Source organism: Streptomyces sp. NPDC002044, assembly GCF_040296725.1.
Lineage (GTDB): Bacteria > Actinomycetota > Actinomycetes > Streptomycetales > Streptomycetaceae > Streptomyces > Streptomyces antarcticus.
In genome coordinates, this window is the sequence record NZ_JBEOXU010000025.1 from 1 (window position 1) to 57,346 (window position 57,346).

General features: G+C 72.9%; 47 protein-coding genes and 1 riboswitch. Of the genes, 28 read left to right on the forward strand and 19 right to left on the reverse strand.

Annotation, left to right across the window (positions count from 1 at the left end; all coding sequences use genetic code 11):
- The first annotated feature begins 329 nt into the window (after positions 1-329).
- The 3 genes from ABT106_RS09425 to ABT106_RS09435 all read left to right on the forward strand — a co-directional run bounded on the left by ABT106_RS09425 (position 330) and on the right by ABT106_RS09435 (position 4,459).
- Entirely contained in the window at positions 330-1,793 is a 1,464-nt protein-coding gene (locus ABT106_RS09425; protein ID WP_351274697.1) for an NCS2 family permease, read from the forward strand.
- A gap of 71 nt (positions 1,794-1,864) precedes the next feature.
- Entirely contained in the window at positions 1,865-3,016 is a 1,152-nt protein-coding gene (locus ABT106_RS09430) for an XdhC family protein (protein ID WP_351274699.1), read from the forward strand.
- Positions 3,017-3,223: 207 nt separating this feature from the next.
- Entirely contained in the window at positions 3,224-4,459 is a 1,236-nt protein-coding gene (locus ABT106_RS09435; protein WP_351274702.1) for a GNAT family N-acetyltransferase, read from the forward strand.
- Positions 4,460-4,579: 120 nt separating this feature from the next.
- Here ABT106_RS09435 and ABT106_RS09440 read toward each other — a convergent pair whose 3' ends face one another.
- Together ABT106_RS09440 and cobN are read right to left on the reverse strand one after the other, a co-directional pair.
- Positions 4,580-6,796, reverse strand: coding sequence for a terpene synthase family protein (locus ABT106_RS09440; RefSeq protein ID WP_351274704.1), 2,217 nt, complete (start codon positions 6,794-6,796; stop codon positions 4,580-4,582).
- Between the two features lie 354 nt (positions 6,797-7,150).
- Positions 7,151-10,768, reverse strand: coding sequence for a cobaltochelatase subunit CobN (gene cobN / locus ABT106_RS09445; protein ID WP_351274707.1), 3,618 nt, complete (start codon positions 10,766-10,768; stop codon positions 7,151-7,153).
- A 53-nt stretch (positions 10,769-10,821) separates the two neighbouring features.
- Positions 10,822-10,922, reverse strand: a riboswitch (cobalamin riboswitch).
- Between the two features lie 418 nt (positions 10,923-11,340).
- Between cobN and cobG the strand changes: the two genes are divergently transcribed.
- Genes cobG through ABT106_RS09460 form a run of 3 tightly spaced genes read left to right on the forward strand, consistent with a single transcriptional unit; the run spans position 11,341 to position 14,821 of the window.
- On the forward strand, positions 11,341-12,648 hold the full coding sequence (gene cobG, locus ABT106_RS09450; protein ID WP_351274710.1) for a precorrin-3B synthase: 1,308 nt from the start codon (positions 11,341-11,343) through the stop codon (positions 12,646-12,648).
- The gene (locus ABT106_RS09455) at positions 12,645-13,292 is read left to right on the forward strand and encodes a precorrin-8X methylmutase (protein WP_351274713.1); all 648 of its coding nucleotides are present in this window, start codon (positions 12,645-12,647) and stop codon (positions 13,290-13,292) included. The genes cobG and ABT106_RS09455 overlap by 4 nt, the downstream gene beginning before the upstream one ends.
- Positions 13,289-14,821, forward strand: coding sequence for a precorrin-2 C(20)-methyltransferase (locus ABT106_RS09460; protein ID WP_351274716.1), 1,533 nt, complete (start codon positions 13,289-13,291; stop codon positions 14,819-14,821). Before ABT106_RS09455 ends, ABT106_RS09460 begins: the two co-directional genes overlap by 4 nt.
- 39 nt (positions 14,822-14,860) lie before the next feature.
- Here the strand turns inward: ABT106_RS09460 and ABT106_RS09465 are convergent, their stop codons facing one another.
- Genes ABT106_RS09465 through coaA form a run of 3 tightly spaced genes read right to left on the reverse strand, consistent with a single transcriptional unit; the run spans position 14,861 to position 17,640 of the window.
- The gene (locus ABT106_RS09465; RefSeq protein WP_351274787.1) at positions 14,861-15,640 is read right to left on the reverse strand and encodes a cobalt-precorrin-6A reductase; all 780 of its coding nucleotides are present in this window, start codon (positions 15,638-15,640) and stop codon (positions 14,861-14,863) included.
- Positions 15,627-16,577 (reverse strand): DUF389 domain-containing protein, encoded by a 951-nt coding sequence (locus ABT106_RS09470; RefSeq protein WP_351274719.1) that lies wholly within the window; start codon positions 16,575-16,577, stop codon positions 15,627-15,629. The genes ABT106_RS09465 and ABT106_RS09470 overlap by 14 nt, the downstream gene beginning before the upstream one ends.
- 28 nt (positions 16,578-16,605) lie before the next feature.
- On the reverse strand, positions 16,606-17,640 hold the full coding sequence (gene coaA, locus ABT106_RS09475) for a type I pantothenate kinase (RefSeq protein ID WP_351274722.1): 1,035 nt from the start codon (positions 17,638-17,640) through the stop codon (positions 16,606-16,608).
- 182 nt (positions 17,641-17,822) lie between these two features.
- Here coaA and glmS point away from each other — a divergent pair, with 182 nt between their 5' ends.
- The 7 genes from glmS to ABT106_RS09510 all read left to right on the forward strand — a co-directional run bounded on the left by glmS (position 17,823) and on the right by ABT106_RS09510 (position 25,118).
- Positions 17,823-19,670 (forward strand): glutamine--fructose-6-phosphate transaminase (isomerizing), encoded by a 1,848-nt coding sequence (gene glmS, locus ABT106_RS09480; RefSeq protein WP_351274725.1) that lies wholly within the window; start codon positions 17,823-17,825, stop codon positions 19,668-19,670.
- Positions 19,671-19,691: 21 nt separating this feature from the next.
- The gene (locus ABT106_RS09485) at positions 19,692-20,060 is read left to right on the forward strand and encodes a holo-ACP synthase (RefSeq protein WP_351274727.1); all 369 of its coding nucleotides are present in this window, start codon (positions 19,692-19,694) and stop codon (positions 20,058-20,060) included.
- A 71-nt stretch (positions 20,061-20,131) separates the two neighbouring features.
- Positions 20,132-21,580 carry an NAD(P)H-hydrate epimerase gene (locus ABT106_RS09490; RefSeq protein WP_351274729.1) on the forward strand — a complete coding sequence of 483 codons (1,449 nt, stop codon included), beginning with the start codon at positions 20,132-20,134 and terminating at the stop codon, positions 21,578-21,580.
- Between the two features lie 341 nt (positions 21,581-21,921).
- Complete coding sequence (gene alr / locus ABT106_RS09495; protein ID WP_351274731.1) at positions 21,922-23,058, forward strand: alanine racemase; 1,137 nt, start codon at positions 21,922-21,924, stop codon at positions 23,056-23,058.
- Positions 23,059-23,129: 71 nt separating this feature from the next.
- Positions 23,130-24,275 carry an alpha/beta fold hydrolase gene (locus ABT106_RS09500; RefSeq protein WP_351274789.1) on the forward strand — a complete coding sequence of 382 codons (1,146 nt, stop codon included), beginning with the start codon at positions 23,130-23,132 and terminating at the stop codon, positions 24,273-24,275.
- Positions 24,226-24,792, forward strand: coding sequence for a tRNA (adenosine(37)-N6)-threonylcarbamoyltransferase complex ATPase subunit type 1 TsaE (gene tsaE / locus ABT106_RS09505; protein ID WP_502979279.1), 567 nt, complete (start codon positions 24,226-24,228; stop codon positions 24,790-24,792). The genes ABT106_RS09500 and tsaE overlap by 50 nt, the downstream gene beginning before the upstream one ends.
- Before the next feature lie 140 nt (positions 24,793-24,932).
- On the forward strand, positions 24,933-25,118 hold the full coding sequence (locus ABT106_RS09510) for a hypothetical protein (RefSeq protein ID WP_351274733.1): 186 nt from the start codon (positions 24,933-24,935) through the stop codon (positions 25,116-25,118).
- 108 nt (positions 25,119-25,226) lie between these two features.
- On the opposite strand, the gene ABT106_RS09515 is transcribed toward ABT106_RS09510, so the two are convergent.
- The gene (locus ABT106_RS09515) at positions 25,227-25,781 is read right to left on the reverse strand and encodes a hypothetical protein (protein WP_351274735.1); all 555 of its coding nucleotides are present in this window, start codon (positions 25,779-25,781) and stop codon (positions 25,227-25,229) included.
- A 114-nt stretch (positions 25,782-25,895) separates the two neighbouring features.
- Here ABT106_RS09515 and tsaB point away from each other — a divergent pair, with 114 nt between their 5' ends.
- Genes tsaB through ABT106_RS09535 form a run of 4 tightly spaced genes read left to right on the forward strand, consistent with a single transcriptional unit; the run spans position 25,896 to position 28,495 of the window.
- On the forward strand, positions 25,896-26,558 hold the full coding sequence (gene tsaB, locus ABT106_RS09520; RefSeq protein WP_351274737.1) for a tRNA (adenosine(37)-N6)-threonylcarbamoyltransferase complex dimerization subunit type 1 TsaB: 663 nt from the start codon (positions 25,896-25,898) through the stop codon (positions 26,556-26,558).
- Positions 26,559-26,596: 38 nt separating this feature from the next.
- On the forward strand, positions 26,597-27,076 hold the full coding sequence (gene rimI / locus ABT106_RS09525; protein WP_351274793.1) for a ribosomal protein S18-alanine N-acetyltransferase: 480 nt from the start codon (positions 26,597-26,599) through the stop codon (positions 27,074-27,076).
- Positions 27,069-28,226 carry a tRNA (adenosine(37)-N6)-threonylcarbamoyltransferase complex transferase subunit TsaD gene (tsaD, locus tag ABT106_RS09530; RefSeq protein ID WP_351274739.1) on the forward strand — a complete coding sequence of 386 codons (1,158 nt, stop codon included), beginning with the start codon at positions 27,069-27,071 and terminating at the stop codon, positions 28,224-28,226. The genes rimI and tsaD overlap by 8 nt, the downstream gene beginning before the upstream one ends.
- The gene (locus tag ABT106_RS09535; protein ID WP_351274741.1) at positions 28,223-28,495 is read left to right on the forward strand and encodes a hypothetical protein; all 273 of its coding nucleotides are present in this window, start codon (positions 28,223-28,225) and stop codon (positions 28,493-28,495) included. Before tsaD ends, ABT106_RS09535 begins: the two co-directional genes overlap by 4 nt.
- Before the next feature lie 39 nt (positions 28,496-28,534).
- Here ABT106_RS09535 and ABT106_RS09540 read toward each other — a convergent pair whose 3' ends face one another.
- The 3 genes from ABT106_RS09540 to ABT106_RS09550 all read right to left on the reverse strand — a co-directional run bounded on the left by ABT106_RS09540 (position 28,535) and on the right by ABT106_RS09550 (position 32,798).
- Positions 28,535-29,731, reverse strand: coding sequence for a class I SAM-dependent methyltransferase (locus ABT106_RS09540; RefSeq protein ID WP_351274743.1), 1,197 nt, complete (start codon positions 29,729-29,731; stop codon positions 28,535-28,537).
- Between the two features lie 120 nt (positions 29,732-29,851).
- Complete coding sequence (locus ABT106_RS09545) at positions 29,852-32,269, reverse strand: ATP-binding cassette domain-containing protein (protein ID WP_351274745.1); 2,418 nt, start codon at positions 32,267-32,269, stop codon at positions 29,852-29,854.
- A 112-nt stretch (positions 32,270-32,381) separates the two neighbouring features.
- Positions 32,382-32,798, reverse strand: coding sequence for a VOC family protein (locus ABT106_RS09550; protein WP_351274747.1), 417 nt, complete (start codon positions 32,796-32,798; stop codon positions 32,382-32,384).
- Positions 32,799-33,151: 353 nt separating this feature from the next.
- On the opposite strand from ABT106_RS09550, the gene ABT106_RS09555 reads away from it, so the two are divergent.
- Together ABT106_RS09555 and ABT106_RS09560 are read left to right on the forward strand one after the other, a co-directional pair.
- Positions 33,152-34,012: a polysaccharide deacetylase family protein gene (locus ABT106_RS09555; protein ID WP_351274749.1), complete on the forward strand. Its 861-nt coding sequence runs from the start codon at positions 33,152-33,154 to the stop codon at positions 34,010-34,012.
- Positions 34,009-34,899, forward strand: a complete 891-nt coding sequence (locus tag ABT106_RS09560; RefSeq protein ID WP_351274751.1) for a polysaccharide deacetylase family protein — start codon at positions 34,009-34,011, stop codon at positions 34,897-34,899. The genes ABT106_RS09555 and ABT106_RS09560 overlap by 4 nt, the downstream gene beginning before the upstream one ends.
- Before the next feature lie 21 nt (positions 34,900-34,920).
- Here ABT106_RS09560 and ABT106_RS09565 read toward each other — a convergent pair whose 3' ends face one another.
- From ABT106_RS09565 to ABT106_RS09580, 4 genes are read right to left on the reverse strand one after another with little or no spacing between them, the layout of a single operon-like run.
- Positions 34,921-36,360, reverse strand: a complete 1,440-nt coding sequence (locus ABT106_RS09565; protein ID WP_351274753.1) for an FtsW/RodA/SpoVE family cell cycle protein — start codon at positions 36,358-36,360, stop codon at positions 34,921-34,923.
- Positions 36,348-37,604: an LCP family protein gene (locus tag ABT106_RS09570; RefSeq protein ID WP_351274755.1), complete on the reverse strand. Its 1,257-nt coding sequence runs from the start codon at positions 37,602-37,604 to the stop codon at positions 36,348-36,350. Before ABT106_RS09570 ends, ABT106_RS09565 begins: the two co-directional genes overlap by 13 nt.
- Before the next feature lie 57 nt (positions 37,605-37,661).
- On the reverse strand, positions 37,662-39,179 hold the full coding sequence (locus ABT106_RS09575) for a sensor histidine kinase (RefSeq protein WP_351274757.1): 1,518 nt from the start codon (positions 39,177-39,179) through the stop codon (positions 37,662-37,664).
- Positions 39,172-39,852, reverse strand: coding sequence for a response regulator transcription factor (locus ABT106_RS09580; RefSeq protein WP_351274759.1), 681 nt, complete (start codon positions 39,850-39,852; stop codon positions 39,172-39,174). The genes ABT106_RS09575 and ABT106_RS09580 overlap by 8 nt, the downstream gene beginning before the upstream one ends.
- 345 nt (positions 39,853-40,197) lie before the next feature.
- On the opposite strand from ABT106_RS09580, the gene groES reads away from it, so the two are divergent.
- Both groES and groL read left to right on the forward strand, forming a co-directional pair.
- A complete protein-coding gene (gene groES / locus ABT106_RS09585) occupies positions 40,198-40,506 on the forward strand; it encodes a co-chaperone GroES (protein WP_267723146.1) in 309 nt (102 codons plus the stop codon).
- Positions 40,507-40,642: 136 nt separating this feature from the next.
- Positions 40,643-42,265 (forward strand): chaperonin GroEL, encoded by a 1,623-nt coding sequence (gene groL / locus ABT106_RS09590; protein ID WP_351274762.1) that lies wholly within the window; start codon positions 40,643-40,645, stop codon positions 42,263-42,265.
- Positions 42,266-42,382: 117 nt separating this feature from the next.
- Here the strand turns inward: groL and ABT106_RS09595 are convergent, their stop codons facing one another.
- From ABT106_RS09595 to ABT106_RS09605, 3 genes are all read right to left on the reverse strand, one after another.
- Complete coding sequence (locus tag ABT106_RS09595; RefSeq protein WP_351274764.1) at positions 42,383-43,081, reverse strand: ester cyclase; 699 nt, start codon at positions 43,079-43,081, stop codon at positions 42,383-42,385.
- Between the two features lie 115 nt (positions 43,082-43,196).
- Complete coding sequence (locus tag ABT106_RS09600; protein WP_351274766.1) at positions 43,197-43,970, reverse strand: SDR family NAD(P)-dependent oxidoreductase; 774 nt, start codon at positions 43,968-43,970, stop codon at positions 43,197-43,199.
- Between the two features lie 30 nt (positions 43,971-44,000).
- Positions 44,001-44,669, reverse strand: a complete 669-nt coding sequence (locus tag ABT106_RS09605) for an MOSC domain-containing protein (protein ID WP_351274795.1) — start codon at positions 44,667-44,669, stop codon at positions 44,001-44,003.
- An 88-nt stretch (positions 44,670-44,757) separates the two neighbouring features.
- Here ABT106_RS09605 and ABT106_RS09610 point away from each other — a divergent pair, with 88 nt between their 5' ends.
- Positions 44,758-45,657 (forward strand): LysR family transcriptional regulator, encoded by a 900-nt coding sequence (locus ABT106_RS09610; protein WP_351274768.1) that lies wholly within the window; start codon positions 44,758-44,760, stop codon positions 45,655-45,657.
- Between the two features lie 102 nt (positions 45,658-45,759).
- Here the strand turns inward: ABT106_RS09610 and ABT106_RS09615 are convergent, their stop codons facing one another.
- On the reverse strand, positions 45,760-46,089 hold the full coding sequence (locus tag ABT106_RS09615; RefSeq protein ID WP_351274770.1) for a WhiB family transcriptional regulator: 330 nt from the start codon (positions 46,087-46,089) through the stop codon (positions 45,760-45,762).
- Between the two features lie 380 nt (positions 46,090-46,469).
- Between ABT106_RS09615 and ABT106_RS09620 the strand changes: the two genes are divergently transcribed.
- From ABT106_RS09620 to ABT106_RS09635, 4 genes are all read left to right on the forward strand, one after another.
- On the forward strand, positions 46,470-47,081 hold the full coding sequence (locus tag ABT106_RS09620) for a response regulator transcription factor (RefSeq protein WP_003948568.1): 612 nt from the start codon (positions 46,470-46,472) through the stop codon (positions 47,079-47,081).
- A 311-nt stretch (positions 47,082-47,392) separates the two neighbouring features.
- Complete coding sequence (locus ABT106_RS09625; protein WP_267723152.1) at positions 47,393-48,022, forward strand: sigma-70 family RNA polymerase sigma factor; 630 nt, start codon at positions 47,393-47,395, stop codon at positions 48,020-48,022.
- A gap of 117 nt (positions 48,023-48,139) precedes the next feature.
- Complete coding sequence (gene guaB, locus ABT106_RS09630) at positions 48,140-49,645, forward strand: IMP dehydrogenase (RefSeq protein ID WP_351274773.1); 1,506 nt, start codon at positions 48,140-48,142, stop codon at positions 49,643-49,645.
- A gap of 164 nt (positions 49,646-49,809) precedes the next feature.
- Positions 49,810-50,934, forward strand: a complete 1,125-nt coding sequence (locus ABT106_RS09635) for a GuaB3 family IMP dehydrogenase-related protein (RefSeq protein WP_351274775.1) — start codon at positions 49,810-49,812, stop codon at positions 50,932-50,934.
- Between the two features lie 76 nt (positions 50,935-51,010).
- Here the strand turns inward: ABT106_RS09635 and ABT106_RS09640 are convergent, their stop codons facing one another.
- Entirely contained in the window at positions 51,011-51,484 is a 474-nt protein-coding gene (locus ABT106_RS09640) for a hypothetical protein (RefSeq protein ID WP_351274777.1), read from the reverse strand.
- A 200-nt stretch (positions 51,485-51,684) separates the two neighbouring features.
- Here ABT106_RS09640 and ABT106_RS09645 point away from each other — a divergent pair, with 200 nt between their 5' ends.
- Complete coding sequence (locus tag ABT106_RS09645) at positions 51,685-53,694, forward strand: zinc ribbon domain-containing protein (RefSeq protein WP_351274779.1); 2,010 nt, start codon at positions 51,685-51,687, stop codon at positions 53,692-53,694.
- A gap of 51 nt (positions 53,695-53,745) precedes the next feature.
- Here ABT106_RS09645 and ABT106_RS09650 read toward each other — a convergent pair whose 3' ends face one another.
- Positions 53,746-54,975: a nucleotide sugar dehydrogenase gene (locus ABT106_RS09650; RefSeq protein WP_267723156.1), complete on the reverse strand. Its 1,230-nt coding sequence runs from the start codon at positions 54,973-54,975 to the stop codon at positions 53,746-53,748.
- Between the two features lie 257 nt (positions 54,976-55,232).
- Here ABT106_RS09650 and ABT106_RS09655 point away from each other — a divergent pair, with 257 nt between their 5' ends.
- Positions 55,233-56,939 (forward strand): glycerol-3-phosphate dehydrogenase/oxidase, encoded by a 1,707-nt coding sequence (locus tag ABT106_RS09655; protein WP_351274782.1) that lies wholly within the window; start codon positions 55,233-55,235, stop codon positions 56,937-56,939.
- Positions 56,940-57,346 lie beyond the last annotated feature (407 nt).

Consider the following 57,346-nt stretch of genomic DNA (forward strand, 5'->3'; position numbering starts at 1 on the left):
TCGGGACGACCGGCGCCGGGAAGTCCCGGCTCGTCCAGGCAGCCCCCCAGACTCTCCGGGCGGTGTGACCCGGGAACGTCACACTTCCACCCACACCGCCCGGAGTACACGAAGTACCGCACCGCTCGCGGTCCCTTCACCCGGCAGTACCCCTGCGAACCCCCCCCCCGTAGTACCAGCGGTAACCCCCGCACTACCCGCAGTACACGCAGTGAACATTCGCGTCGCCTCGGGCCGTCACCCCGGGTCGTGCAGCCAACGGAGTTTCCCAAATCCCGCGTCTCCAGTCTTTATGCGGGTGCCCCTTTGAACCTTGGGAGTTAGGCACCATGACCCAATCGTCTGTGGAGCCCAAGACCAGTGCGGAAGAGGCCGGCGACGGCTCTCTGAACCCCGCCGGCCGGTCTTGGCTCGATCGGTACTTCCACATAACGCTCAGAGGATCCAACGTCGGCAACGAGGTTCGTGGCGGTATCACGACCTTCATGGCCATGGCGTACATCCTGCTCCTCAACCCCCTGCTCCTCTCGGGCAAGGACGTCGAGGGCACCACGATGGCCGCCTCGGCGATCATCACCGCCACGGCGTTCGCCGCGGCCGTCACCACCCTGCTGATGGGCTTCGTCGGAAAGGTGCCGCTGGCCCTCGCCGCCGGCCTCTCCGTGTCCGGCGTACTGGCCTCGCAGGTGGCCCCGCAGATGACCTGGCCGCAGGCCATGGGCATGTGCGTGGTCTACGGCGTCGTGATCTGTCTCCTGGTCGTCACCGGCCTCCGAGAGCTGATCATGAACGCGATCCCGCTCGCGCTCAAGCACGGGATCACCATGGGCATCGGCCTCTTCGTCGCCCTGATCGGCTTCGTGAAGGCGGGCTTCGTCGGCAACGGCGGGGAGTTGATGCCCCCCGTGCAGCTCGGCGCCACCGGTGAGCTCTCCGGCTGGCCGGTCCTGCTCTTCGCGATCACCCTGATCGCCATCTTCATGCTCCAGGCCCGCAAGGTGCCCGGCGCGATCCTGATCGGCATCGTCGGCGGCACCATCGTGGCCGCGATCCTCAACGCCGTCGTGGACATCGACCCGAAGGCGTGGAAGAACGGCCCGCCGGTGCTCGACGGCTCCGTGGTCTCCACGCCCGACTTCTCGCTCTTCGGCGACGTCAGCTTCGGCGGCTGGGGCGACGTCGGCTACATGACCGTCGGCATGATCGTCTTCACCCTGGTGCTCGCCGGCTTCTTCGACGCGATGGCCACCATCATCGGCGTCGGCACCGAGGCCAAGCTCGCCGACGACAAGGGCCGCATGCCGGGCCTGTCCAAGGCCCTGTTCATCGACGGCGCCGGCGGCGCCATCGGCGGCGTCGCGGGCGGCTCCGGCCAGACCGTGTTCGTCGAGTCGGCCACCGGAGTCGGTGAGGGCGCCCGTACGGGTCTGGCCTCCGTGGTCACCGGCCTGTTCTTCGCCGCCTGCCTCTTCTTCACCCCGATCACCCAGATCGTCCCGGGCGAGGTCGCCTCCGCCGCCCTGGTCGTCATCGGCGCGATGATGATGCAGAACGCCCGCCACGTGGACTGGGCCGACAGCGCGACCGCGATCCCGGTCTTCCTGACCGTCGTGGTCATGCCCTTCACGTACTCGATCACGGCCGGCGTCGCCGCCGGTGTCATCTCCTACGTCGCCATCAAGGTGGCGCAGGGCAAGGCGCGCGAGATCGGCGCCTTCATGTGGGCGCTGACCGGCATCTTCCTGGTGTTCTTCGCCCTCCACCCCATCGAGGGATGGCTCGGCGTCGGCTAGGCCGGGCGATGATCCGTACCTGACCCCCCACGCATCCGATACTGGAACCGAACCCCTCCGAGGAGGCCCCCATGCTGGACATCGCCGAAGAACTGAACCGGTGGGTCGAGCAGGGACGTGACTTCGCCGTCGCCACGGTCGTGGCGGTCGGCGGGAGCGCGCCCCGGCAGCCCGGGGCCGCCCTCGCCGTCGACGGCGAGGGCACGGCGATCGGTTCGGTTTCCGGCGGATGCGTGGAGGGCGCGGTGTACGAGCTGTGCCGGCAGGCGCTCGAAGACGGCGAAACCGTCCGGGAGCGCTTCGGGTACAGCGACGACGATGCCTTCGCCGTGGGCCTGACCTGCGGCGGAATCATCGACATCCTCGTCACCCCGGTGCCCGTGGGCTCCGCCGCCCGGGAGGTGTTCGCGGCCGCGCTGGCCGCCGCCGCCCGCGGTGAGGCCGCCGCGGTCGCCCGGATAGCCGAGGGTCCGGCCGAGCTGATGGGCCGCGCCGTACTCGTCCGTACCGAGGGCGCCCACGAGGGCGGCTTCGGCGGACACCCCGAGCTGGACCGCACGATCGCCGAAGAGGCCCGCGCCATGCTCGACACCGGGCGGACCGGAGTGCTGGAGATCGGCGCCGACGGCAGGCTCTGCGGAGAGCCGCTCAAGGTGCTGGTCGAGTCCAGCGTCCCGCCCCCGCGCATGATCGTCTTCGGCGCCATCGACTTCGCCTCCGCCCTCGTGCGGATCGGCACGTTCCTCGGCTACCGGGTCACGGTGTGCGACGCGCGGCCCGTCTTCGCGACGAAGGCCCGCTTCCCCGAGGCCGCCGAGATCGTCGTCGACTGGCCCCACCGCTACCTGGAGAGCACCGAGGTCGACGGCCGGACCGTCCTGTGCGTGCTCACCCACGACGCCAAGTTCGACGTCCCGCTCCTCGAACTGGCCCTGCGGCTCCCCGTCGCCTACGTCGGCGCCATGGGCTCCCGCCGCACCCACGAGGACCGCAACAAGCGGCTCCGCGAGGTCGGCGTGACCGAGCTCGAACTGGCCCGTCTGCGCTCGCCGATCGGCCTGGACCTCGGCGCCCGCTCGCCGGAGGAGACCGCGCTGTCCATCGCCGCCGAGATCGTCGCCAACCGCCGCGGCGGCACCGGCGTCGCGCTCACCGGGGCGCACATCCCGATCCACCCCGACGCCTCCAGCACGCTGATCGGCCGCATAGGCTCCGTCGCCTGAAGGGCCGGCCCCGCGACGTGAGCGCACGGGCGCGTCCCCCGGGGGCGCGCCTTTCGGCCGTCCACCGCGTGCCGTCCACCGCGTCGGCGCGCCGGCCTCCCCGCGCGCCGTCCCGTCCGCCGCCGGCTCGTCCCGTCCGCGGCCCGGGGCGGGAGAACCGGCCATTTTGGGGTGACCGGTCCCCGATGACCGATTAGTCTCGCGATCATGGTGGACATCCGCGAGGTACCCGAGGCCGACATCGACCGCGCTCTGGAGCTCGCGTACCTGGTCTTCCACGACCGGCCCGAGAAGGAGCGCCGCGCCACGCACCGCGCGCTCCTGACCCGGTGCGAACGCATCGGCGCCTACGACGGCGGCTCCCTCGTCGGCTTCATGGCCGCCCACGACTTCCGGCTCTCCGTACCCGGCGCCGACCTGCCCTGCCCCGGACTCACCTTCGTGTCCGTCGCGCCCACCCACCGCCGGCGCGGCGTACTCACCGCCCTCATGGCGGGGCAGCTGCGCCGCGCCGCGGCCGCCGGCCGGCCGATCGCCGCCCTGTGGGCCTCCGAGGCCGCCATCTACGGCCGCTTCGGCTTCGGCGCCGCCACCACCGGCGCCACCATCGAGATCGACTCGACCCGGCCGCTCGCCCTGCGGATCGCCCCCGACCGGCGCCCGCTGCGACTCCTCGGCGCGGACGAGGTGCTCGCCGCCGTCGGCCCCCTCCACGAGCGCGCCCGCGCCCGGCGGGCCGGCCGCCCGGCCCGCGGCCCCGAGCGCTGGGCCGAGGAATGGCTGTCCGAACAGGACGAGGAGGACGAGGAGTTGGGTCCGCCCCGGGTCATCGTCCTGGGAGAGCCGGGCGAGCCCGTCGCCGGGTACGTGCTCTACCGCACCAAGCCGGAGGACGGCGGCGGCAGCGCCGGGCGCCCGCTCGGACTGGTCCGCGTCGACGAACTGGAGGCCGACACCCCGGCGGTGGCCGCGGCCCTGTGGGAATGCGTCGCCGCCCTCGACCTCACCGGCCGGGTCCGCGCCTGGGGACGCCCGGTGGACGACCCGCTGCTCCACTTCGCGGCCGACCGGGACCAGGTACGGGTCACCGCCCAGTTCCCGGCGCTCTGGCTGCGGCTCGTCGACGTACCGGCGGCCCTGACGGCGCGCACCTGGGCCGCGCCGGTGGAACTGGTGCTGGAGCTGACCGACGCCCGGCTCCCCGCCAACGCCGGGCGGTTCCGGCTCAAGGCCGGGCCCGACGGCGCCGCGTACGAGCCGGCCCGCGCGGCCCCCGACCTGGCCCTGGACGTACGGGAACTGGCCGCCTGCTACCTCGGCGGCACCCGGGCCGCCGAGCTGGTCGCCGCCGGACTGGTCGCGGAACACACGCCGGGCGCGGCGGCGGCGCTGGACGCGGCCCTGCGGGGGGAACTGCTGCCGCACACCGCCGACGAGTTCTGAGGCGTACGGCGCCGGGGCGGGCGGCGGAGGCGGCGCAGGCGCGGGACGGGGCTGCCGCGCCGCGGGCTGCGGGGGCGGGCGGTGGCGGGGGCGGGCGAGCGGACCGCCCCCGCCACCGGGTCAGACGGGCAGTGAGATGCGGGCCGCGGCCATGCCGAAGTCCGCGCCCCAGACGCCGGTCGACAGTCCGTCGGGCAGGGCGTGCAGATCCTGCGGGCGGTAACGGGCGATCTTCTCGTGCCAGTTCAGGATGCCCGCGTGCCAGTCCTCCAGCTCGCCGACGTACGCGTCGAGTGCGGCGCGGGCCTCCGCGCTCAGCTTCCAGTCGTCGTAGAGCAGCGGCAGCTGGTTCGCCACGATGTGCTCGAACTCCTCGGTGCGCTGGGTCATCAGCGCGTGGCAGATGTGCAGGGCCTCCGGGTAGCCGATGTCGAAGAAGTTCCGGGTGACGAGCACGTAGTTGTGCACCTCGCCCTCGACCTCCACCTCCTTCTGGTACGAGAAGATGTCGTTGATCAGGCAGGCGGCGTCCGAGACGGCGTTCTCCAGCGACCGGATGGTGCCGGAGGCGTAGATCTCCTCCGGGATGCCACGGCCCTGGTGGCCGAGCCGGCACAGGTACATCGTCAGGTGGCTGCCGAAGGTGCTGCGCCGCATCTCGGCGTAGTCCACCGGGTCGGGGATGCGGTTCTGGATCTGGTTGTCCACCTCCCAGAGCCACGCCTCCAGCATGTCCACCAGGGTGGCCCGGAACTCGGTCCGCTGCTCGGTGGACATGCCGGCGCTCGTACGCACCCACAGGTCGCCGAGCCCCCGCTCCATGGCCGTGACCGGGACGGCCTGTTCGGCGTGGTCGACGGGGATCATGGCGATCAGGCGCGTGGTGGCGGCCTTCGCGGCGGGCAGGTTCTTCGCCTGGGCGAAGACCACCGGGTAGTAGTCGTCCCCGTACGTGCCCCAGCTCAGCCAGCACGCGTTCAGGACGAGCGCCTCCGGGGTGGCGTCGGGGTCGATCCCCGCCGAGCAGACCGCGAAGTCGTAGCCGCGCAGCTTCTGTTCGTTCCAGATCGCCGAGCCGGGGTCGCCGGGCTGGGGATCCAGCATGCCCATCCGGCCGCACCACGCCACCGACTCCTCGCGCGCGTGCGCCAGGTGGGGGCTGAGGGTCAGCGCGTGGGGCATGTAGATGTCGGGGATGACGGACGGGCCGGTCTTCTCGAACGGGACGTGCGTGAAGGAGCGTTGGCGCAGCTCCATGGAACGCCGCGTGAACACCGACCGGAGGTCGAGCGCGGTGGTGCCCAGCCCGGCCGGCAGGAAGGGCAGGGTGAGCGGGGCGGTGGCCTTGGCCTCCTTGTTCATGTAGCGGCTGGAGACCATGTGCCACTCGTGGCCGCCGGACTGCCAGTCCTGGAGGCCCTTGGCGTAGGCCAGCACGGCGGCGATCTCGGCCGGGTCCATCGCGTGGTCGGCGAACAGCTGGGGCAGCTCGGCGAGGGCGGTCTGCTCGAACTGCTGGAGGCGCGAGGTGAGCAGGTCGTTGGAGGCATCGGCGGCCTCCTGGGTGGAGCAGCCGAGGAAGGTCTCCAGCACGAGGATGGCGTTGGAGAGCTCGCCCTCGTCGGCGACCTCGCGCTCGTAGGAGAAGATGTCGTTCCTGATGTGGACGGCGTCGGAGAAGGCGTCGCGCAGCACCCCGAGCGGACGCGAGTGCGCCACGCGCGCGGGGACCTCCGCGGAGACGTACTCGATCAGGCCGGCCGACCAGGGGGCGCCGCCCACCTTGCGGCGCATCTCGATGTACTCCAGGGGGTTCGCCACCCGCCCGATGTTGATGTTGGCGAGTTCCCACATCGACTCGTTGAGGAGGTTCTTCGTCGATTCGGAGAACCGTTCCCGCCAGTGCGCCGACATCGCCGGGACGGTCCGCGCCCACAGGTCGGCGAGTCCGGCCTCGACCGGGTTGGTCGGCTCGGGGAACCCGTCGGACAGGTCCATGGGCATGAAGGCCGCGAGCTTGTCGAGGTACGCCTTGGCGCCGTCACGGTCCTGGGAGCGCTTGTACATCTCCAGGAAGTGGTCGTCGAAGAAGAACACCCACACGTACCAGTCGGTGACCAGCGACAGCGCGTCGCTGTCGCAGTCGGGGTGGGTGTAGGAACAGAGCAGCGCGTAGTCGTGGGAGTCGAGGTCCTTCTCCTCCCACACGCCGGAGCCCTCCAGCATTCCGAGGTCGCGCGCCCATGTCTTGGTGTGTACCCGCGCGTCCTCCAGATGGGCGTTCAGTCGCGCCGGATAAGGCACATAGAAATCCGGCAGTTGAAACGGCTGCGTCACGGCAGGGTCGGCCCTTCGTCCATGGGTGCGGGAGCCGGTTGCGCCCGGCCCCCGCACGAGATCAGCAGTGCCCTACCCCTGATGCGGTCGGCCTAAGGGGGAGTTCACCGCTTCAGGTGACGGACCGGCCGTTCCGCGCCGGGACGGGCCCCCGCCCGATATGGAGCGCGGGGAAGGGGTGCTGGCAGGGGCCGCCGCCGCGGGAGCCGTGGCCGCGGGGCGCGCGGGGCACCCGGACGTGAAGAGGCCGTCCCGGCCGGCCCGGGACGGGCGGCGGGACGGCCTTCACCGTGGAGACCGGGGCGCGGCCCCGCAGGGGGGCACCCCGGGGACGGGCACCCCTGGGGGGACGGGCTACTCCGCCTCGCCCTCCAGGTTGCCCTCCGTGTCCAGGTACACCTGGCGCAGGGCTTCGAGGACCTGCGGGTCCGGCTTCTCCCACATGCCGCGCGACTCGGCCTCCAGCAGCCGTTCCGCGATGCCGTGCAGGGCCCAGGGGTTGGCCTCCTCCAGGAAGGCGCGGTTCTCCGGGTCCAGGACGTACGTCTCCGTCAGCTTGTCGTACATCCAGTCCGCCACCACGCCCGTCGTGGCGTCGTAGCCGAAGAGGTAGTCGACCGTCGCCGCCAGCTCGAAGGCCCCCTTGTAGCCGTGGCGGCGCATCGCCTCGATCCACTTCGGGTTCACGACGCGGGCGCGGAAGACGCGGGAGGTCTCCTCCACCAGGGTGCGGGTCTTGACCGTCTCCGGGCGGGTCGAGTCGCCGATGTACGCCTCGGGGGCCGTGCCGCGCAGCGCGCGCACCGTGGCCACCATGCCGCCGTGGTACTGGAAGTAGTCGTCCGAGTCCGCGATGTCGTGCTCGCGGGTGTCCGTGTTCTTCGCGGCCACCGTGATCCGCTTGTACGCCGTCTCCATTTCGGCGCGCGCCGGACGGCCCTCCAGGCCGCGGCCGTACGCGTACCCGCCCCACACCGTGTAGACCTCCGCGAGGTCGGCGTCCGTGCGCCAGTCGCGGGAGTCGATCAGCTGGAGGATGCCCGCCCCGTACGTCCCCGGGCGCGAGCCGAAGATCCGGGTCGTCGCGCGCCGCTCGTCGCCGTGCTCGGCCAGGTCCGCCTGCGCGTGGGCCCGGACATAGTTGTCCGAGGCCGGCTCGTCGAGGGACGCCGCGAGCCGTACCGCGTCGTCCAACAGGCCGATGACGTGCGGGAACGCGTCCCGGAAGAAGCCCGAGATGCGCAGGGTCACGTCGATGCGGGGACGGCCCAGTTCCGCGAGCGGGATCGGCTCGATGCCCGTGACGCGGCGCGAGGCCTCGTCCCAGACGGGGCGGACGCCCAGCAGGGACAGGGCCTCCGCGATGTCGTCGCCGGAGGTGCGCATCGCGCTGGTGCCCCACAGGGACAGGCCGACGGACGCGGGCCACTCGCCGTTGTCCGTGCGGTAGCGGGTCAGCAGCGACTCCGCCAGGGCCTGGCCGGTCTCCCAGGCGAGCCGGGACGGGACGGCCTTGGGGTCGACCGAGTAGAAGTTGCGGCCGGTCGGCAGGACGTTCACCAGGCCGCGCAGCGGCGAGCCCGACGGGCCGGCCGGGACGAAGGAGCCGTCCAGGGCGCTGACCACGTGCGCGATCTCGTCCACCGTGCCCGCGAGGCGGGGAACCACCTCGTGCGCGGCGAAGGCGAGGACCGCGGCGACATCGGCCGAATGCCCCTCGGCGACCGCCGCGACGGCCTCCGGGGACCAGTCCGCGTCCTCCATCGCCTGCACCAGCGCGCGGGCCGTCTCCTCGACGGCGTCCGCCGAGGTGCGGGTGGCGGCGGACTCGTCCAGGCCCAGCGCCTCGCGCAGGCCCGGCAGGGCCGTGGTACCGCCCCAGATCTGGCGGGCGCGCAGGATCGCCAGGACGAGGTTGACCCGGGCCGCCCCCGTCGGGGCGCCGCCCAGGACGTGCAGCCCGTCGCGGATCTGGGCGTCCTTGATCTCGCACAGCCAGCCGTCGACGTGCAGCAGGAAGTCGTCGAAGCCCTCGTCGTCGGGGCGCTCCTGAAGACCGAGGTCGTGGTCCAGCTTCGCGGCCTGGATCAGGGTCCAGATCTGGGCGCGGATCGCCGGCAGCTTGGCCGGGTCCATCGCCGAGATCTGCGCGTACTCGTCGAGGTGCTGTTCCAGGCGCGCGATGTCCCCGTACGACTCCGCGCGCGCCATAGGCGGCACCAGGTGGTCGATCAGGGTGGCGTGCACGCGGCGCTTGGCCTGCGTGCCCTCGCCCGGGTCGTTGACCAGGAAGGGGTAGATCAGGGGCAGGTCGCCGAGGGCGGCGTCGGGCGCGCAGGCCGCGGACAGGCCCGCGTTCTTGCCCGGCAGCCACTCCAGGTTGCCGTGCTTGCCCAGGTGGATCATCGCGTCGGCGCCGAAGCCGCCGTCCTCCGTCCGCGCCTGGATCCAGCGGTACGCGGCCAGGTAGTGGTGCGACGGCGGCAGGTCCGGGTCGTGGTAGATCGCGATCGGGTTCTCGCCGAAGCCGCGCGGCGGCTGGATCAGGATGAGCAGGTTCCCCCGGCGCAGGGCCGCCAGGACGATGTCGCCCTCCGGGTTCGAGGACCGGTCGACGAACATCTCGCCCGGCGCCTCGCCCCAGTGCCGCTCGACGCTCTCACGGAGCCCGGCGGGCAGCTGCGCGAACCAGCGCCGGTAGTCGGCGGCCGGGATGCGGACCGGGTTGCGGGCCAGCTGCTCCTCGGTCAGCCAGTCCTGGTCGTGGCCGCCGGCCTCGATCAGGGCCCGGATCAGCTCGTCGCCGTCGCCCGACACCAGACCGGGGATCCCCTCGACGGGACCGAAGTCGTACCCGCCGGCGATCAGCGTGCGCAGCAGCTCGACGGCGCTGGCCGGGGTGTCCAGACCCACCGCGTTGCCGATGCGGGAGTGCTTGGTCGGGTACGCGGAGAGGACCAGCGCGACCTTCTTGTCACGGCGGGCGATGTGCCGCAGCCGCGCGTGCCGCACCGCGATCCCCGCGACGCGGGCGGCCCGCTCGGGGTCGGCCACGTACGCGGGCAGGCCGTCCGCGTCGAACTCCTTGAAGGAGAACGGGACGGTGATCAGGCGGCCGTCGAACTCGGGCACGGCGACCTGGGTGGCGGAGTCCAGGGGGGAGAGGCCCTCGTCGTTCTCCTCCCAGTTGCTGCGCGAGCCGGTCAGGCACAGGGCCTGCAGGATCGGTACGCCGAGGGAGGCGAGGGCGCCCGCGTCCCAGGACTCGTCGTCCCCGCCCGCCGAGGCGGTCGCGGGCTTGGTGCCGCCGGCCGCGAGGACGGTGGTGACCACCGCGTCGACCCCCTGGAGCGCGGCCAGCAGCTCCGGCTCGGGGGTGCGCAGGGAGGACACGTACAGCGGCACGGGCTGCGCGTCGTGGGCCTCGACGGCCTCGCACAGGGCGTGCACGAAGGCCGTGTTGCCGCTCATCTCGTGGGCGCGGTAGTACAGCACGGCGACCCGGGGGCCGTCGGTCCGCCCGGCGGTGCGCTCCAGCGGGCCCCAGGTGGGGGAGGCCGCGGGCGGCTCGAAGCCGTGGCCGGTGAGCAGGACCGTGTCGGAGAGGAAGCGGGCCAGCTGGCCGAGGTTGGCGGGGCCGCCGTGCGCGAGGTAGCCGTGGGCCTCGGCCGCGATGCCGATCGGGACCGTGGACGCCTCCATCAGCTGCGCGTCCGGGGCCTGCTCGCCGGTCAGGACCACGACCGGACGGTGCTGGTCGGCGGCCAGCAGTACGTCGAGGCCCTCCTGCCAGGCGCGGAGGCCGCCGAGGAGGCGTACGACGACCAGGCCGACGCCGTCGAGGAGGCCGGGGAGGTCGTCGAGGGGAAGGCGGGAGGGGTTCGCGAACCGGTACGGCACGGGGCCGTCCGCCGTGTTCGCGGCGCGGGCGCTGAGCAGATCGGTGTCGGACGTCGACAGCAGCAGGATCATGCGGCGGCAGGCCTTCCTCGGGGTTTCCGCGCCCCGGGCAGTGAGGACGGCGGGAGTTCCTGGCTCACCCCGCCGATCGCTCCGCGGGGGTTCACAGTGGCGGGACCGCGCCGGAATCACACCGGGCTTCCTCCCATGTCGCCGTCCTCGGCGATGGCGGGCCGTGTGGCCCGCCGGTGGTCATCCTAGGCGGCGTCTTCCCTGGCCGGGAGTGGGGGGCGGGGCGCTGCGCCGGGTTGGGCGGGTACGGGCGGGTGCGGCGGCCGTTACGGGGCTCCGCCCCGTGCCCCGCGCCTCAAACGCCGGCGGGGCTGGATGTGGTTCGGCTCGGACCGTGCGTGCGGCGCCGTTACGGGGCTCCGCCCCGTGCCCCGCGCCTCAAACGCCGGCGGGGCTGGAAGTGGCCGGGGCTTGGGTGGCGGCGGGGCTGGTGTGGTTCGGGCTTGGACTGTGGGTGCGGGTGTCGCCGGGGGAGGGGATTTGGGTTCGGGGCGGGGGGAGTGCTGGTCACGGGGGGTGGGGTGGTGACGGACACAGGTCCGGGGGCGGGAATCGTGGGTATGCTCGCCGCCATGCCCCCGCCCCCGCCCGCCTCCGCCGCGCCGCGCGACGAATCCGTCGTACGGGACCGCGGTGACGCCTGCCCCGGCGCGCTGCGGCTGCACGCGGCCGACGACGGGTTCCTGGCACGGGTGCGGATCCCGGGCGGGCTGCTCGACGGCCGGGCCGCCCTGACGCTGGCGCAGGCCGCGCACCGGCTCGGCGACGGCCGCCTCGACCTCACCTCGCGCGGCAACGTTCAGCTGCGCGGCCTCGGCGCGAGCTGCGGCGGCGAGCTGGCCGAGCTGCTGGCGGCGGCCGGGCTGCTGCCCGCCCCCGCCCACGAGCGGGTCCGCAACGTCGTCGCCTCGCCGCTGACCGGCCTCGACCGACGCGGCCTGCCCGACGTGGCCCCCTGGGTTCCGGAGCTGGACGGGCTGCTGTGCGCCGACCCGGCCGCGGCCGCCCTGTCCGGTCGGTTCCTCTTCGCCCTCGACGACGGCCGCGGCGACGTGGCCTCCCTCGGCGCGGACGTGAACCTCACCGCGCGGGGCGACGGCCGGGCCCTGGTGTGGACGGCCGGTGCCCGCGACGGCGCCCTCGTCGCCGCGCCGGACGCCCCCCGGGCCGCTCTGGTGGCCGCCGCCTCCTTCCTCGACGCGGCCCGCGAAGCCGGCACCCACGCCTGGCGGGTGAGTGAGCTGCCGCCCGAACACGCCCTGTCCGGGGCCCGGTTGACCGTACGGATCGAGGCCGCGGGAATCGCCGCGCAGTCCGCGCCCGTACCCGACCGGCCCCCCGGCCCCCCGGCCGCGCCCGAGCCGGGGATCGTGGACGGCCCCGGCGCCACCGTCGCGCTGTCCGTCCTCGCGCCCCTCGGGCGGCTCACCGCGGACCAGTGGTCCCACCTGGCCGGCCTGACCGGCCGGCTCCGCCTCACGCCGTGGCGCGGGATCGTCGTTCCGGGCCTGCCCGCGGACCGGGCCGGCCGGGTCCTCGCCGGGCTCGCCGACGCGGGCCTGATCACCGCCGCCGACGACCCCTGGCGGTCCGTCACCGCCTGTACGGGGCGGCCCGGTTGCGCCAAGTCCCTCGCGGACGTACGCGCCGACGCGGCCGCCGTCGTCCACGCATCCCGGGGGCGGCTGCCCGTGCACTGGTCCGGCTGCGAGCGCCGGTGCGGCCATCCGCGGGGGACCGCCTGGGTGGACGCCCTGGCCGCGGCCGACGGCGACGGCTACCTGCTCTCCGTGCACGGCCGGCCCCTGCCGTACCGTCCCGACCTGGCCGCCGCCCTCACGGCGGCCCGCGACACCTCCGAAGACGCAGTGACGAAATGAGCGAGTACACAGTGTTCGAGTACGAGAAGGACGGCGCCGCGATCTACCGCCAGTCCTTTGCCACGATCCGTGCCGAGGCCGACCTCTCCGGGCTGCCCGCCTCGGTCGCCCAGGTCGCGGTGCGCATGATTCACGCCTGCGGGATGACCGACCTTCCCCAGGACCTCGGGTACACGCCCGAGGTGGTGCTGAGGGCCCGCGCCGCCCTGGAGGCGGGCGCGCCGGTGCTGTGCGACGTACAGATGGTCGCCAGCGGGGTCACCCGCAAGCGGCTGCCCGCCGGCAACGACGTGATCTGCACGCTCTCCGACCCCTCGGTCGCGGACCTCGCGGCGAGGATGGGCACCACGCGCAGCGCCGCCGCGCTCGAAGTGTGGCGCGACCGGGGCCTGTTGGAGGGTTCGGTGATCGCCGTCGGCAACGCGCCGACCGCGCTGTTCCGGCTGCTGGAGATGATCGAGGAGGGCGCCCCGCGCCCCGCCGCCGTCATCGGCGTGCCCGTCGGCTTCATCGGCGCCGCGGAGTCCAAGGACGCCCTCGCCGCGCACCCCTCCGGACTCGACCACCTGATCGTGCGGGGCCGCCGCGGCGGCAGCGCCATCGCGGCCGCGGCCGTCAACGCCATCGCGAGCGTGGCCGAATGAGCGCCGCAGCCGAGCAGGCCGTAGCCGAGCAGGCCGTAGACCGGGCCGCAGGACGTCTCTACGGCGTCGGGCTCGGGCCCGGCGACCCCTCCCTGATGACCCTGCGCGCGGTCGAAGTGATCGCCGCGGCCGACGTCGTGGCCTACCACAGCGCCCGCCACGGCCGCTCCATCGCCCGCTCCATCGCCGCGAAGTACCTGCGCGAGGACCACGTCGAGGAGCCGCTGGTCTACCCGGTCACCACCGAGACCACCGACCACCCCGGTGGCTACCAGGGCGCGATGGACGAGTTCTACGAGTCCGCCGCCGCCCGTCTGGCCGCCCACCTGGACGCCGGCCGGACCGTCGCCGTGCTGGCGGAGGGCGACCCGCTCTTCTACAGCTCGTACATGCACATGCACAAGCGGCTCGCGCACCGGTACGACACCGAGGTCATCCCCGGCGTCACCTCCGTGAGCGCCGCCGCCGCCCGCCTCGGCACGCCGCTCGTCGAGGGCGAGGAGGTGCTGACGATCCTGCCGGGCACCCTGCCCGAGGAGGAGCTCGCCGCCCGCCTCGCCGCCACCGACTCGGCGGTCGTCATGAAGCTCGGCCGCACCTTCCCCGCCGTCCTGGGGGCGATGGAGACCAGCGGCCGGCTCGCCGAGGCCCGCTACGTGGAGCGCGCCACCATGGACGGGGAGCGCACCGGCGTCCTCGCCGACACCGATCCCGGGTCCGTGCCGTACTTCGCCGTCGCCGTCGTTCCCAGCCGGATCGGCAACCCGGGCAGCGTTCCGTCCGGGCCCGGCGGGGTCGTGGTCGTCGGCACCGGCCCGGCGGGCCCGCTGTGGCTCACTCCCGAGACCCGGCGGGCGCTCGCCGACGCCGAGGTGCTGGTCGGCTACACCACCTACCTGGACCGGGTGCCGGTCAAGCCGGGCCAGGCCCGGCACGGTTCGGACAACAAGGTGGAGTCCGAGCGCGCCGAGTTCGCCCTCGACCTGGCCCGCCGCGGCAAGCGGGTGGCCGTGGTCTCCGGCGGCGACCCGGGCGTCTTCGCCATGGCCACCGCCGTGCTCGAAGTCGCCGCGCAGCCGCGGTACACGGACGTGCCCGTACGGGTCCTGCCCGGGGTGACCGCCGCGAACGCGGCCGCGGCCGCCGCCGGAGCCCCGCTCGGCCACGACTACGCCACCGTCTCCCTGTCGGACCGGCTCAAGCCGTGGGAGGTCATCGCGGAGCGGCTGCGCGCCGCCGCCGCGGCCGACCTGGTGCTGGCCCTGTACAACCCCGGCTCGCGGACCCGTACCTGGCAGGTGGCGCAGGCCCGCGAACTGCTGCTGGAGCTGCGGCCGCCGCAGACCCCGGTGGTCGTGGCGCGGGACGTGGGCGGCCCCGAGCAGTCGGTGCGGATCGTCACGCTCGCCGAACTGGAGCCCTCCGAGGTCGACATGCGGACGATCCTGCTGATCGGCTCCTCGCAGACCCAGGTCACCGAGCGACCCGACGGCTCCCGCCTCACCTGGACCCCGCGCCGCTACGGCTGACCACCACCACCCCCGCTGCCCGGGTGGTGCGCGGGGGTGTCACGGGGTGTGGGTGAGCCAGTCGAGGGCCGCCCGGACCGAACCGGCTTCCGGTACGCCCCACGGGGTCGGGGGGCGGCGCACGACGAGGACCGGGAGGCCGGCCTCGCGGGCCGCGGTGAGCTTCGGCGCGGTGGCCGAGCCCCCGCTGTCCTTGGTGACCAGGACATCGATGCGGCGGCGGGCCAGCAGCTCCCGCTCGCCGTCGAGGGTGAACGGGCCCCGGTCCAGCAGGACTTCGAGCCGCGGCGGCACCGGACCGGCCGGCGGGTCCACCGAACGCACCAGGAACCAGGGGTCCGCCAGGTGCGCGAAGGCGTGCAGGCCCATCCGGCCCGTGGTCAGGAACACCCGGCCGCCGCCCAGCTCGGGCAGCAGCGCGGCCGCCCCGGCGAGGGAGTCCGAGAACGTCCAGGCGTCGCCGGGCTCGGGGGTCCAGCCGGGGCGCCGCAGTGCCAGCAGCGGGACGCCGGTGAGCGCGTGCGCCTCGGAGGCGTTGAAGCTCATCCGCTCCGCGAACGGGTGGGTGGCGTCCACGACGTGCGTCACGTCATGGGCGACGGTCCAGGCGGCGAGCCCGGTGACGCCGCCGAACCCGCCGATCCGGGACTCACCGGGCGGGAGCACCGGCGAGGCGACCCGTCCGGCCAGGGACGTCGTGACCCGGGTCCCGGCCCACGGGCCGGGCGGCCCGTCCGGCGCGGGGCCCCCGACGGGCCGCCCCGCACCCGGACCGGGTGCGGGGCCGCAGGCGTACGACGGGGCCTCAGGTCTTCTCAGGGCCGCGGACCCAGCGGCCCCGCTGGGTGCGCCACAGGGCCTTCTGCGCCAGCAGGGTCAGGACGCCCGCCACGATGATGCCGCCCAGGTTCAGCAGCAGTTGCTCCGCCGAGCCCCACATCTGGCCGAGGTCGCCGTAGCTCAGGGCCACGGCGGCGTTGGCGGCCGCCGGGACCGTGGTCACGGAGATCGCCACGCCCACCAGGGCCCCGGACTTGGCCGAGGTCAGGGACAGTATCCCGGCGACCCCGGCGAGCAGCGCCACGATGAACGAGAACGGGTCCGGCTGCCAGATGAAGCTGGTGTTCGGCCGCGGGTCCTCCAGCATGCCCTTGTCGAACTGGCCCAGCGCGTCCATCGCCAGGCTGAACAAGGTGGTGACGGCGATCGCGGCCGCGAAGCCGATCAACAGGGCGAGGAGGGAGCGCGCCGCCAGCCGGGGCGCGCGCTGCACCAGGGCGGTGCACACGCCGGCGAGCGGGCCGAACTCGGGGCCGACGGCCATGGCGCCCACGATCAGGACGGCGTTGTCGAGGACCACGCCGCAGGCGGCGATCATCGTCGCGATGATCATGAACGCGACGTAGGTGATGCTGAGGGTGGACTCCTCGTGCGTGGATTCGCTCAGGTGCTCCCACAGGACGGCGTCCGCCGGCTCGCCCGGCGCTTCCTCCTCGGCCGCGTCGGCCCGCTTGGACAGCGAGAGGTCGATGTTCTCGACGGCGATCGAGCCGTCCTCGGCGATCCCGAGGGACCGCAGCTCCTCCAGCAGCTCGTCCGCGGCCTCGCGCGCCACGTCGCACAGGACGAGGTCTCCCGGCGGCACCCGGGCGGCGCCCGCCAGGACGACCAGGTGGGTGGTGCCGACCGTCTTCTCGACGGCCGCGACCACCGCCTCCGTACGGTCGGGAGGCGTGATCAGGCGCAGATGCAGCATTCCCGCACCCTAGTGCGTTCCCCACGGCTCAGAGCTTGCGCAGGCTCAGCTTCTGCACCTTGTGGTCGGGGCCCTTGCGGACGACCAGGGTGGCCCGGCCGCGGGTGGGGGCCACGTTCTCCAGCAGGTTGGGCTTGTTGATGGTCCGCCACATCGTCTGCGCGTACTCCACGGCCTCCTCCTCGGAGACCTGGGTGTACTTGCGGAAGTAGGAGAACGGGTTCTGGAAGGCGGTCGCGCGCAGCTTCCGGAAGCGGTTGAGGTACCAGCGCTCGATGTCCTCGGGCCGGGCGTCGACGTACACGCTGAAGTCGAAGTAGTCGGCCAGGCCGACACGGGTGCGGCCGTCCTTGCCGGGGAGGGCCGGCTGGAGGACGTTCAGACCCTCGACGATGAGGATGTCCGGGCGGCGTACGACCAGCTCCTCGCCCGGGACGATGTCGTAGATCAGGTGCGAGTAGACGGGGGCCCGGACCTCGTCCTTGCCGGCCTTGATGTCCGCGACGAAGCGGGTGAGCGCGCGGCGGTCGTAGGACTCGGGGAAGCCCTTGCGGGAGGTGAGCCCGCGCCGCTGGAGCTCCTTCATCGGGTACAGGAATCCGTCCGTGGTGACCAGCTCCACGCGCGGGTGCTCGGGCCAGCGGGCCAGGAGCGCCTGGAGCAGGCGGGCCACCGTGGACTTGCCGACGGCGACGGAGCCGGCCACCCCTATGACGAACGGGGTGCCCTGCTGGGCGCCGTGCCCGTTGCCCGCGTCGCCGAGGAACGTGTTGAGGGTGCCGCGGAGGTTGCTGGTGGCGCCGACGTACAGGTTGAGCAGGCGGGAGAGCGGGAGGTAGACGTCGCGCACCTCGTCGAGGTCGATGACGTCGCCGAGCCCGCGCAGCCGCTCGACCTCGTCGGCGGTGAGGGGGAGCGGGGTCCGCTCGCGCAGGGCGCTCCACTCGGCACGGGTCAGGTCGACGTACGGCGAGGCGTCCGGGCCCCGGCGGTGGGCCGGGCGCGGGTGGGACCCGTCCTGTCCGGTGGCCGGGCGGGGCCCGTCCTGGCCGGTGCGCTCCATTGCGTTCTCCGGCGTGCTGCTTCGTGGCGGCGAAGTGATCACACCGCCATTGTCGGGGGTGGGGGGCTGTTGTGGGTTATGCGGTGGGTCACGTAGCGGTACCGGTGGGCGGTCCGGGCCGGGCGGGTTTCGTCTTGTTCAGGTACCGGGCAGACGGCCGACTACGGCGTACCCTGCCGCCTATGTGCGGAATTGTGGGTTACGTGGGAGCGCAGTCGGCGCTCGATGTGGTCATCGCCGGACTCAAGCGGCTGGAGTACCGCGGCTACGACTCGGCGGGGATCGCCGTGCTCGCCGACGGTGGGCTGGCCTCCGTCAAGAAGGCCGGGAAGCTGGTCAATCTGGAGAAGGAGCTGGTCGGGAACCCGTTGCCGGCCGGGTCCACGGGACTGGGGCACACCCGGTGGGCGACCCACGGCGGGCCCACCGACGCCAACGCCCACCCGCACCTCGACAACGCGGGGCGCGTGGCCGTCGTGCACAACGGGATCATCGAGAACTTCGCCGCGCTCCGCGCCGAGCTGGCCGGGCGCGGGCACCGGCTCGACTCCGAGACGGACACCGAGGTCGTGGCCCACCTGCTCGCCGAGCACTTCGCGGCCGCCGGGGACCTCGCCGAGGCGATGCGGCAGGTGTGCCGGCGCCTGGACGGCGCCTTCACGCTGGTCGCGGTGCACGCCGACGAGCCGGACGTGGTGGTCGGCGCGCGCCGCAACTCGCCCCTGGTGGTGGGCGTCGGCGAGGGGGAGAACTTCCTCGCCTCCGACGTGGCCGCGTTCATCGCCCACACCCGGGCCGCGATCGAGCTGGGCCAGGACCAGGTCGTCGAGCTCCGCCGCGACGGCGTCACGGTGACCAACTTCGACGGCTCCGCCGCCACCGTGCGTGCGTACCACGTGGACTGGGACGCCTCGGCGGCCGAGAAGGGCGGCTACGACTACTTCATGCTCAAGGAGATCGCCGAGCAGCCGAAGGCCGTGGCCGACACCCTTCTGGGCCGGATCGACGCGAACGGCTCGCTGACCCTGGACGAGGTGCGCATCCCCGTCTCGGTGCTCCGGGAGGTCGACAAGGTCGTCATCGTCGCCTGCGGCACGGCCTACCACGCGGGCATGATCGCGAAGCTGGCCATCGAGCACTGGACGCGCATCCCGTGCGAGACGGAGCTGGCGAGCGAGTTCCGCTACCGCGATCCGATCCTCGACCAGCGCACCCTCGTGATCGCGATCTCGCAGTCCGGCGAGACGATGGACACCCTGATGGCGCTGCGGCACGCGCGTGAACAGGGGGCCAAGGTGCTGGCCGTATGCAACACGAACGGCTCCACCATCCCGCGCGAGTCGGACGCCGTGCTGTACACGCACGCCGGTCCGGAGGTGGCCGTCGCCTCCACGAAGGCGTTCCTGACGCAGCTGGTCGCCTGCTACCTCGTCGCGCTCTACCTCGGCCAGGTGCGGGGCACGAAGTGGGGCGACGAGATCGAGACGGTCGTCCGGGAGCTGTCGGACATCGCCGCGGCCGTGGACACCGTCCTGGAGACGATGGAGCCGGTACGGGAGCTCGCGCGCTCCCTGGCGGACAAGAACACGGTGCTGTTCCTGGGGCGGCACGTCGGCTACCCGGTGGCACTGGAGGGCGCGCTCAAGCTCAAGGAGCTGGCGTACATGCACGCCGAGGGCTTCGCGGCGGGCGAGCTGAAGCACGGGCCGATCGCGCTGATCGAGAAGGACCTGCCGGTGGTGGTGGTCGTGCCGTCGCCGAAGGGCCGCTCGGTGCTCCACGACAAGATCGTGTCGAACATCCAGGAGATCCGGGCCCGCGGGGCGCGGACCATCGTGATCGCGGAGGAGGGCGACGAGGCGGTCGTCCCGTACGCCGACCACCTGATCCGGATCCCCGCGACGCCGACGCTGCTCCAGCCGCTGGTGGCGACGGTGCCGCTGCAGGTCTTCGCGTGCGAGCTGGCGACGGCCCGGGGCAACGAGGTGGACCAGCCGCGTAACCTCGCCAAGTCGGTGACGGTGGAGTAGCGGGGCAGTGGGGTAGTCGTTGTGATCATCGGTGTGGGGATCGACGTCGCGGAGATCGACCGGTTCGGCGCGGCGCTGGAGCGGACGCCGAACCTGGCGCGGCGGCTCTTCGTCGACGCCGAGCTGACGCTGCCGAGCGGCGAGCGGCGCGGAACCGCGTCGCTCGCCGCCCGGTTCGCGGCCAAGGAGGCGCTCGCGAAGGCGCTCGGCGCGCCCGGCGGGATGCTGTGGACCGACGCCGAGGTGTACGTGGAGGAGTCCGGGCGGCCGCGGCTGCGGGTGTCCGGGACGGTCGAGGCGAGGGCGCTGGCGCTGGGCGTGACGTCCTGGCACATCTCGCTGAGCCACGACGCGGGGGTCGCCTCCGCCGTGGTGATCGCCGAGGGGTAGGGGCCACGGGGACGGGCCGCGGGGCGGTGGCCGAGGGGTAGGGGCCGCGCCGGTCGGGCAGGCTGGGGGCCATGCGTACTGCTTACAGCGTGGAGACCGTACGGGCCGCCGAGCGGGAGCTCATGGACCGGCTGCCCGAAGGCGCCCTGATGCTGCGGGCGGCGGCCGGGCTGGCCGCCGTCTGCGCGGGGCTGCTGGCCCGGCGGCCGGGGCGGGTCTACGGGGCGCGCGTCGTGCTGCTGGTGGGGCCGGGGGACAACGGGGGCGACGCGCTCTACGCCGGCGCGCGCCTGGCCCGGCGCGGGGCCGGGGTGACGGCGGTGCCGATGGACCCGCTGCGGATGCACGCGGGCGGGCTCGCGGCGCTGCGGGCCGCCGGCGGCCGGGTGTCGGACACCATGCCCGCGCGGGCGGATTTGGTGCTCGACGGGCTGCTCGGGATCGGCGGGCGGGGCGGGCTGCGGCCGGCGGCCGCGGCGCTGGTCGAGCGGATCCCGGCCGGGGTCCCGGTGGTCGCCGTGGACCTGCCGAGCGGGGTGGACGCGGACACCGGTGAGGTGGCGGGCCCGGCGGTGACCGCCGACGTGACGGTGACGTTCGGGGCGTACAAGCCCGGGCTGCTGATCGACCCCGGGGCCTCCCGGGCGGGCGCCGTGCACCTGGTGGACATCGGGCTGGCCCTGGGCGGGCCGGACGCGCAGGCCCTCCAGCACGCCGACGTCGCGGCGCTGCTGCCGGAGCCGGGGGCGTCGAGCGACAAGTACCGGCGGGGCGTGGTCGGCATCGTCGCCGGGTCCGCGCAGTACCCGGGCGCGGCGGTGCTGGCCGTGGCCGGGGCGCTGCGGGGCGGTGCGGGCGCGGTCCGGTACGTCGGTCCGGCGGCGGCCGCGGACGCCGTGCTCGCGCGGTACCCGGAGACGCTGATCGGGCGGGGCCGCGTACAGGCCTGGGTGGTCGGGCCGGGGCTGGGGGAGGGGCGCGGCGGCGAGGTCGCGGGGCTGCTGGCCGAGGACGTGCCGGTACTGGTCGACGCGGACGGGCTGCGCGGGCTCGACACCGGGGTGCTGCGAGCCCGGTCGGCCCCGACCCTGCTGACCCCGCACGCGGGGGAGGCGGCGGCCCTGCTGGGGGTGTCGCGGGAGTCGGTGGAGGCGGGGCGGCTGAGGGCGGTGCGGGCGCTGGCCGAGCGGTACGGGGTGGCGGCGCTGCTGAAGGGCTCCACGACGCTGATCGCCTCCGGCGGTGGGGGCGGTGGGGGCGGTGGGGGCGGTGGGTTCGGGGGTCCCGTACGGGTCAACCCGACCGGGACCCCGTGGCTGGCCACCGCCGGGAGCGGGGACGTGCTGTCCGGGCTGGCCGGTGCGCTGCTGGCGGGCGGGCTGTCCGGGGCGGACGCGGGGGCGGTGGCGGCGTACCTGCACGGACTCGCGGGGCGGCGGGCCGCGGCCGGGGCGCCGGTGCTCGCGCAGGAGGTGGCGCAGGCACTGCCGGGTGCGTGGCGGGACGTCCGCACACCGTGACGCCCCGGCGGGGGGTGGAGTGCTCCCGGGGGCTGTCCGGGGCGGTGCCGGTGCCTGCGGCCGGGCCTCGGGGCTCCGCCCCGGACCCCGCGCCTCGAACGCCGGCGGGGCTGGTTTTGGCTCCGGTTCGTGGTGGGTGTGCCGGTGGGCGGGACCCCGCGCCTCGAACGCCGGCGGGGCTGGTTTCGGCTCCGGTTTGTGGTGGGTGTGCCGGTGGGCGGGACCCCGCGCCTCGAACGCCGGCGGGGCTGGTTTTGGCTCCGGTTCGTGGTGGGTCTGCCGGTGGGCGGGACGCGGCGGGGTTTTACGGCGCGTAACCGGGGTCTGCGAGACTGTGGGCGATGAACGAGACACCGACGCGCGTGTACGCCGAGATCGATCTTGATGCCGTACGGGAGAACGTGCGCGCCCTGCGCGAGCGGGCGCCCCGGGCCGAGCTGATGGCCGTGGTCAAGGCGAACGCCTACGGGCACGGAGCCCTGGAGTGCGCCCGCGCCGCCCAGGAGGCCGGTGCCGCCTGGCTCGGGACCGCCACCCCCGAGGAGGCGCTCGCGCTGCGCGCCGCCGGGATCCAGGGGCGGATCATGTGCTGGCTGTGGACCCCCGGCGGGCCGTGGCGCGCGGCGGTCGAAGCCGACATCGACGTGTCCGTGAGCGGGATGTGGGCCCTGGACGAGGTGCGCGCCGCCGCGCGCGCGACCGGGCGCAGCGCCCGCGTCCAGCTCAAGGCCGACACCGGCCTCGGCCGCAACGGCTGCCAGCCCGCCGACTGGGCGGAACTGGTCGGCGCCGCCGTGGCCGCGCAGGCCGAGGGGACCGTCCGGGTCACCGGCGTCTGGTCGCACTTCGCCTGCGCCGACGAACCCGGCCACCCCTCCATCCAGCTCCAGCTCACCGCGTTCCGCGACATGCTCGCGTACGCCGAGAAGGAGGGCTTGGACCCCGAGGTCCGGCACATCGCCAACTCGCCGGCCACCCTCACCCTCCCGGAGTCGCACTTCGACCTGGTGCGCTGCGGGGTCGCCGTCTACGGCGTGTCGCCCGCGCCCGAGCTCGGCACCCCGGCCCAGCTGGGCCTGCGGCCCGCGATGACGCTCAGGGCCTCCCTCGCGCTGGTCAAGACGGTCCCCGCCGGGCACGGCGTGAGCTACGGCCACCACTACGTCACCGACGCCGAGTCGAACCTCGCGCTGATCCCGGCCGGTTACGCCGACGGCATCCCGCGGCACGCCTCGGGCCGCGGGCCGGTGCTCGTCGGCGGGAAGGTCCGCCGCGTCGCCGGGCGCGTCGCCATGGACCAGTTCGTGGTCGACCTCGGCGCCGACACGGCCCGCGTCGGCGACGAGGCCGTCCTCTTCGGCGACGCGGAGCGCGGTGAACCCACCGCCGAGGACTGGGCGCAGGCCGCGGACACCATCGCGTATGAGATCGTCACCCGTATCGGGGGGCGCGTGCCCCGGGTGTACCTGGGCGGCTGAGGCCGAGTGAGGGCGGCGGCGTGAGCGAGAACTGGCGCAAGGCCGGCTGGGCCGGAGCCGCCATCGGCGTGATGGCGGCGGGCGCGGCGGCCGGAGTCGCCGTCGAACGGATCACCGTCGGCCGCGGCATGCGCATGAAGGCGCGCCTGGCCCTCGACGCCGCCGGGGACTACGGCTCCCTGCGCGGCACCGAAGGCACCTGCCGGGCCGAGGACGGCACCCAGCTCTACTACGAGGTCGACGAGGTCGACGAGGTGCCGGGCGACGCGACGGCCAAGCGCCGGCTGCGCCGCAAGCCGACGCCCCAGGCCACCGTCGTGTTCTGCCACGGCTACTGCCTCGGCCAGGACTCCTGGCACTTCCAGCGCGCCGCGCTGCGCGGGGTGGTCCGCGCCGTCTACTGGGACCAGCGCAGCCACGGCCGCAGCGCCCGCGGCCTCGCCCAGGCGGACGGCGAGCCGGTGACCATCGAGCAGCTGGGCCGGGACCTGAAGGCCGTACTCGACGCCACGGCCCCCGAGGGCCCGCTGATCCTCGTCGGTCACTCGATGGGCGGCATGACCATCATGGGACTGGCCGAGCTGTTCCCCGGCCTGGTGCGCGAGCGCGTCGTCGGCGTGGCCCTGGTCGGCACGTCCAGCGGCCGCCTCGGCGAGGTGACGTACGGGCTCCCCGCGGTCGGCCTGGGCGCGGTGCGCCGGTTCCTGCCGGGCGTGCTCAAGGCCCTCGGCTCGCAGGTGGAGCTGGTGGAGAAGGGACGGCGGGCCACCGCCGACCTCTTCGCGGGAATGATCAAGATGTACTCGTTCGGCTCCCGGGACGTCGATCCGGGCGTCGCGCGGTTCGCGGAGCGCCTCATCGAGGCCACCCCGATCGACGTGGTCGCGGAGTTCTACCCGGCCTTCCAGACCCACGACAAGACCGTCGCCCTCCAGCGGTTCGCGGACATCCCGGTCACCGTCATCGCCGGGGACCGGGACATGATCACCCCGCTCGCGCACAGCGAGGCCATCAAGGAGGCGCTGCCGGGAGCCGAGCTGGTGGTCCTGGAATCCGCCGGCCACCTGATGATGCTGGAGCAGCCGGAGACCGTGACCCGGCTGCTCACCGAGCTGCTCGCCCGCACCGGCGCGGTCCCGGTCCCGGCAGCGGCTAACGTTGGCGGGCATGGAAGAAGTACCGCTGGAAGCGCCGCGAGGCCCGGCCCCGGCAGCTGAGGCCGGCGTCCGCGCCGAAACCCTGATCACCGTCGACTCCCCGGACGCCATGCGCGGGCTGGGCCTGAGGATCGCGGGGCTGCTGCGCCCCGGTGACCTGGTGCTGCTGACGGGGGAGCTGGGCGCCGGCAAGACGACCCTGACCCGCGGCCTCGGCGAGGGCCTGGGCGTGCGCGGGGCCGTGACCTCGCCGACCTTCGTGATCGCCCGCGTCCACCCGCCGCTGGGGGACGGTCCGGCGCTCGTGCACGTGGACGCGTACCGGCTGGGCGGCGGGCTGGACGAGATGGAGGACCTGGACCTCGACGTCTCGCTGCCCGAGTCCGTGGTCGTCGTGGAGTGGGGCGACGGCAAGGTCGAGGAGCTCTCGGACGACCGGCTGCACGTGGTGATCGAGCGGGCCGTCGGCCACGAGGAGGTCCTGGACGACGTACGGCAGGTGTCGGTCCGCGGGATCGGAGCCCGCTGGGGCGCCGGATCCGGGCTTCAAGCCCTGGCGGGAGCCCTCTCGGAGTAGCGGCCGGGGCGACGGCCGGGGCAACCGTACCGACAACGCGTCGGGAAGATATTGCGCTGGTGGCGGCGCTCGTGGTGACATGGTACCGAGAGTTTCTTAGGTATGCCTAAGTTCGGCGTTCCCGGGCCCCAGGAGGCACCATGCCGGTACCAGCAGGAGCACCGCGCCACCCCCGCCCGTCCGCCGTGTCCATGCGGGCGCTGCTCGCCGCGGGGGCGGCCGCCACCGCCGTCTCGACGCCCCCGGCGCGGTGGCACGCCCCCGACGCGTCCGCGCCGGAGGCCGCCGTACGCGAACAGGCCGCTGCGGAGTCCGAAGCGGCCTGAGTAGCACGTTGGGGTGAATCGGCGGGGGGGCGGGAGCGGGACGCCGCCCGGTCCACGGGCGGCGCGGCGTCAGGCGACCGCGTCAGGCGACCGCGTCACGCGACCGCGTCAGGGGACGACGACGACCTTGGAGCTGATCGTCGCGAAGGCCCACATCGCGTCGCCGTCCGCGCGCGCCATGCGGATGCCGCCGGTCTTCTTGGACGGGTCCGGATCCGGGGTCGCGCCGTCCACCCGGGCGCTGAAGCCCAGCACGACGCCCTCGACGGTCGCGAACCGCACCACGTGCTCGATCGGTACCCCGTCCGAGCCGGTGACGGCGCCCGATCGGGAGCCGACCGCGTAGGTGCCCACGGCCGGGTGCACCGTACTGGGGACCACCGGGAACGACCTGACGGGCTGCGCCGGATCGCCGACCAGCCACACCCTCTTCTGGCTCACCGAGTACACGACCCGCACCCCGGTGCCCGAGCCCTCGGGCACGGCCGCCGGCTTCGAGGGGTCCTGCTTCGCGGGCAGGCTCGCGGCGGGCGCCGGGTCCTGCGGGGCGGTCTGCGGGACGCGCGGGGGTGCCGACGCCGACGCCTGGTAGCCGAGGAAGCCGACGGCCGCGATGGCCGCGGCGGTGAGCCCGGCCACGATTCCCGAGCTGCTGCGTGCCACCTTGCTCCACCTCTCGCGCCTGACCCCGTTGGGTACCTCGGTCGAAAGGTAGCAGCCGGGCCGCTCCACGACCGGCCGCGAGGGGCCGGGGCCCCGGAGTCGTAGGCTGTTCGCGTGCTCTTGCTCGCTGTAGATACCGCCACGCCCGCCGTCACCGTCGCCCTGCACGACGGCGAGTCCGTCCTCGCCGAGTCCCACCAGGTCGACGCCCGCCGCCACGGGGAGCTGCTGCTGCCCTCCGTGGACAAGGTGCTCACCGAGGCGGGGCTGAAGCTCGACGCCGTCACCGGCATCGTCGTCGGCGTCGGCCCCGGCCCGTACACGGGGCTGCGCGTCGGCCTGGTCACCGCCTCCACCTTCGCCGCGGTCCTCGGCGTGCCGGTGCACGGCCTGTGCACCCTGGACGGCCTCGCGTACGCCGCCGGAGCCGCCGGGATCGAGGGCCCCTTCACCGTCGCCACCGACGCGCGGCGCAAGGAGGTCTACTGGGCCCGGTACGAGGACCCCCTCACGCGCGTCGGCGAGCCCGCCGTGGACCGCCCCGCCGACATCGCCGAGCGGGTCGCGGGCCTCCCCGCGGTCGGCCAGGGCGCCCTGCTCTACCCCGAGGTCTTCCCGGACGCGCGCGCCCCCGAGCACCAGTCGGCGGCCGCCCTCGCGGCCCTCGCCGCGCGGCGCCTGGCCGCCGGAGAGGCGTTCCTGCCGCCCACCCCCCTCTACCTGCGCCGGCCCGACGCGCAGGTGCCCAAGAACTACAAGGTGGTCACTCCCCAGTGACGGCCGCCGCCCCCGCCTCCGACGCCGTCCTGCGCGCCATGCGCTGGTGGGACATCGGGCCCGTGCTGGAGCTGGAGCACGAGCTCTTCCCCGACGACGCCTGGTCGGCCGGCATGTTCTGGTCCGAGCTGGCCCACGCGCGCGGCCCGCGGGCCACGCGCCGCTACCTCGTCGCCGAGGACGCCCGGGGCCGCCTGGTGGGCTACGCCGGGCTGGCCGCCGCCGGCGACCTGGCCGACGTACAGACCATCGCGGCGGCCCGCGACCAGTGGGGCACCGGGCTCGGCGCCCGGCTGCTGACCGAACTGCTGCGCGCCGCCACCGCCTTCGAGTGCGCCGAGGTGCTGCTGGAGGTACGGGTCGACAACACCCGCGCCCAGAAGCTCTACGAGCGCTTCGGCTTCGAGCCCATCGGCTTCCGCCGCGGCTACTACCAGCCCGGCAACGTCGACGCGCTCGTCATGCGACTGACCGACCCCGCACACGCACGAACTGAGAGCAGTGAGAGCAATGGCTGACGAACCGCTCGTCCTCGGAATCGAGACCTCCTGCGACGAGACCGGCGTCGGCGTCGTCCGCGGCACGACCCTGCTCGCGGACGCCATCGCCTCCAGCGTCGACGAGCACGCCCGCTTCGGCGGTGTCGTGCCGGAGGTCGCCTCCCGGGCCCACCTGGAGGCGATGGTCCCGACCATCGAGCGCGCCCTGAAGGAGGCCGGGGTCAGCGCCCGCGACCTCGACGGGATCGCCGTCACGGCCGGCCCCGGGCTCGCGGGGGCGCTGCTGGTGGGCGTCTCGGCGGCCAAGGCGTACGCGTACGCGCTCGGCAAGCCGCTGTACGGGGTCAACCACCTGGCCTCGCACATCTGCGTGGACCAGCTGGAGCACGGGCCGCTGCCGGAGCCCACCATGGCGCTGCTGGTGTCCGGCGGGCACTCCTCGCTGCTGCTGGCCCCGGACATCACCTCCGACGTACGGCCGCTGGGCGCGACCATCGACGACGCGGCCGGCGAAGCCTTCGACAAGATCGCGCGCGTGCTCCAGCTGGGCTTCCCCGGCGGTCCGGTGATCGACCGGCTCGCGCGGGAGGGCGACCCGAAGGCGATCAGCTTCCCGCGCGGGCTGACCGGGCCGCGCGACGCGGCGTACGACTTCTCCTTCTCGGGGCTCAAGACGGCCGTCGCCCGCTGGATCGAGGCGAAGCGCAAGGCCGGCGAGGACGTGCCGGTGCGCGACGTGGCGGCGTCCTTCCAGGAGGCCGTCGTGGACGTGCTGACCCGCAAGGCCGTCCGGGCCTGCAAGGACGAGGGCGTCGACCACCTGATGATCGGCGGCGGGGTGGCGGCGAACTCGCGGCTGCGCGCGCTCGCCCAGGAGCGCTGCGACGCCGCCGGGATCGTCCTGCGGGTGCCGCGGCCGGGGCTGTGCACGGACAACGGGGCGATGGTCGCGGCGCTGGGCGCGGAGATGGTCAAGCGCAACCGGGCGCCCTCGGACTGGGACCTGTCGGCGGACTCCTCGCTGCCGGTGACCGACCCGCACGTGCCGGGCACCGGGCACGGCCACGACCACGACCACGACCACGCGGACGGTCACGGTCACGGTCACGCGCACTCCCACGATCACGACCACGTGCACGAGCTGAGCAAGGACAACCTGTACTCATGAGCACCGTCGCGCTGATGTGGGAGGCCCGGGCCGCCGACGGCCGGGGCAACGAGCTCCTGGAGTGGGCCCGTTCCCAGGTCCTGGCCCGCGAGCCGGTGCGCCGCGAGGTGTTCCGGGCGCCGCAGGACCGGGTGCTCGTGATCACCTGGTGGGAGGCGGCCGAGGGCGTGGCCGCTGACCTGCCCGAACTGCCGGAGCCGGCGGCCGACCTGATCACGCGGGCGGTGCACCGCTGGCGGTTCGAGTCGGTGGAGGTCGGCGAGGGCTGAGCGCCCGGGCCGGTCCCCGGCCGGGCTTCCGGCCGCGGGTCAGCGCGGGGGCCGCGCCGCGGGCACCGGGGCGGGCGAGCCGATCAGCATCGACGGGGCCCCCGCCACCCGGGTCAGGAAGACGGTCGCGGAGTTCGGCCCCTGCGGCTTGACCTTCCGGCGCAGCTCCTCGGGCTCGATCGCGGAACCGCGCTTCTTCACGGTCAGCACGCCGACCCCGCGCTCGCGCAGCAGCGCCTTCAGCTTCTTGAGGCCGAAGGGCAGCACGTCGGTGATCTCGTACGCCGTCGCGTACGGGGTCGCGCGCAGCTCGTCGGCGGTGATGTAGGCGATGGTCGGGTCGATCAGCCGGCCGTCCAGCTGCTCGGCGACCTCGGCGACGAGGTGGGCGCGGATGACGGCGCCGTCGGGCTCGTAGAGCCACCGGCCGACCGGCCCCGCCGCCGGGTCGGGCAGCGGTGCGGCGGTCACCAGCCGGCGCGGCCCCGGCAGCAGGGTGGCGCGGATCGTGCCGGGCGCGGTGCCGAACCAGAGCACGGCCTCCTTGACGTCCCCGCCGTCCGAGATCCACTCGGCCTCGGCCTCGGCGGGCACCGCCTCGTGCGGGATGCCGGGGGCGATCTTGACGGCGGCGTGCGTCGCCGTACGGGCCGTCTCCACCGCCCAGGACAGGGGCGGCGAGTAGGACTCCGGGTCGAAGACGCGGCCGCGCCCCCCGCGCCGGGCCGGGTCGATGAACACCGCGTCGTACGCGGACACGTCCACGTCCGTGACGTCCGCCTCCCGGACCTCGATCAGGTCCGCCAGCCCCAGCGCCCCGGCGTTGGCCCGTGCCACGGCCACGGTCAGCGGGTCGCGGTCCACCGCCAGCACCCGGATGCCGAGCCGCGCCAGGGCCAGGGCGTCCCCGCCGATGCCGCAGCACAGGTCGGCGACCGCCCGCACGCCGAGGGCGGCGAGCCGGCCGGCGCGGTACGAGGCCACGGACGCGCGGGTGGCCATCTCGCCGCCGCCGGGGGTGAAGAACATCCGGAAGGCGTCCTCCTCGCCGAACTTCGCCACCGCCCGCTGCCGCAGCCGGGCCTGCCCCAGTGCGGCGGAGACGAGCCCGGCGGGGTGCTCGCGGCGCAGCCGGGTGGCGAGCGTCAGCTCCTGGCCGGGGTCGTGGTCGCGGAGCGAGTCGAGGAGGGCGGTGCCCTCGGGGGTGAGGAGGGCGGCGAAGTCTTCGGGGGTCACGGGTCCATTGTCGGCGACGACACGCCCCCTACCCCCCGGGGCGAGCGCCGCCCCCGCCCCCCGGGGCGAGCGCCGCCCCCGACACCCCGGCCGCCTCGCGGACCCGCGCCCCCGCCGCGGTCAGGTGCCCACGTACGCCGCGAGGTGCTCCCCGGTGAGGGTGGAGCGGGCGGCGACGAGGTCGGCGGGGGTGCCCTCGAAGACGACCCGGCCGCCCTCGTGGCCGGCGCCCGGCCCGAGGTCGACGATCCAGTCGGCGTGCGCCATGACGGCCTGGTGGTGCTCGACGACGATGACCGACTTCCCGGAGTCGACGAGCCGGTCCAGCAGGCCGAGCAACTGCTCGACGTCGGCGAGGTGCAGGCCGGCGGTCGGCTCGTCGAGCACGTACACCCCGCCCTTCTCCGCCATGTGCGTGGCCAGCTTGAGCCGTTGCCGCTCACCGCCGGACAGGGTCGTGAGCGGCTGGCCGAGACTGAGGTAGCCCAGCCCGACGTCCGCGAGCCGGCGCAGGATCGCGTGCGCCGCCGGGGTGCGCGCCTCCCCGGAGCCGAAGAACTCCTCCGCCTCGGTCACCGGCATCGCCAGCACCTCGCTGATGTCGCGGCCGCCGAATCGGTACTCCAGTACCGAGGACTCGAACCGCTTGCCCTCGCACTCCACGCAGGTGGTGGCCACCCCGGCCATCATCCCCAGGTCGGTGTAGAGCACCCCGGCGCCGTTGCAGCCGGGGCAGGCGCCCTCGGAGTTGGCGCTGAACAGCGCCGGCTTCACGCCGTTGGCCTTGGCGAACGCCTTGCGGATCGGGTCGAGGAGACCGGTGTACGTCGCCGGGTTGCTGCGCCGTGAGCCGCGGATCGGCTCCTGGCCGACCGACACCACGCCCTGGCCCGCCTCGCCCGCCTCGCCCGGCCGCTTGGGCAGCGACCCGTGCACGAGGGAGCTCTTGCCCGAGCCGGCGACACCGGTGACGACGACGAGCACGCCGAGCGGGATGTCGACGTCGACGCCGCGCAGGTTGTGCGTGGTCGCGCCGCGGATCTCCAGCGCGCCGGCGGGCTCGCGCACCGTCTCCTTGAGGGCGGCCCGGTCGCCGAAGTGGCGGCCGGTGACGGTGCCGCTGCCGCGCAGCCCGTCGACGGTGCCCTCGAAGCAGACGGTCCCGCCGGCCGTACCGGCGCCGGGGCCGAGGTCGACGACGTGGTCGGCGATCACGATCGTCTCCGGCTTGTGTTCCACGACCAGCACCGTGTTGCCCTTGTCGCGCAGCCGCAGCAGCAGGCCGTTCATGCGCTGGATGTCGTGCGGGTGCAGGCCGACGGTGGGCTCGTCGAAGACGTACGTGGTGTCGGTGAGCGCGGAGCCGAGGTGGCGGATCATCTTGACGCGTTGCGCCTCACCGCCCGACAGGGTGCCCGAGGGCCGGTCCAGGGAGAGGTAGCCCAGCCCGATCTCCACGAACGAGTCGAGGGTCTGCCGCAGCGTGGTGAGCAGGGGCGCCACCGAAGGCTCGTCGACGCCGCGGATCCACCCGGCGAGGTCGCTGATCTGCATCGCGCACGCGTCGGCGATGCTGGTCCCGCCGATCCGCGACGAACGGGCCGCCTCGCTGAGCCGGGTCCCGTCGCAGTCGGGGCAGGCGGTGAAGGTGACCGCGCGGTCCACGAAGGCCCGGATGTGCGGTTGCATCGCCTCCCGGTCCTTGGACAGGAAGGACTTCTGGATCTTCGGGATCAGCCCCTCGTAGGTGAGGTTCACACCCTCGACCTTGACCTTGGTCGGCTCCCGGTACAGGAAGTCCCGCATCTCCTTCTTGGTGAACTTGCGGATCGGCTTCTCCGGGTCGAGGAAGCCCGACTCGGCGTACGTCCGCACGGTCCACCAGCTGTCCGACTTCCAGCCGGGGATGGTGAACGCGCCCTCGGCGATCGACTTGGTGTCGTCGTAGAGCTGGGTGAGGTCGATGTCGGAGACCGTGCCGCGGCCCTCGCAGCGCGTGCACATGCCGCCGGTGCGGGTGAAGGTCTGCTTCACGGTCCGGCTGGCGGCGCCGCGGTCGACCGTGACCGCGCCGCTGGCCCGGACCGAGGCGACGTTGAAGGAGAACGCGTTGGGCGAGCCGATGTGCGGCGTGCCGAGGCGGCTGAAGAGGATGCGGAGCATCGCGTTGGTGTCGGTGGCGGTGCCGACGGTGGAGCGGGTGTCGGCGCCCAGCCGCTGCTGGTCGACGATGATCGCGGTCGTCAGTCCCTCGAGCACGTCGGCCTCGGGCCGCGCCGGCGTCGGCATGAAGCCCTGGGCGAAGGCGCTGTACGTCTCGTTCACCATGCGCTGCGACTCGGCGGCGATCGTGCCGAACACCAGGGAGCTCTTGCCGGAGCCTGAGACGCCGGTGAACACCGTCAGCCGGCGCTTGGGGATCTCGACGCTGACGTCCTTGAGGTTGTTCACGCGCGCACCGTGCACGCGGATCAGGTCGTGACCGTCGGCAGCGTGCGGGGCGGGCGACCGTGGGTCCGTCCTCTTGGCCTTGCTCATCCTGTCCTGTCTCTCCATCACTGTGGGGCGGGCTGACCGCGCGGAATCCGGACCGGGCGGGGGGTACGGGGGAGGGGGTGCGGGGCGGCGCCGCCGGGCCGGGATCCCACGGCTACGGCGTGCGGGCCTGGGTGAAGCGGAGCATGTTGCCCGCGGGGTCGCGGAACGCGCAGTCGCGCACGCCGTACGGCTGGTCGCACGGCTCCTGCATCACCTCGCCGCCCGCGGCCCGGATGCGTTCGAAGGTGGCGTCGCAGTCGTCGGTGGAGAAGATCACGCCCCGCAGCAGGCCCTTGGCCAGCAGTTCCGTCACGGCCTGCCGGTCGGCGGGGGAGGCGCCCGGGTCGGCGAGCGGCGGTTCGATGACGATCTCCACGCCCGGCTGCGCGGGCGAGCCGACGGTCACCCACCGCATGCCGCCGTAGGAGACGTCGTTGCGGACCTCCAGGCCGAGGACGTCCCGGTAGAAGGGGAGGGCCTTGTCGTGGTCGTCGACCGAGATGAAGCACTGTGCGAGCTTGATGTCCATGCCTCCGACGCTACGAGGCGGCGGCGGATTCCGCTTCTCCGTTCCTGACCGGTCGCGCCGCGACGGCCGCCGGAGTGTCCGCCGGGACGACGGCCGGTGCCACGTCCGCCGGTACGTCCGCCGGTACGTCGCGCCGGGATCTCGCGGGCGTACGCCGGGCCGCGCCCCCGCCGCCCGCCCGGCACGGCGGTGGTGTGGGCCAGTCGGTGGATGGTGCGTCCCCGCTCGCGGTGTCTTCCCGGGAGGGCGCGTGTCCGGTGCCAGGATGCGCAGCTATGCAGCTAGTCGGACAAAAGGAACATAAGACGCTACACGGTCACCGGTACGCGGCGGGTCCGCGCGGCCGGTTCGGGGTGGCCGTGGCCGCCCTGCTGGTCGCCGCCCTGGGGACGGCGTGCTCCTCCGGGTCCGAGGCGCCGGAGAAGCCCAAGGCCGGCAAGGGCACGGAGGCGGGCGCGGCCGGCGCGCTCAGTGCCGCCGAGAAGGCCAAGGCCGCCCAGCAGGCGCGCGTCGTCGCGGCGAAGAAGTGGGGGCTGCTCAAGCCGCCGCTCACGGCCCCGGCCGCGCCGAAGGAGAAGCCCGAGATCACCACGCGCGACGGCTTCGAGGTCGAGGACCAGGAGGAGTATCCGCCGGTCTTCACCACCGTGCCCACCGAGGACAAGGTCGTCTTCCTGACGATCGACGACGGCGCGGAGAAGGACCCCGAGTTCCTGAAGATGATGCAGGAGCTGAAGATCCCGTACACGGCGTTCCTCAGCGACTACGTCGTGAACGACAACTACCCCTACTTCAAGCAGATGCAGGCCGCGGGCGTCACCCTGAACAACCACACCCTGAACCACCGCTACATGCCCGCGCTGTCGTACGAGAAGCAGCGCCAGGAGATCTGCGGCCAGCAGGACACCATCCAGAAGCAGTTCGGCAAGCGGCCGACGCTCTTCCGGCCGCCGTACGGCAACTACAACCAGGACACGCTGCGCGCGGCGAAGTCCTGCGGCATCAAGGCGGTTCCCCTGTGGAACGCGGAGGCGTTCACGAACCGGATGGACTACCGGGAGTGGGACCGCGACCTGCACCCCGGCGACATCATCCTCACGCACTTCCGGGGCCGGGAGGACTGGAAGGGAACGATGACTGACATGATCCGTCATGTCATGAAGACCGTCACGGACAAGGGGTACTCCGTGGCCCGCCTGGAGGACTATCTGTGAAGCACGCGCGCCGGTTGGTAGCCGGAACGCTGGCGGCCGGCGCGCTCGCGCTGTCCCTGACGGGGTGCGGGGACAGCGTGGACCCGATCGAACGGCTGGGTCGCAAGGCGACGCAGGAGGCACCGGAAGCCGGGCCCTCCGGTACGCCGTCGGCGGCCCCGTCGGGGTCGCCGACGGGCCCGGGGAGCCCCTCGGACGAGGCGTACAGGAAGTGGGGCCTGACGGCCCCCGTCGCCTACGCGCCCAAGCCCGCCCGGAAGCCCGGGCGTCCGCAGGCCGCCCCGGGCCGGGCGGCGGTGGTGGACCGGATACCCGTCGCGCCGGACGAGAAGGTCGTCTTCCTGACCTTCGACGACGGCGCGGAGAAGGACCCCGAGTTCCTGCGGATGGCGGCCGACCTGAAGCTGCCGATCTCGATGTTCCTCACCCACAGCGTGGCCTCGCCGGACTACGGGCACTTCGAGAAGCTCCGAGACAACGGCTCGGCGAGCACGGTCAACAACCACACGCTGACGCACCCGAACCTCCGGACCCTGCCCTTCGCGGCGCAGAAGAAGGAGATATGCGGCCAGCAGGACCACCTGGAGAAGCGTTTCGGCACCCGCCCGGCGCTGTTCCGCCCGCCGTTCGGCAACTACAACGACGACACCCTCCGGGCCGCCGCGGAGTGCGGGGTCACGGACGTGGTCCTGTGGCGGGTCTCGATGCAGATCAACAACTTCCAGTATGCCGAGGGCTCCGCCCTCAGGCCGGGGGACATCGTCCTGGCGCACTTCCGGGGCCCGTCGGAGCTCAAGGGCGCCACGGAGACCCAGATGACGACGCGGATGCTCCAGCGGATACAGGAACAGGGCTACCGGATAGGGCGCCTGGAGGACTACCTGTAGTCCGCGGAGCCCGGCCCGCGGTCAGCGCGTCCCCGGCCCGGTCCCCGGCCCCGCTCCCGCTCCCGCCCCCGCGGCCACCACCGGGGTGATCGTCGTCTCCGCCGGGCCCAGGGCGTCCGCCTCGCGCTGGCGTTCCGCGCTGTCGCTGATGCGCAGGAGCAGCGCGATCATGATCCAGTTCGCCAGCAGAGACGAGCCGCCCTTCGCCAGGAACGGCAGCGCCTTTCCGGTCAGCGGGATCAGGCCCGTGACGCCCCCCGCGACCACGAAGACCTGGAGGGCCAGCGCCGAGGCCAGGCCCACCGCCAGCAGCTTGCCGAACGGGTCGCGCGCGCCCAGCGCCATCCGCAGCCCCCGCTGTACGAGGAGCGCGTAGAGGAGCAGTACGGCCATCACCCCGGCCAGGCCGAGTTCCTCGCCGACCGTGGTGAGGATGAAGTCGCTGCGGCCCGCGAACTTGATCAGCTCCGGATGGCCCAGGCCGAGGCCCGTCCCGGAGATGCCGCCCGTGCCGAAGCTGAACAGCGCCTGCGCGGACTGGTCCGAGGTGACCCCGGTCGGCCGGTTCGGCCAGTAGTACGACAGCGGCTCCAGCCAGGCCGCGACGCGCGCCTTGACGTGCGGTTCGGTCGAGCCCACCACGAACGCCCCGAGCGAGGCCATGACCAGGCCGCACACGATCCAGCCGGTGCGCTCGGTGGCGACGTACAGCATCACCACGAACACGCCGAAGAAGATCAGCGAGGTGCCGAGGTCCCGCTCGAAGACCAGGACCAGCATCGAGACGATCCACACCGTGACGATGGGGCCGAGCTGACGCATCGGCGGCAGCCGCACGCCCAGGACCTTGCGGCCGGACAGGGCCAGTGAGTCGCGGTGGATGACGAGGTAGCCGGCGAAGAAGACCGCGATCATGATCTTCACGAACTCGCCGGGCTGGAGCGAGAAGCCGAAGAGGATGATCCAGCGCTTCGCGCCGTACGTGTCCGCGCCGAAGAACGCCGGTGCGATCAGCAGCACCAGCGCGACCGCCATCGTGAGGTAGATGAACCGCTGGAGGAGGCGGTGGTCGCGCAGCAGGGCCAGCACCACCAGACAGGCGGCGACCCCCACCACCGTCCACAGCAGCTGGCCCGGCGCGTTGGCGTCCGCGCCGTACCGCTCGATGTACCCCTGGTCCAGGCGGTGCAGGAGCACCAGCCCCAGCCCTGTCAGGAGCATGGCCAGCGGGAAGACCAGCGGATCGGCGTAGGCGGCGAAGCGGCGCACGCCCAGGTGCCCCACGAGCGAGAGCAGCGTCATGCTGACCGTGAAACCGGCCAGGTTGGGCGGCAGCTCGTCGTTCATCGCGAGGCCGGCGCCGGCGTGGCCGAAGACGGCGATGACGACGACGAACACCAGGAGCAGGGCCTCGGTGCGACGGCGGGCGCCCGCCGTCGTCAGGGGCTTCAGTCCACGCACGGGATGCCGCCGCCGTCCTGGGGGGAGGCCGAGGGGGCGGGCGGTGAGGAGGAGGGCGGTGCGGGGGGTGCCCCGTCGCGGGACGCCGGGGACGACGCCTCACCGGGCGCCGGAGGCGTCCCCGGGGCGGAGGGAGCGGTGTCCGGCCCGCCGGAAGCGGCGGCCTTGGGTCCGATCTGCTCTGCAATGAGGCGCTTTATCTTCATATCATCTACGACGTTCACGTCCTCCCCGTGGTTCCGTCCGAACCGCTCGACGGGGAGTGTCGTGAAGCGCACTTTTCCGCCGGACAGGTTCTTCGCCTGCTTCACGAACGAGAGCAGGTCCCAGCCCTCGTCCGTCACCACGTCCTGCTTCGCCGCGTCGATCAGCCGCATCAGCTTCACCGGGTCGGTGAAGGTGCCGGCCGAGTTCAGCTTCCGCGTCGCGCCCGCCAGGAACGCCTGCTGGCGCTTCGTCCGGTCCAGGTCGCCCATCTCCAGGCCGTGCCGCTGGCGGACGAAGGCGAGCGACTGCTGACCGTTCAGCGTCTGTGGCCCGGCGGGGAAGTCGGCCCCCGAATAGGAGTCCTTCACGGGCTTGTTCAGGCACACCGGTACGCCGCCCAGCGCGTCGGCGAGGTGGTAGAAACCGGCCAGGTTCAGCTCGGCGAAGTGGTCGACCGGGACCCCGAGGAAGGCGCGCACCGTCTCGATCTGCGCCGCGCGCCCGGCCTCCCGGCCGTCGCGCTCCAGCTGCCGCCGGTCCTTGACGCCCTGCGCGGCGAGCTGCTCCTGCCGCTTCTCCTTCGCGAGCCCGTACGCCTTCTTGATCTTGTCCTTGCCGTGGCCGGGTATGCCGACGAAGTCGTCGCGCGGGACGGAGAACGCCTTCGCCTGGCTGCCGTCCGCGGGCACGTGCAGCAGGATCAGCGTGTTCGCGTTGTAGCCGCCGATGTCCGAACTGCCCGCGTGGAGCTTGTCGAGGACGTCGTCCGGCAGGTCCTCGCCGTTCTGGTCCTTACGGCTGTCCAGGCCCATCAGCAGGATGTTCACGTCGCCGGACGCCGACTTCTCGGCCCCCTCCAGGGCCTTGGAACTGCCGATGCTCGCGGCCAGGTCCCGGTACGCGTACCAGGCCGTGCCGCCCGCCGTCACCGTCAGCGCGCAGCCCGTGATCAGCAGGGTGCGGGCGAGCCGCCGCCGACGGCGGCGGGACGGCCGGCGGGCTCGGTTCGTCGTCGTCTTCCTCCGGTGCGCGCTCATGCCTGTCGATGCTGGGGCGCCCGCGCTGAGGGAAACCTGAAGATCCTGAAGGCGGCTTCAGGACCTCCGGGCCCGGGGCGCCGGGACGTGGGACCCCAGGGCCGGGACGTGTGGCCCTGGGCCCCGGGGCCCAGGACCCCGCCCGGCCGGTTCCGCCGGCAGGCGCAGGACGAGGCGGGCCCCGCCCCCCGGTCCCGGGCCGGCCGTCACCTCGCCGCCGTGCGCCCGCGCGATCTCCCGGGCGATGGCCAGGCCCAGACCGGTCCCGCCGCCGGCCCGGCCGCGGTCCGCGTCCAGCCGTACGAACCGCTCGAACACCCGCTCCCGGTCCGCCTCCGGGATGCCCGGACCGTCGTCCGCCACCTCCAGCAGCGCCCGGCCCGCGCCGTCGCCCGCCGCCCGTACGACGACCTCGGTACGGGCGTACCGCACGGCGTTGTCCACCAGGTTCGCCAGCGCCCGCTCCAGCCGCGCCGGGTCCCCGGCCGCCGGTACGGGCGACCCCGCCTCGACGCGCACCGCGACCCGGGACCCGCCCCGGCGCGCCGCGTCCTCCGCCGCCAGCAGCGCGAGGTCCACCGGCTCGGTGCGCGGCGCCGGTCCGCCGTCGAGGCGGGCGAGCAGCAGCAGGTCCGCCGCGATCCCCTGGAGCCGTTCGGTGTCGGCCAGCGCGGCGGCCACCGACTCCCGGTCGGGGCGGCCCGTGGCCAGTGCCACCTCCAGCCGGGTGCGGACGGCGGCCAGCGGATTGCGCAGCTCGTGCGAGGCGTCGGCGGTGAACTGCCGCTGCCGGGCGTCGGAGCGCTCCAGCCGGTCGAGGGTGTCGTTGACGGTGCGGGCGAGGCGGGCGATCTCGTCGGCGCCGCCCGGGTCGGGCACCCGCCGGTCCAGGCCGCTCGCGGTGACCGCGGCCAGCCCGGTGCGGATCGCGGTGACCGGGCGGAGCGCCTGGCCCGTCACCCACCAGGCGAGGGCCGCCGCGAAGCCGATCAGCGGCGGCGCGCCCGCCAGCAGCCCGGCCGCTACGGCCCCGGTCGCGTCGTCGACGTCGCCGAGCACCGTCATGGCGTACACGGTGTGGGGGCCGTTCGACCCCGGAGCGCCCGGTACCCGGACCGCGCCCGCCACCTGTGCCGCGCCCGGAACCTGGACGACGACCACCACCCGCCGTTCCGCACCGGGGCGCGCGGGCGGCAGCACGGCCGAGCGGGAGTCCTCCCCGGGGCCGGGGCGCAGAGCGCCGAAGTCCGGGGCGTCGTCCGGGTTCCCGCTGCCGGCCACGGTCCGCCCGGCCGCGTCCCGTACGAGGACCAGGTCCACCCCGCCCTCGGGCGCGGGCAGCCGCCCGCCGGGCGGCACGGCCCGCGCGTCGAGCCGGGCGGCGACCTTGCGGGCGGCGAGCTCGGTACGGCCGGTGGTGTTGTCGAGCAGGTTGGCCCGCAGCAGGCCGAACAGCCACAGCCCGCCGGCGCCGAGCACGGCGGCCATGGCGAGGGCGGCGGCCGCGGCGGCCCGCGCCCGCAGGGTGGCCGGGCGCCCCCGGAAGGCCCTCCGGCGGCGCATCGCGCTAGCCACCGTCGGATGCCATCCGGTAGCCGGTGCCGTGCACGGTGAGGATCGAGCGACGGCCGAAGGGCGCGTCGATCTTCTTGCGCAGCGAGGAGACGTACACCTCGACGATGTTCGGGTCGATGCCGTGCGGGGCGTCCCAGACCTCGTCGAGGATGTCCTGCTTCGCGACGGCCCGGCCCGGCTGTTCCATCAGGCAGGCGAGCACGCCGAGTTCGCGGGCGGTGAGCTCGATCTCGTGGACGCCGCGCCGGCAGCGCCGGCCCTGCGGGTCGAGGACGAGGTCGCCGGCCTGGAGCGCGGTGCGGTCGGGGGCGCCCGCGCGGCGGGCCAGCGCCCGGAGGCGGGCGGCCAGGACGACGAAGGAGAACGGCTTGGTGAGGTAGTCGTCGGCGCCGGAGTCCAGACCCTCGGCCTCGTCGTACTCGCCGTCCTTGGCGGTGAGCACCAGGACCGGGGTGGTGTCGCCGTGGGCCCGCATGCGGGTGCAGATCTCGAAGCCGCTCGCACCGGGGAGCATCAGGTCCAGGAGCACGACGTCGTACGGTCCGCCGGCGAGGGCGAGATCCAGGCCGGTGTGGCCGTCGTGGGCGACCTCGACCAGGTGGCCGTCGGCGGACAGGCCGCGCCGCAGTGACTCGGCGAGCCCCTCTTCGTCTTCGACCACCAGGATGCGCACGGCTCAAGCGTCACATATCGGTCGTGGACCGAGGGCGGCCGGATGCGGGAGCACCGCCGCGCATGCCGGATCCGGCCCGTTCGCGCTGAGAGGAAAAGCGGTCAGAAGTGCCTGGGGGAACGGGATTTCGCGGTGTCCCGAGCTCGCCGCGCGCCACACCCGGCGCCGAGAATTGGCACTCCGCTTGACCGAGTGCTAATCGCCGGAATAGTGTCGCACCTGGCACTCGCCCCTGGTGAGTGCCAACGCAGCGACAGGTAGGTCCGGCACCCGCGACGACGGATCCGCCTGGTCGCCACCTCAAACAGTTAACCCCGTGAGATCTCCGAAGGGGGAGACCGGATCGTGACGACCGCCAGCTCCAAGGTTGCCATCAAGCCGCTCGAGGACCGCATTGTGGTCCAGCCGCTCGACGCCGAGCAGACCACGGCCTCCGGCCTGGTCATCCCGGACACCGCGAAGGAGAAGCCCCAGGAGGGCGTCGTCCTCGCTGTGGGCCCGGGTCGCTTCGAAGACGGTAACCGTCTTCCGCTCGATGTCTCCGTCGGCGACATCGTGCTGTACAGCAAGTACGGCGGCACCGAAGTGAAGTACAGCGGCGAGGAGTACCTCGTCCTCTCGGCTCGCGACGTGCTCGCGATCATCGAGAAGTAATTCGCTTCCAGTTTTGATTTGAGCTGCGCCCCTGGTCACCCTGCTGATGCCGGGCGTCGAGGGGCGCAGTTCGTTCTAGGCGGTGGAGGTCGCGGTGAGCGGCCGAGGATCGCAACGAGAGGACTGAACCGCTCCCATGCCGAAGATCCTGAAGTTCGACGAGGACGCCCGTCGCGCCCTCGAGCGCGGCGTCAACAAGCTTGCCGACACGGTCAAGGTGACGATCGGCCCCCGCGGCCGCAACGTCGTCATCGACAAGAAGTTCGGCGCCCCCACCATCACCAACGACGGTGTCACCATCGCTCGCGAAGTCGAGCTGGACGACCCGTACGAGAACCTGGGCGCGCAGCTCGTGAAGGAGGTGGCGACCAAGACCAACGACATCGCGGGCGACGGCACCACCACCGCCACCGTGCTGGCCCAGGCGCTGGTCCGCGAGGGTCTGCGCAACGTCGCCGCGGGCGCGTCCCCGGCCGCCCTGAAGAAGGGCATCGACGCCGCGGTCAAGGCCGTCTCCGAGGAGCTCCTCGCGACCGCCCGTCCGATCGAGGACAAGTCCGACATCGCCGCCGTGGCCGCGCTCTCCGCGCAGGACCAGCAGGTCGGCGAGCTCATCGCCGAGGCGATGGACAAGGTCGGCAAGGACGGTGTCATCACCGTCGAGGAGTCCAACACCTTCGGCCTGGAGCTGGAGTTCACCGAGGGCATGGCCTTCGACAAGGGCTACCTCTCGCCGTACATGGTCTCCGACCAGGAGCGTATGGAGGCCATCCTCGATGACCCGTACATCCTGATCCACCAGGGCAAGATCTCCTCGATCCAGGACCTCCTGCCGCTGCTGGAGAAGGTCATCCAGGCCGGTGCCTCCAAGCCGCTGCTGATCATCGCCGAGGACGTCGAGGGCGAGGCGCTCTCCACCCTCGTCGTCAACAAGATCCGCGGCACCTTCAACGCGGTCGCCGTGAAGGCCCCCGGCTTCGGTGACCGTCGCAAGGCCATGCTCCAGGACGTCGCCACCCTCACCGGTGCCACCGTCATCGCGGAGGAGGTCGGCCTCAAGCTCGACCAGGCCGGTCTGGACGTACTGGGCACCGCCCGCCGCGTCACGATCTCCAAGGACGACACGACCATCGTCGACGGTGGCGGCAGCCACGAGGAAGTCGTCGGCCGTGTCAACCAGATCAAGGCCGAGATCGAGTCCACGGACTCCGACTGGGACCGCGAGAAGCTGCAGGAGCGCCTGGCGAAGCTCGCCGGCGGCGTCTGCGTCATCAAGGTCGGCGCCGCCACCGAGGTGGAGCTCAAGGAGAAGAAGCACCGCCTTGAGGACGCCATCTCGGCGACCCGCGCCGCGGTCGAGGAGGGCATCGTCTCCGGCGGTGGCTCCGCGCTCGTCCACGCCGTCAAGGTCCTTGAGGGCAACCTCGGCCTGACCGGCGACGAGGCCACCGGTGTCGCGGTCGTGCGCCGCGCCGCCGTCGAGCCGCTGCGCTGGATCGCGGAGAACGCCGGCCTCGAGGGCTACGTCATCACCGCGAAGGTCGCCGAGCTCGACAAGGGCCAGGGCTTCAACGCCGCCACCGGCGAGTACGGCGACCTGGTCAAGGCCGGCGTCATCGACCCGGTGAAGGTCACCCGCTCCGCGCTGGAGAACGCCGCTTCCATCGCCTCCCTGCTGCTCACGACCGAGACCCTGGTCGTCGAGAAGCCGGCCGAGGACGAGGGCGACGCCGGTCACGGCCACGGTCACAGCCACTGACCGCAGCACCGCGCTCCACGCTCCACGTTCCACGAGAAAGCCCCGGTCACCGCTGCCAAGCGGGGGTGACCGGGGCTTCCCCGTACCGGGGTACGGGCCGGGGCACGGCACGGGCGGCTATCCGGGCATCATGCCCATCTGCCGCATCAGGCCGGGTGCGTCGTAATACCACCAGCCCTCGGCGATCATGCCGTCCTCCATCCGGAAGGTCGTGCAGCCCGACATGGCGACGTCCCCGCCGGTCGGCGCGACCCCCATGAACTCGCCCTTCTGGGTGCCCTTCCAGTCCCACAGGGTGGTGACGCAGTCGCCTTCGGCGATCTGACGGGTCAGGTCGAAGGAGAGGTCGAAGGCGTCCCGCCACATGCCGATGGTCCGCCGCATGCCGTCGCGCCCGTCGCTCCCGCCCGGCGCCTCCATGATGTCGTGGTCGGTGTAGCCGGCCGCGAAGCACTCGTCGACGGCGTCCAGGTCGCCCTTGGCGGCGATGTCCTCGAACACCCGCCGCGCGACCCGCTTGTTGAGGTGCTCGTCGCGGACCACGTCCAGGTTCATGAACTTCGGCATGCCCTCGCAGAGGGCCACCATCTCCTGGAACATCAGGTCGGTCTCCGGGAGCCGGGAGTTCTTCATCGCGTCCTCGTACGAGGGGAACTCGACGAGGTCGACGTAGTGCGTCCCGGCGTCCCGGTCCCGGCCGATCATCGTGTGGGTGACCGTGCGCCTGCCGCTGGTCCGCTCCGTGTAGCGGTCGAGGAGCGCGTTCATCTCGTCGAACCGCCTGGTCTCGTAATCGATTACCTGTACGAATGCCATCCTGTCGCCTCCCGGGGTGGATGGGACACGTCCAGTTTAGGGAGATTTCACCCATTTGGTGGGTTTACTCGCCGGTCATCGGGGAAGTCATGGTGCCGCCCCCTACCGGGGCCCACTACTGGGGCCCGTACTTGCGGCCCGTGCGTGAGGACATCCCGCCCAGCAGCCCGCGCGGCGCCAGCTTCACCACGCCCATCAGCGCCTTGTACCTCGGGTCCGGGATCGACACCGTCCTGCCCCGGGCCAGGTCGGCCAGGGCCGCCGTCACCAGCTTGTCGGCGTCCAGCCACAGCCAGCCCGGGATGTTGTCCGTGCCCATGCCGGCCCGCTGGTGGAACTCCGTCCGCACGAAGCCGGGGCACAGGGCCATCAGGCGGACCCCGGAACCCGCCATGTCCTTCGCCGCCCCCTGGGTGAACTGCACGACCCAGGCCTTGCTGGCCCCGTACGTGCCGCGCGGCAGGAACGCCGCCACCGAGGCCACGTTGATCACCCCGCCGCGGCCGCGCGAGCGCATCGGCCCGGCGGCCGCCGAGGTCAGCCGCAGGACCGCCTCGACGTGCACCTTCAGCATGGTCAGCTCATCCGCCATGGAGACGTCGAGGTAGCTGCCCTTGTTGCCGAAGCCGGCGTTGTTCACCAGCAGGTCGACCGGGTGCGTGCGGTCGGCCAGGCGCTGCTCGACCGCGGCGATGCCCTCCTCCGTGGCGAGGTCGGCGGCCAGCACCTCGGCCTCGATGCCGTGCCGGTCGTGCAGTTCGGTCGCCTGGGCGCCGAGCCGCTTCGTGTCCCGTGCCACCAGCACCAGGTTGTGCCCCTGGGCGGCGAGCCGCCGGGCGAAGGCGGCGCCGATGCCCGCCGTGGATCCCGTAATCAACGCAGTCGTCATAGGCGCAACCTAGCCGCCCCCGCTGACGGCTCAGCGCGCCCCGTGCCTGGAGGCGTACGCGAGCGCGGTCTCGCGCACGTCGGGCGCCAGCGCCTCGCCCGCGGCCAGGACCCGCGGCAGCAGCGCGCGCTCGGTGGTCCAGGCGCGGAACAGGAACGCGGAGGTCACCTCGTGCTCCGGACGGTGGGTGATCACGATCCGGTCGCCGGGCGAGATCCGGCCCTCGCGGACCACCCGCAGGTACGCGCCCGGACGGTTCTCCCGGGTGAACCGCTTGACCCAGCCGGGCTCGCCCAGCACGCCCTGGAAGGTCCGGCACGGGATGCGGGTGGAGGAAACCTCCAGGATCAGGTCGGGGCCCACCTCCCAGCGCTCGCCCAGCACCGCGCCGCTCAGGTCCACACCACGGGTGGTCAGGTTCTCGCCGAAGAGACCGGGGGCCAGCTCGCGCCCCAGCTCGGCCTCCCACCAGTCCAGGTCCTCGCGGGCGTACGCGTACACGGCCTGGTGGTCGCCGCCGTGGTGGCGCCGGTCGCACACGGCGTCGCCCTCCAGGCCGCTGCCGGCGCCGGTCGCCTTCGGCCCCGGCGCGGACACGCGGACCGGCCCCGGCACGGGGCGCTTGCCGATGCCGGTCACCCCGGCGTCGGCGTAGTCGACGGCCGTGGCCCGGCCGACGTTCACGGAGATCAGATGCATGGGACCCATGCGGACACGCTAGCCGAAGCGCCCCAAAGAGTCGTACGGATATTCGCACCGCGGTCAAAGAGGGGCTTATGCTCGGAGGGTGATCGAGGCACGTCATCTCCGGGTCCTGCGCGCCGTCGCCGGGACCGGCTCCTTTTCCGCCGCGGCCCGCGAACTGGGCTGCACCCAGCCCGCCGTCTCCCAGCAGATGAAGGCGCTGGAGCAGTCGGCCGGCACCCCGCTGCTCATCCGCACCGGCCGCGAGATGCGGCTCACCCAGGCCGGCGAGGCCCTCGTGCGGCACGCCGCGGGCATCCTGGCCGGGCTGACCGCCGCCGAGGAGGAGGTGGCGGCCATCGCCGGGCTGCGCGCCGGCCGGGTCCGGCTGGTGTCCTTCCCCAGCGGCAGCTCCACCCTGGTGCCCACCGCCCTCGCGGCGATGCGGGCCGAGCACCCCGGGACCCGCATCTCGCTCGTCGAGGCCGAACCGCCGCGCTCGGTGGAGATGCTGCGCGAGGGCGACTGCGACGTGGCGCTGGCCTTCCGGTACGGCGGTTCGCCCGCGGCCGCCGCGGAGTGGGAGGACCTCGTGGTCCGGCCGCTGCTGACCGACCGGCTCGTCGGACTGGTCCCCGAGGGTCACCGGCTGGCCGGGGCCGAACGGGTGGGCATGGCCGAGCTGGCCGACGAGGCGTGGATCGCCGGCTGCCCGCGCTGCCGCCGCCACCTGGTGGAGGTGTGCGAGGCCGCGGGATTCACCCCCCGCATCGACTTCGCCACCGACGACTACCCGGCGGTGGTCGGCCTGGTCGGCGCCGGGCTGGGCGTGGCGGTGCTGCCGGAGCTCGCGGTGGAGTCCGTACGGGCCAAGGGCGTGAGCACGGTCAGCGTGGAGCCGGCCGTGGAGCGCGAGGTCGTGGCGCTGACCCTGCCCGACCTGGCCCGCGTCCCGGCCGTGGCAGCGACCCTGGCCGAGCTGGTCCGGGCCGGCGCGCGCTGACCCCGGGCGCGGCCCCGGCTCCCGCCCCGGCGGGCCCGGGCGAGGAGCCCGGGCCCGCCGTATTCGAAGAAACGTTCCTTCTGACGTTTCGCGGAGTTCCGGTCAGTGCTGCTGCGCGATGGGTCCGATCGCGGTCGACGCGGGGATCAGACGATGCCGGGCGCGGCCCATCAGCTCCTCGCGCTCGTCTTCGGTGAGGCCGCCCCACACCCCGTAGGGCTCGCGGACGGCGAGTGCGTGCGCGGCGCATTCCGAGCGCACCGGGCATCTCATGCAGACCTCTTTAGCCGAGGTCTCGCGCGCGCTCCTGGCCGCGCCCCGCTCGCCTTCCGGGTGGAAGAAGAGGGAGCTGTCGACCCCGCGGCAGGCTGCGAGGAGCTGCCAGTCCCAGAGGTCGGCGTTCGGTCCGGGGAGGCGGGAGAAATCTGCCATGGGTAGTCCCTCTTGGTGCCGGTACTGAGGCGGATACGGTCCATGTCTCCACACCTACTGTCGGAGTAGATGTAAATATGACTCATTGGGAATCTAGCCTCAGACATGTGCCAAACGGAAGGAAAGCCGCCAAATAGGTCATAGCTCCATATGGTCGACACGCGGCTCGCGCCTCCGGGGACGTGATCGCGTCCTCACGTAGAGTGCCGAAGGTGTCCGTCTGACCCGTAACTCTTTCGAGTGACCATCGTTGAGAGTGCGAAGGCGGTTGAACCAAGAAGTTCTCGGACAGGTGTCCGGGAGCATCGACCGCACAGGTGACGATACGTACCAGCCTGGAGGCTCAAGGTGACGCGCATCAGCAGCTGCGGAGGGCGGTCATGACATCCGTCCTCGTCTGCGACGACTCCCCGCTTGCCCGAGAGGCGCTCCGTCGTGCGGTTGCCACCGTGCCCGGCGTCGAGCGTGTGACGACGGCTGCCAACGGCGAGGAAGTCCTCCGCCGCTGGGGTGCCGACCGCTCCGACCTCATTCTGATGGATGTACGGATGCCCGGGCTCGGCGGTGTGGAGACGGTTCGCCGGCTGCTCTCGGCCGACCCCGGCGCCCGCATCATCATGCTGACGGTCGCCGAGGACCTGGACGGCGTGGCCCTCGCGGTCGCCGCCGGCGCCCGGGGCTATCTGCACAAGGACGCCTCGCGCGCCGAACTGCGGGCCACGGTCACCCAGGCCCTCGCCGACCCGACCTGGCGACTGGCCCCGCGCCGGCTCCGCTCGGCCGAGATGGGCGCCGCGCCCACGCTCACCGCGCGCGAGATCCAGGTGCTGGAGGGCATGAGCCACGGCCGGTCCAACGCGGAGATCGGGCGCGAGCTCTTCCTCTCCGAGGACACGGTCAAGACCCACGCCCGGCGGCTGTTCAAGAAGCTCGGCGCGTCCGACCGGGCGCACGCCGTGGCGCTCGGCTTCCGCTGGGGCCTGGTGCGCTGACCCGCCCCGGCCCCGGACCGGTCCGCCGACGGCGGACCGTCCGAGCGGTCCCGTCCGCCTCCGGCGGACGGGGCGGCGTACCCGGGAATGCGCGGATCGCGGTCCGGGGACGTGTCGCTTCGCGCGCGATGCCGCATCCTTGGGGGTGTGCCGCATTCTTGGAGATGTGGGGTCCCCGTCCTCGGGGACCATTCGGCCGAGCGGGAGGGGAGGCGCAGAGCATGAGTTCCGGCGCACCCGCTCATAACGCTTCGACGCACAACCAGGGCCATGGTGCCGCGAATCCTCCGGCGTCAAGGCACCATGGATTGATGCGCGACGACGAGGCCCCGGGGTCACCCGAGCCCACAGGCCCCACCGGCGCCGCCCGAGGCGGCAACGCCGGAGCCGTCAGCGCGCTCGTACGCCGTGCGGTGGAGGGCGACGAGCAGGCCACGCACGATCTGCTCGCCTTCGTGCACCCCCTCGCGATCCGCTACTGCCGCTCGCGGCTGTCCCGCCTTCCGGGTGACGCCCGCCACTTCGTGGAGGACCTGGCGCAAGAGGTCTGCGTCGCCGTCCTGATGGCGCTGCCGCGCTACCGCGACACCGGGAGGCCCTTCGAGGCCTTCGTCTTCGCCATCGCGGCGCACAAGGTGGCCGACCTTCAGCGGGCCGCCATGCGGCACCCGGGCAGTACGGCGGTCCCCTCCGACGAGATGCCCGAGCGACCCGACGACTCGCTCGGTCCGGAGGAGCGCGCCCTGCTCAGCAGCGACGCCGCCTGGGCCAAGAAGCTCCTGGCCAACCTCCCGGAGAACCAGCGCGAGCTGCTCGTGCTGCGCGTGGCCGTCGGTCTGACCGCCGAGGAGACCGGGCAGATGCTCGGCATGTCGCCCGGGGCGGTGCGGGTGGCCCAGCACCGGGCCCTCAGTCGGCTGCGTGCACTCGCCGAACAGTAGATCCGTCCATCGTAGGAAGTGACAAAACTTCCGCTCGGCCTTGGTCGTGGAATGAGACGCGGCGGGATCCCGTTAGCATGGACATCCCCGCTGAGCAAGACCATTTGGGAAGGTGTCATGACTGTCAACGCCGACGGAGTGCCCGACAAATTCGCCACGCTCGGGCTTACCTACGATGACGTCCTGCTGCTGCCGGGCTCGTCGGACATGGCGCCGGACGAGATCGACACCTCTTCCCTCATCTCGCGGAACGTCCGCGTGAACGTCCCGCTGCTCTCCGCCGCCATGGACAAGGTCACCGAGGCCCGCATGGCCATCGCGATGGCCCGTCAGGGCGGCGTCGGCGTACTGCACCGCAACCTCTCCATCGCCGACCAGGCCAACCAGGTCGACCTGGTCAAGCGCTCCGAGTCCGGCATGGTGACCGACCCGATCACGGTCCACCCGGACGCGACGCTGCGCGAGGCGGACCAGCTCTGCGCGAAGTTCCGCATCTCCGGCGTCCCGGTCACCGACCCGGCGGGCAAGCTCCTCGGCATCGTCACCAACCGCGACATGGCCTTCGAGTCGGACCGCAGCCGCCAGGTGCGCGAGGTCATGACCCCGATGCCGCTCGTCACGGGCAAGGTCGGCATCACCGGCGTCGACGCCATGGAGCTGCTGCGCCGCCACAAGATCGAGAAGCTTCCGCTGGTCGACGACGCGGGCATCCTCAAGGGCCTCATCACGGTCAAGGACTTCGTCAAGGCCGAGAAGTACCCGAACGCCGCCAAGGACAAGGACGGCCGGCTGCTCGTCGGCGCGGCCGTGGGCGTCGCCGGTGACGCGTACGAGCGGGCCCAGGCCCTGATCGAGGCGGGCGCCGACTTCATCGTCGTCGACACCGCCCATGGTCACTCCCGCCTGGTCGGCGACATGGTCGCCAAGATCAAGTCGAACGGCGGCATCGACGTCATCGGCGGCAACGTCGCCACCCGCGACGGCGCCCAGGCGCTGATCGACGCCGGCTGCGACGGCATCAAGGTCGGCGTCGGCCCCGGCTCCATCTGCACCACCCGCGTCGTCGCCGGCATCGGCGTCCCGCAGGTCACCGCCATCTACGAGGCCGCGCTCGCCGCGAAGGCCGCGGGCGTCCCGGTCATCGGCGACGGCGGCCTCCAGTACTCCGGTGACATCGCCAAGGCGCTCGTCGCCGGCGCCGACACCGTGATGCTCGGCTCGCTCCTCGCGGGCTGCGAGGAGTCCCCGGGCGAGCTGCTCTTCATCAACGGCAAGCAGTTCAAGTCGTACCGCGGCATGGGCTCGCTCGGCGCGATGCAGTCCCGCGGCGACCAGCGCTCCTACTCCAAGGACCGCTACTTCCAGGAGGGCGTGGGCGGCGACGACAAGCTCATCCCCGAGGGCATCGAGGGCCAGGTTCCCTACCGCGGCCCGCTTTCCGCGGTCGTGCACCAGCTCATCGGCGGCCTGCGCCAGTCGATGTTCTACGTCGGCGGCCGCACGGTTCCGGAGCTGCAGGACCGGGGCCGCTTCGTCCGGATCACCTCGGCGGGCCTCAAGGAGAGCCACCCGCACGACATCCAGATGACGGTGGAGGCACCGAACTACAGCCGCAAGGGCTGAACCGCGTGACCTGAGGGGCGGGCCCCGGACGGCGATCTCCACCGCCGGCCGGGGCCCGCCCCTTCGCCGTGCGCGCGGGTGCGTCCGTACAGCGGTCACCGAAACGCAGTCCTCCGCCCGTCGGGGATACTGGACGGGCAGACCCACAGGAAAGGCCACCACACGTGACTGAGATCGAGATCGGGCGCGGCAAGCGCGGCCGCAGGGCGTACGCGTTCGACGACATCGCCATCGTCCCGAGCCGGCGTACCCGGGACCCGAAGGAGGTCTCGATCGCCTGGCAGATCGACGCGTACCGCTTCGAGCTCCCCTTCCTGGCCGCCCCCATGGACTCGGTCGTCTCCCCGCAGACCGCGATCCGCATCGGCGAGCTCGGCGGCCTCGGCGTGCTGAACCTCGAAGGACTGTGGACCCGGTACGAGGACCCGCAGCCGCTGCTGGACGAGATCGCGGAGCTGGACGAGGCGACCGCCACGCGCCGTCTCCAGGAGATCTACGCCGCCCCGATCCAGGCGGACCTGATCCGGCAGCGCATCAAGGAGGTGCGCGACTCCGGTGTCGTCACCGCCGCCGCGCTCTCCCCGCAGCGCACCGCCGAGTTCTCCAAGGCCGTCGTCGAGGCGGGCGTGGACATCTTCGTCATCCGCGGCACGACCGTGTCGGCCGAGCACGTCTCGGGCGCGGCCGAGCCGCTGAACCTGAAGCAGTTCATCTACGAGCTCGACGTCCCCGTCATCGTGGGCGGCTGCGCCACCTACACGGCGGCCCTGCACCTGATGCGGACCGGCGCCGCGGGCGTCCTGGTCGGCTTCGGCGGCGGCGCCGCGCACACGACGCGCAACGTCCTCGGCATCCAGGTCCCGATGGCCACCGCCGTCGCGGACGTGGCCGCGGCCCGCCGCGACTACATGGACGAGTCCGGCGGCCGCTACGTGCACGTCATCGCCGACGGCGGCGTGGGCTGGTCGGGCGACGTCCCGAAGGCCGTCGCCTGCGGCGCCGACGCCGTCATGATCGGCTCCCCGCTGGCGCGCGCCACCGACGCGCCCGGCAAGGGCAACCACTGGGGCATGGAGGCCGTCCACGAGGACGTGCCGCGCGGCAAGAAGGTGGACCTGGGCACCGTCGGCACCACCGAGGAGATCCTCACCGGGCCGTCGCACTCCCCGGACGGCTCGATGAACATCTTCGGCGCGCTGCGCCGCTCGATGGCCACCACCGGCTACAGCGAGCTCAAGGAGTTCCAGCGGGTCGAGGTCACGGTCGCGGACTCGCAGCACAGCCGCTGACCTGGCACCGCGTCGACATGCCGGAGGGCCGGCACCCCGCTCGGGGTGCCGGCCCTCCGGCATGTGCGGGCGCGGGTCAGTCGCTGACCTTGCGGGCGGCACCGAAGGCGACGACTCCGCCGATGACGAGGAAGAGGTAGTCCATGGCCTCGGCCGACTCCTTCCAGATGTCGTTCAGGCCGCCGATGCCCGGGTCGCTCAGGACGTCGCCGAGGCCGATGTGGGCGAACTCGGAGAGCGCGAGCGCGATGAAGAACAGCTGGCCGAGGTAGACGGCGCCGACCGACAGCACCGCGCTGACCACGGGGAGGACCGGGTTCTTCCCGCCGATCTTGCCGGCGGCGAGGCCGATGAGGGCGCCGACGGCGACCGCGGCGTAGCCGACCTGGCGGTCGATGGCGTTCATGATGCCGCCGTACGCGCCGGCCGCGACCAGCGCCGCGACGACGGCGGCCAGGATCCCCAGGCCCACGTTGCCGCGCCGGGCCGGGGCCGGGGCGGGGGCCGCGGTGTAGGAGTCGGGCGCGGGCGGCTGGAAGCTCTGAGCCATTGGGAATCCCCCCAGGGAAATCGGACGCACGGGTGTCCGCAGGACGTAAGTGCGAGATAAGTGACGCCCTAGACTCCCGTACTTCCTCGGGCAACGGTAGTGATCGTGTTGTTCTCGTAATGATGTTCTTCCGGCGCCGGTGCCGGATATGAGTGCGCAGGTCGAGTGCGTGACCATTGGCGGGGAGTGTCGTTGATCGGATGACAGCACTGGCAGTGGGGGCAGGGGCATTGAGTCGGAAGGGATCGCTTGCCAAGGGTGAGACGAATCGGACCGTTTCTGTCCGAGGACTGTTGCGGGCGGGCGCGGATGAGGAGAGCGGTGAGCTGCTGACCGCGCTCGTGCTGGCGGAGCGGGTCAGCTGGGCGGCCGGTCTGGCGGCCAGCATGGCCGGCGAGTTGCTGGCCGCGCACTTCAATCCTGTCGATGTGGAGGTGCTCGCATCTGGTGTGGACGGTGCGGGTCGGCGGTTGCCGGCGAACGCGTGGATGGCTCTGCGCCGTCTGGGCTGGACGGTCGGACCGCCCGAGGGGGTTCGAGTCAATGACCGAATCGTGCGGATGGCGCAGGAGCAGGCCGGACGCGTCCTGCGGTCGGTGAAGTGGCGTGCAGATCTGACCCACGGAGTGATCGCGACCTGGCCCCTCGACGTGGGCAAGCGCATGGATAGGGAGTGGGAAGCCGTCCGCGCGGCGACGCCGGGCGGGCAGCAGCTGCCGTCCAGTGTCATCAAGTCCCGCACCCGGCAGATCGACGCGTTCATCAAGAAGCACAACAGGATGCCGACGAGCGTATTCGAGCTGGAGAACCCTCCCAGGGCCGCTCAGATGCTGCTGTTGTCGGCATGTGACGGGCAACAGGCCACCATCGAACGGGCAGACGCCGTGGGCCGTGCGCTGCTGCGCCTGCAGCTTCCGACCAGGCCCGACCCGCAGTCCTACCGGGACTGGACGTGGGTGTCCTGCCCGATCAGCCTGCCACCCACGATCCCCATGGGTGCGGTACTGCCCCTACCCACCCTGCGCCAGCACCAGGGCGGTATCCGTGTCGATCTCGCTTACACCCACTCTGTGCCGAAAGCGGCCCGAAGCGGGCATGCGGTCGGCCTCGGAGTGGACTGGGGTCTGAACACCCTGCTGTCCGCCGGAGCGGCTCGGCTGCATGAGGACGGACGGATCACGGCGCGCGGGTCCGGTGGGATGTTCCGGGCGGCCGGTGTCCTTGCCAAGCAGCACCGGCTGCGTCGCATGTTTGAGGTCCTGCATGCCAAGGCCGACCGCTATCAGCGCCTCGCCGCCGGAAGTGAGCGGCACGCCTTGGCGGGCAAGCACGCTGTTCTGCGGGAGGAGATCGGCCGGGTCTGCGCCCGCCGGTCGAACCTCAACCACGCACTTGCCTGGTCTGCCGCCCGCTGGGCGGTCGACCAAGCCATCGCCGCCGGGGCGAGCGTCATCTACGTCGAGGACCTGCGCTCGCTGGAAGCCCGTGGCATGGGCCGCATCCTCAACACCCGGCTCTCCCCGCAGGTACGCGGGCAGATCGTGGACCGAATGCGACATGTCGCCGCCGAAACGGGCATCGCTGTCGTCATCGTCCCCGCACGCAACACCTCCAGACACTGTCCGCGGTGTCTCACTCCGCTACGGCACCGCAAAGCCCCCGACCACCCCACCACGCCCGGCTGGAAATGGGCTGTCTGCCCCCGTCCGGACTGTGGCTGGCAGGGGGACCGCGACCAAGGCGCGTGGCAGCGCATCGCAGCCCGCGGTCTCACCCACCAGGCCAGGACCGTGACCGACCACAGCGCCGGAGTCATGGTCATCCACACCGTTGTGGACAGCCTCGAAGCGGGCGCGATCACCTCACCGACCGTGCCGAAGACCAGCCGGTGGGAACGGTCCAAGACCGGACCCACCCGGCACAGGGCAACACGTCCGGCGCCCAGGCGACGTCGGACACCCTCCCCTGCCGGGTCCCCGGGCCCGGCAGGCCAGCGTCCGGAGGGACACGCTCACACGGACCGGCTCCGACTGCCCCGCGCAGCCCACCGGCACCAGGACGTGACGACGACCAGCACACCCACCAGCCGACACCGGCCACGAGGAACAGCACTCGGCGCGGGATTTCACTTCCACGTCCATGCCACCCCTCCACGGTGGGAGTACATCCTCGTACCAGACACCGTGCCTGGTAGAGGATTATTCGGCTGATCAGCGACGCTAGCACCCGTGTCGGACATCCATCGGGGGATTCTTCGTGCCTCAGAGGCGGTGGGCGGCGCCCGCCGGGCTGGCGCCGCGGGTGTCCAGCAGCAACTGCGCCTTCACCGCGAGTCCTTGCAGGTCGTAGGTGCGGTGGTGCTGGAGCAGGATGGTCAGGTCGGCGTTGGCGGCGGCCTCGTACAGCGATTCCGCGCGGGGGACCGGCTGGTCGCGGACGCGCCAGCCCGCGATGTACGGGTCGTGATAGCTGATCAGCGCGCCGAGGTCGATGAGACGGCTGGCGATCTCGCGGGCCGGGGAGCCCTCCTGGTCGGCGAGGTCGGGCTTGTAGGTGACCCCGAGGAGGAGGACGCGGGCGCCGCGGGCGGACTTGCCGTGTTCGTTCAGCAGGGTGGCGGACCGCTGGATGACGTACTGCGGCATCCGGTTGTTGATCTCCTGGGCCAGGCCGATCATGCGCAGGGGGTGGCCGGGGGTGCGGGTGGTGTGGGGGAGGTAGTTGGGGTCCAGGGGGACGCCGTGTCCGCCGACGCCGGGGCCGGGGCGGAAAGCCTGGAAACCGTACGGCTTGGTCTCGGCGCAGCGGATGACGTCCCAGAGGTCGACGCCGAGGTCGTGGCAGAGCACCGCCATCTCGTTCATGAGGGCGATGTTGACGTGCCGGTAGTTGGTCTCCAGGAGCTGTACGGTCTCGGCTTCGCGCAGGCCGCGGGCGCGGACCACCTTCTCGGTGAGGCGGGTGTAGAACGCGTGTGCGGACTCGGTGCAGGCGGGGGTGAGGCCGCCGATCACCTTGGGGGTGTTCGCGATGCCGTGCGTGCGGTTGCCCGGGTCGAGGCGGCTGGGGGAGTAGGCCAGGTGGAAGTCCCGGCCGGCCCGCAGCCCGGAGCCCTCTTCGAGGATCGGGCGGAGGTAGTCCTCGGTGACGCCCGGGTGGACGGCCGATTCGAGGATCACGGTGGTGTGCGCGCGCAGGCGCGCGGCCAGCGCGCGGCCGGCCTCGCCGACCGCGGAGAGGTCGAGTGCACGATCCGCGCCGAGCTGGGTAGGAGCGCAGATGACGGCGGTGCGGACCCGGCCGAGTTCGGCGGGGTTGGTGGTGACCCGGAAGCCGGCCGCCGACATGCGGCGGATCTCGGCGGCGGTGAGGGTGGAGTCCGTGACCGGACCGCTGTCGTAGCCGACCGTCTCGATCCCTGCGGCGACGGCCGCCTGGGCGAGGGGGAGGCCGAGATGGCCGAGTCCGATGACGGCGAGATCTGCGGGCATTGGGGGGTGCCGTCCCTTCCCTGACATGAGGGGGATGCGTGCGCAAGCCCTGTGGACAGGGGGGTCGGAGGGGAGCTGGCGCAATGTCAGACTAGGCGTATATATGACAGATATGTCGCATTATGCGGCGGTGGTCGTTCTTGTGTTGTCCACAGGCGGTGGCTGATGTGGGTAGGGGCGGTCAGAATCATGAACGGGTGATGTGAGCGGGATCACCCGCACGACGCGGGCTCGACCCGCACCAACGGGAGGCAGCCGTGAGGACAGCGACACTGGGGCCGGCGCAGCGCGCCGAGGCCCTCGCCCGGATGGCCGAGCGGGAACTGGACGTGCTGGTCGTGGGCGCGGGCGTGGTGGGCGCCGGTACCGCGCTCGACGCGGTGACCAGAGGACTCTCGACGGGTCTGGTGGAGGCGCGGGACTGGGCGTCGGGCACGTCCAGCCGGTCGAGCAAGCTGATCCACGGCGGCCTCAGGTACCTGGAGATGCTCGACTTCGCGCTCGTGCGGGAGGCGCTCAAGGAGCGCGGCCTGTTGCTGGAGCGGCTCGCCCCGCACCTGGTGAAGCCGGTGGCGTTCCTCTACCCCTTGCAGCACAAGGGCTGGGAGCGGCTGTACGCGGGCTCGGGCGTCGCCCTGTACGACGCGATGTCCGTCTCCAGCGGGCACGGCCGGGGCCTGCCCGTACACCGGCACCTGTCGCGCAAGCAGGCGCTGCGGGTGGCGCCCGCCCTGCGCAAGGACGCGCTGGTGGGGGCCCTGCAGTACTACGACGCCCAGATGGACGACGCGCGGTACGTCGCCACGCTGGTCCGCACCGCCACGGCGTACGGGGCGCACTGCGCCAACCGGGCCAGGGTGGTCGGCTTCCTCCGGGAGGGGGAGCGGGTCGTCGGCGCGCGGGTGCGGGACGTCGAGGGCGGCGGCGAGTACGAGATCCGCGCCAAGCAGGTCGTGAACGCGACGGGGGTGTGGACGGACGACACCCAGGCGCTGATCGGGGAGCGCGGGCAGTTCCACGTCCGGGCGTCGAAGGGCATCCACCTGGTCGTGCCGAAGGACCGGATCCATTCGAGCACCGGGCTGATCCTGCGGACCGAGAAGTCGGTGCTGTTCGTCATCCCGTGGGGGCGCCACTGGATCGTGGGCACCACGGACACCGAATGGGACCTGGACAAGGCCCACCCGGCGGCGTCGAGCGCGGACATCGACTACCTGCTGGAGCACGTGAACTCGGTGCTGTCGGTGCCGCTGACCCGGGACGACGTCCAGGGGGTGTACGCGGGGCTGCGGCCGCTGCTGGCCGGCGAGTCGGACGCGACGAGCAAGTTGTCGCGGGAGCACACCGTGGCGCACCCGGTGCCGGGGCTGGTGGTGGTCGCGGGCGGCAAGTACACGACGTACCGGGTGATGGCGAAGGACGCCGTCGATGAGGCGGTGCACGGGCTGGACCAGCGGGTCGCGGAGTGCGTGACGGAGGACGTGCCGCTGGTGGGGGCGGAGGGCTACCGGGCCCTGTGGAACGGGCGGGCGCGGATCGCCGCCCGGACGGGGCTTCACGTGGCGCGGGTGGAGCACCTGTTGAACCGGTTCGGCTCGCTGACGGAGGAACTGCTCGATCTGATCGCCGCCGATCCGGGGCTGGCCGAGCCGGTGACCGGGGCGGACGACTACCTGCGGGCGGAGATCGTGTACGCCGCCTCGCACGAGGGGGCGCGGCACCTGGACGACGTCCTGACGCGGCGGACGCGGATCTCGATCGAGACCTTCGACCGGGGGACGCGGTCGGCGCGGGAGTGCGCGGAGTTGATGGCGCCGGTGCTGGGCTGGGACAAGCAGCAGGTCGAGAAGGAAGTGGAACACTACGAGAAGCGGGTCCAGGCGGAGCGGGAATCGCAGCGTCAGCCCGACGATCAGACGGCCGACGCGGCGCGGCTGGGCGCCCCCGACATCGTTCCGTTGTAACTCCGGGATGTGGAAGGGGGAACCGCGGACCCGGGGGGTCCGTCCGTTGCGGAGTGAGGAACAATGAGGGGCCTGCCGGGGCGGGTTACCGCGGACCCCGGACGCTGCCGGGTCCGTCGGCGTCACCGGCGCCGCCGGCGCCGCTGGAGCGGGCGGCACGATCGCAGAGGGGACGCATGTCGAAGCCGGAGCACACCGAGTCGCCTGCGGCGGAGCTGGACGATGCGGGTTCGGCTGCGCAGGCGCCTGCCGCATCACCTGCCGGTGGGCCGTCCGTGGGGTCGCCTGACGGTGCGCCCGTCGGGTCTCCCGGGGCGGCGCCCGAGGGGGCGGAGTCCGCGGCCGGGGCCGCGAAGCCGGGGGTTGCCGCCAAGGCCGGGGACGCGGAGGCGGACGCGGTGAAGTCC

Bases quoted from the DNA above. Each gene is read 5' to 3' on its own strand.
- ABT106_RS09425 (WP_351274697.1), top strand. From the start codon at position 330: ATGACCCAATCGTCTGTGGAGCCCAAGACCAGTGCGGAAGAGGCCGGC.
- ABT106_RS09430 (WP_351274699.1), top strand. From the start codon at position 1,865: ATGCTGGACATCGCCGAAGAACTGAACCGGTGGGTCGAGCAGGGACGT.
- ABT106_RS09435 (WP_351274702.1), top strand. From the start codon at position 3,224: ATGGTGGACATCCGCGAGGTACCCGAGGCCGACATCGACCGCGCTCTG.
- cobN (WP_351274707.1), bottom strand. From the start codon at position 10,768: ATGATCCTGCTGCTGTCGACGTCCGACACCGATCTGCTCAGCGCCCGC.
- cobG (WP_351274710.1), top strand. From the start codon at position 11,341: ATGCCCCCGCCCCCGCCCGCCTCCGCCGCGCCGCGCGACGAATCCGTC.
- ABT106_RS09455 (WP_351274713.1), top strand. From the start codon at position 12,645: ATGAGCGAGTACACAGTGTTCGAGTACGAGAAGGACGGCGCCGCGATC.
- ABT106_RS09460 (WP_351274716.1), top strand. From the start codon at position 13,289: ATGAGCGCCGCAGCCGAGCAGGCCGTAGCCGAGCAGGCCGTAGACCGG.
- ABT106_RS09470 (WP_351274719.1), bottom strand. From the start codon at position 16,577: ATGCTGCATCTGCGCCTGATCACGCCTCCCGACCGTACGGAGGCGGTG.
- coaA (WP_351274722.1), bottom strand. From the start codon at position 17,640: ATGGAGCGCACCGGCCAGGACGGGCCCCGCCCGGCCACCGGACAGGAC.
- glmS (WP_351274725.1), top strand. From the start codon at position 17,823: ATGTGCGGAATTGTGGGTTACGTGGGAGCGCAGTCGGCGCTCGATGTG.
- ABT106_RS09490 (WP_351274729.1), top strand. From the start codon at position 20,132: ATGCGTACTGCTTACAGCGTGGAGACCGTACGGGCCGCCGAGCGGGAG.
- alr (WP_351274731.1), top strand. From the start codon at position 21,922: ATGAACGAGACACCGACGCGCGTGTACGCCGAGATCGATCTTGATGCC.
- ABT106_RS09500 (WP_351274789.1), top strand. From the start codon at position 23,130: ATGGCGGCGGGCGCGGCGGCCGGAGTCGCCGTCGAACGGATCACCGTC.
- tsaE (WP_502979279.1), top strand. From the start codon at position 24,226: ATGGAAGAAGTACCGCTGGAAGCGCCGCGAGGCCCGGCCCCGGCAGCT.
- ABT106_RS09510 (WP_351274733.1), top strand. From the start codon at position 24,933: ATGCCGGTACCAGCAGGAGCACCGCGCCACCCCCGCCCGTCCGCCGTG.
- rimI (WP_351274793.1), top strand. From the start codon at position 26,597: ATGCGCTGGTGGGACATCGGGCCCGTGCTGGAGCTGGAGCACGAGCTC.
- tsaD (WP_351274739.1), top strand. From the start codon at position 27,069: ATGGCTGACGAACCGCTCGTCCTCGGAATCGAGACCTCCTGCGACGAG.
- ABT106_RS09535 (WP_351274741.1), top strand. From the start codon at position 28,223: ATGAGCACCGTCGCGCTGATGTGGGAGGCCCGGGCCGCCGACGGCCGG.
- ABT106_RS09545 (WP_351274745.1), bottom strand. From the start codon at position 32,269: ATGAGCAAGGCCAAGAGGACGGACCCACGGTCGCCCGCCCCGCACGCT.
- ABT106_RS09550 (WP_351274747.1), bottom strand. From the start codon at position 32,798: ATGGACATCAAGCTCGCACAGTGCTTCATCTCGGTCGACGACCACGAC.
- ABT106_RS09570 (WP_351274755.1), bottom strand. From the start codon at position 37,604: ATGAGCGCGCACCGGAGGAAGACGACGACGAACCGAGCCCGCCGGCCG.
- groL (WP_351274762.1), top strand. From the start codon at position 40,643: ATGCCGAAGATCCTGAAGTTCGACGAGGACGCCCGTCGCGCCCTCGAG.
- ABT106_RS09595 (WP_351274764.1), bottom strand. From the start codon at position 43,081: ATGGCATTCGTACAGGTAATCGATTACGAGACCAGGCGGTTCGACGAG.
- ABT106_RS09600 (WP_351274766.1), bottom strand. From the start codon at position 43,970: ATGACGACTGCGTTGATTACGGGATCCACGGCGGGCATCGGCGCCGCC.
- ABT106_RS09605 (WP_351274795.1), bottom strand. From the start codon at position 44,669: ATGCATCTGATCTCCGTGAACGTCGGCCGGGCCACGGCCGTCGACTAC.
- ABT106_RS09615 (WP_351274770.1), bottom strand. From the start codon at position 46,089: ATGGCAGATTTCTCCCGCCTCCCCGGACCGAACGCCGACCTCTGGGAC.
- ABT106_RS09620 (WP_003948568.1), top strand. From the start codon at position 46,470: ATGACATCCGTCCTCGTCTGCGACGACTCCCCGCTTGCCCGAGAGGCG.
- ABT106_RS09625 (WP_267723152.1), top strand. From the start codon at position 47,393: ATGCGCGACGACGAGGCCCCGGGGTCACCCGAGCCCACAGGCCCCACC.
- guaB (WP_351274773.1), top strand. From the start codon at position 48,140: ATGACTGTCAACGCCGACGGAGTGCCCGACAAATTCGCCACGCTCGGG.
- ABT106_RS09640 (WP_351274777.1), bottom strand. From the start codon at position 51,484: ATGGCTCAGAGCTTCCAGCCGCCCGCGCCCGACTCCTACACCGCGGCC.
- ABT106_RS09645 (WP_351274779.1), top strand. From the start codon at position 51,685: ATGACAGCACTGGCAGTGGGGGCAGGGGCATTGAGTCGGAAGGGATCG.
- ABT106_RS09650 (WP_267723156.1), bottom strand. From the start codon at position 54,975: ATGCCCGCAGATCTCGCCGTCATCGGACTCGGCCATCTCGGCCTCCCC.